General features: G+C 47.7%; 50 protein-coding genes and 2 riboswitches (2 of these 52 running past the window's edge). Of the genes, 38 read left to right on the forward strand and 12 right to left on the reverse strand.

The window, feature by feature from the left end:
* The 17 genes from FHS17_RS10160 to FHS17_RS10240 form a co-directional block, all read left to right on the forward strand.
* Positions 1-1279, forward strand: partial view of an ATP-binding protein gene (locus FHS17_RS10160; RefSeq protein ID WP_167278309.1) — the 3' portion only. Its footprint begins 464 nt before the window's first position; the window shows 1279 of its 1743 coding nt (coding positions 465-1743); its start codon lies off the left edge, out of view; its stop codon occupies positions 1277-1279.
* 49 nt (positions 1280-1328) lie between these two features.
* Positions 1329-1844: a hypothetical protein gene (locus FHS17_RS10165; RefSeq protein WP_167278310.1), complete on the forward strand. Its 516-nt coding sequence runs from the start codon at positions 1329-1331 to the stop codon at positions 1842-1844.
* A 147-nt stretch (positions 1845-1991) separates the two neighbouring features.
* A complete protein-coding gene (locus tag FHS17_RS10170; RefSeq protein WP_167278311.1) occupies positions 1992-5153 on the forward strand; it encodes a DEAD/DEAH box helicase in 3162 nt (1053 codons plus the stop codon).
* Positions 5154-5165: 12 nt separating this feature from the next.
* Complete coding sequence (mutT, locus tag FHS17_RS10175; RefSeq protein WP_167278312.1) at positions 5166-5552, forward strand: 8-oxo-dGTP diphosphatase MutT; 387 nt, start codon at positions 5166-5168, stop codon at positions 5550-5552.
* A gap of 202 nt (positions 5553-5754) precedes the next feature.
* Positions 5755-6516 (forward strand): NPCBM/NEW2 domain-containing protein, encoded by a 762-nt coding sequence (locus FHS17_RS10180; RefSeq protein ID WP_167278313.1) that lies wholly within the window; start codon positions 5755-5757, stop codon positions 6514-6516.
* Positions 6517-6823: 307 nt separating this feature from the next.
* Positions 6824-9538: an alpha-L-rhamnosidase gene (locus tag FHS17_RS10185; RefSeq protein ID WP_167278314.1), complete on the forward strand. Its 2715-nt coding sequence runs from the start codon at positions 6824-6826 to the stop codon at positions 9536-9538.
* A 173-nt stretch (positions 9539-9711) separates the two neighbouring features.
* Positions 9712-10464 carry a helix-turn-helix transcriptional regulator gene (locus FHS17_RS10190; RefSeq protein WP_167278315.1) on the forward strand — a complete coding sequence of 251 codons (753 nt, stop codon included), beginning with the start codon at positions 9712-9714 and terminating at the stop codon, positions 10462-10464.
* A 90-nt stretch (positions 10465-10554) separates the two neighbouring features.
* On the forward strand, positions 10555-11508 hold the full coding sequence (locus tag FHS17_RS10195; RefSeq protein ID WP_167278316.1) for a nucleoside hydrolase: 954 nt from the start codon (positions 10555-10557) through the stop codon (positions 11506-11508).
* Entirely contained in the window at positions 11509-12603 is a 1095-nt protein-coding gene (locus FHS17_RS10200) for a Gfo/Idh/MocA family protein (protein WP_243865292.1), read from the forward strand.
* A gap of 94 nt (positions 12604-12697) precedes the next feature.
* Positions 12698-14467 (forward strand): histidine kinase, encoded by a 1770-nt coding sequence (locus FHS17_RS31070; protein ID WP_167278317.1) that lies wholly within the window; start codon positions 12698-12700, stop codon positions 14465-14467.
* Positions 14442-15221 carry a response regulator transcription factor gene (locus tag FHS17_RS10210; protein WP_167278318.1) on the forward strand — a complete coding sequence of 260 codons (780 nt, stop codon included), beginning with the start codon at positions 14442-14444 and terminating at the stop codon, positions 15219-15221. Before FHS17_RS31070 ends, FHS17_RS10210 begins: the two co-directional genes overlap by 26 nt.
* 188 nt (positions 15222-15409) lie before the next feature.
* Positions 15410-17113: a type 2 periplasmic-binding domain-containing protein gene (locus FHS17_RS10215; protein ID WP_167278319.1), complete on the forward strand. Its 1704-nt coding sequence runs from the start codon at positions 15410-15412 to the stop codon at positions 17111-17113.
* Between the two features lie 67 nt (positions 17114-17180).
* Entirely contained in the window at positions 17181-18083 is a 903-nt protein-coding gene (locus tag FHS17_RS10220; RefSeq protein ID WP_243865293.1) for an ABC transporter permease, read from the forward strand.
* Between the two features lie 19 nt (positions 18084-18102).
* The gene (locus FHS17_RS10225) at positions 18103-18990 is read left to right on the forward strand and encodes a carbohydrate ABC transporter permease (protein WP_167278320.1); all 888 of its coding nucleotides are present in this window, start codon (positions 18103-18105) and stop codon (positions 18988-18990) included.
* Positions 18991-19050: 60 nt separating this feature from the next.
* A complete protein-coding gene (locus FHS17_RS10230; protein WP_167278321.1) occupies positions 19051-19980 on the forward strand; it encodes a hypothetical protein in 930 nt (309 codons plus the stop codon).
* A gap of 308 nt (positions 19981-20288) precedes the next feature.
* Entirely contained in the window at positions 20289-20489 is a 201-nt protein-coding gene (locus FHS17_RS10235) for a cold-shock protein (RefSeq protein WP_012772304.1), read from the forward strand.
* Between the two features lie 81 nt (positions 20490-20570).
* The gene (locus FHS17_RS10240; protein ID WP_208420318.1) at positions 20571-20777 is read left to right on the forward strand and encodes a cold-shock protein; all 207 of its coding nucleotides are present in this window, start codon (positions 20571-20573) and stop codon (positions 20775-20777) included.
* 61 nt (positions 20778-20838) lie between these two features.
* On the opposite strand, the gene FHS17_RS10245 is transcribed toward FHS17_RS10240, so the two are convergent.
* Positions 20839-21135 (reverse strand): hypothetical protein, encoded by a 297-nt coding sequence (locus FHS17_RS10245; protein ID WP_167278322.1) that lies wholly within the window; start codon positions 21133-21135, stop codon positions 20839-20841.
* A 128-nt stretch (positions 21136-21263) separates the two neighbouring features.
* On the opposite strand from FHS17_RS10245, the gene FHS17_RS31075 reads away from it, so the two are divergent.
* The 4 genes from FHS17_RS31075 to FHS17_RS10260 all read left to right on the forward strand — a co-directional run bounded on the left by FHS17_RS31075 (position 21264) and on the right by FHS17_RS10260 (position 23298).
* On the forward strand, positions 21264-21869 hold the full coding sequence (locus FHS17_RS31075) for a (2Fe-2S)-binding protein (RefSeq protein WP_167278323.1): 606 nt from the start codon (positions 21264-21266) through the stop codon (positions 21867-21869).
* Between the two features lie 166 nt (positions 21870-22035).
* Positions 22036-22164 carry a hypothetical protein gene (locus FHS17_RS30860; RefSeq protein ID WP_279590347.1) on the forward strand — a complete coding sequence of 43 codons (129 nt, stop codon included), beginning with the start codon at positions 22036-22038 and terminating at the stop codon, positions 22162-22164.
* 36 nt (positions 22165-22200) lie between these two features.
* Positions 22201-22944: an SDR family NAD(P)-dependent oxidoreductase gene (locus tag FHS17_RS10255; RefSeq protein ID WP_167278324.1), complete on the forward strand. Its 744-nt coding sequence runs from the start codon at positions 22201-22203 to the stop codon at positions 22942-22944.
* A gap of 69 nt (positions 22945-23013) precedes the next feature.
* Entirely contained in the window at positions 23014-23298 is a 285-nt protein-coding gene (locus FHS17_RS10260; RefSeq protein ID WP_167278325.1) for a hypothetical protein, read from the forward strand.
* Between the two features lie 404 nt (positions 23299-23702).
* Here the strand turns inward: FHS17_RS10260 and FHS17_RS10265 are convergent, their stop codons facing one another.
* From FHS17_RS10265 to FHS17_RS10275, 3 genes are all read right to left on the reverse strand, one after another.
* On the reverse strand, positions 23703-24818 hold the full coding sequence (locus FHS17_RS10265) for a PdaC/SigV domain-containing protein (protein WP_167278326.1): 1116 nt from the start codon (positions 24816-24818) through the stop codon (positions 23703-23705).
* Between the two features lie 84 nt (positions 24819-24902).
* Complete coding sequence (locus tag FHS17_RS10270; RefSeq protein ID WP_208420319.1) at positions 24903-25250, reverse strand: VOC family protein; 348 nt, start codon at positions 25248-25250, stop codon at positions 24903-24905.
* Positions 25251-25997: 747 nt separating this feature from the next.
* Positions 25998-27143, reverse strand: coding sequence for an acyltransferase family protein (locus FHS17_RS10275; protein ID WP_167278327.1), 1146 nt, complete (start codon positions 27141-27143; stop codon positions 25998-26000).
* Between the two features lie 183 nt (positions 27144-27326).
* On the opposite strand from FHS17_RS10275, the gene FHS17_RS10280 reads away from it, so the two are divergent.
* Together FHS17_RS10280 and FHS17_RS10285 are read left to right on the forward strand one after the other, a co-directional pair.
* Complete coding sequence (locus tag FHS17_RS10280) at positions 27327-29498, forward strand: glycoside hydrolase family 3 N-terminal domain-containing protein (protein ID WP_208420349.1); 2172 nt, start codon at positions 27327-27329, stop codon at positions 29496-29498.
* A 296-nt stretch (positions 29499-29794) separates the two neighbouring features.
* Positions 29795-29975: riboswitch (cyclic di-AMP (ydaO/yuaA leader) on the forward strand.
* Between the two features lie 150 nt (positions 29976-30125).
* The gene (locus tag FHS17_RS10285; RefSeq protein WP_167278328.1) at positions 30126-31952 is read left to right on the forward strand and encodes an amino acid permease; all 1827 of its coding nucleotides are present in this window, start codon (positions 30126-30128) and stop codon (positions 31950-31952) included.
* A 71-nt stretch (positions 31953-32023) separates the two neighbouring features.
* Here FHS17_RS10285 and FHS17_RS10290 read toward each other — a convergent pair whose 3' ends face one another.
* From FHS17_RS10290 to FHS17_RS10305, 4 genes are all read right to left on the reverse strand, one after another.
* Positions 32024-34228 carry an MMPL family transporter gene (locus tag FHS17_RS10290; protein ID WP_167278329.1) on the reverse strand — a complete coding sequence of 735 codons (2205 nt, stop codon included), beginning with the start codon at positions 34226-34228 and terminating at the stop codon, positions 32024-32026.
* 27 nt (positions 34229-34255) lie between these two features.
* Positions 34256-34903 (reverse strand): TetR/AcrR family transcriptional regulator, encoded by a 648-nt coding sequence (locus FHS17_RS10295; RefSeq protein ID WP_167278330.1) that lies wholly within the window; start codon positions 34901-34903, stop codon positions 34256-34258.
* Positions 34904-35521: 618 nt separating this feature from the next.
* Complete coding sequence (locus tag FHS17_RS10300) at positions 35522-36370, reverse strand: aldo/keto reductase (RefSeq protein WP_167278331.1); 849 nt, start codon at positions 36368-36370, stop codon at positions 35522-35524.
* Between the two features lie 50 nt (positions 36371-36420).
* Positions 36421-37629: an MFS transporter gene (locus tag FHS17_RS10305; protein ID WP_167278332.1), complete on the reverse strand. Its 1209-nt coding sequence runs from the start codon at positions 37627-37629 to the stop codon at positions 36421-36423.
* Between the two features lie 157 nt (positions 37630-37786).
* Here FHS17_RS10305 and FHS17_RS10310 point away from each other — a divergent pair, with 157 nt between their 5' ends.
* Positions 37787-38158, forward strand: coding sequence for a winged helix-turn-helix transcriptional regulator (locus tag FHS17_RS10310; protein ID WP_167278333.1), 372 nt, complete (start codon positions 37787-37789; stop codon positions 38156-38158).
* Between the two features lie 67 nt (positions 38159-38225).
* On the opposite strand, the gene FHS17_RS10315 is transcribed toward FHS17_RS10310, so the two are convergent.
* Positions 38226-41981: a DUF7507 domain-containing protein gene (locus tag FHS17_RS10315; protein ID WP_167278334.1), complete on the reverse strand. Its 3756-nt coding sequence runs from the start codon at positions 41979-41981 to the stop codon at positions 38226-38228.
* Between the two features lie 444 nt (positions 41982-42425).
* Here FHS17_RS10315 and FHS17_RS10320 point away from each other — a divergent pair, with 444 nt between their 5' ends.
* From FHS17_RS10320 to FHS17_RS10330, 3 genes are all read left to right on the forward strand, one after another.
* Positions 42426-42908, forward strand: coding sequence for a DUF6530 family protein (locus FHS17_RS10320; protein ID WP_167278335.1), 483 nt, complete (start codon positions 42426-42428; stop codon positions 42906-42908).
* Between the two features lie 123 nt (positions 42909-43031).
* Positions 43032-44807, forward strand: a complete 1776-nt coding sequence (locus tag FHS17_RS10325; RefSeq protein WP_167278336.1) for an AAA family ATPase — start codon at positions 43032-43034, stop codon at positions 44805-44807.
* Between the two features lie 88 nt (positions 44808-44895).
* Entirely contained in the window at positions 44896-45606 is a 711-nt protein-coding gene (locus tag FHS17_RS10330; protein WP_167278337.1) for an HAD family hydrolase, read from the forward strand.
* A gap of 37 nt (positions 45607-45643) precedes the next feature.
* Here the strand turns inward: FHS17_RS10330 and FHS17_RS10335 are convergent, their stop codons facing one another.
* Positions 45644-46057: a hypothetical protein gene (locus FHS17_RS10335; RefSeq protein ID WP_167278338.1), complete on the reverse strand. Its 414-nt coding sequence runs from the start codon at positions 46055-46057 to the stop codon at positions 45644-45646.
* 263 nt (positions 46058-46320) lie between these two features.
* On the opposite strand from FHS17_RS10335, the gene rbsK reads away from it, so the two are divergent.
* The 9 genes from rbsK (at position 46321) to FHS17_RS10380 (ending at position 53751) form a co-directional block, all read left to right on the forward strand.
* Positions 46321-47250: a ribokinase gene (gene rbsK / locus FHS17_RS10340; RefSeq protein WP_167278339.1), complete on the forward strand. Its 930-nt coding sequence runs from the start codon at positions 46321-46323 to the stop codon at positions 47248-47250.
* A 93-nt stretch (positions 47251-47343) separates the two neighbouring features.
* Positions 47344-48075, forward strand: coding sequence for a polysaccharide deacetylase family protein (locus FHS17_RS10345; protein WP_167278340.1), 732 nt, complete (start codon positions 47344-47346; stop codon positions 48073-48075).
* A 138-nt stretch (positions 48076-48213) separates the two neighbouring features.
* Positions 48214-48705, forward strand: a complete 492-nt coding sequence (locus FHS17_RS10350) for a hypothetical protein (protein WP_167278341.1) — start codon at positions 48214-48216, stop codon at positions 48703-48705.
* A gap of 159 nt (positions 48706-48864) precedes the next feature.
* On the forward strand, positions 48865-49125 hold the full coding sequence (locus FHS17_RS10355; RefSeq protein ID WP_167278342.1) for a hypothetical protein: 261 nt from the start codon (positions 48865-48867) through the stop codon (positions 49123-49125).
* A 462-nt stretch (positions 49126-49587) separates the two neighbouring features.
* Entirely contained in the window at positions 49588-50292 is a 705-nt protein-coding gene (locus FHS17_RS10360) for a GntR family transcriptional regulator (protein ID WP_167278343.1), read from the forward strand.
* A gap of 34 nt (positions 50293-50326) precedes the next feature.
* Positions 50327-51400, forward strand: a complete 1074-nt coding sequence (uxuA, locus tag FHS17_RS10365) for a mannonate dehydratase (protein ID WP_167278344.1) — start codon at positions 50327-50329, stop codon at positions 51398-51400.
* Position 51401: 1 nt separating this feature from the next.
* Entirely contained in the window at positions 51402-52250 is an 849-nt protein-coding gene (locus FHS17_RS10370; protein ID WP_167278345.1) for an SDR family oxidoreductase, read from the forward strand.
* A 49-nt stretch (positions 52251-52299) separates the two neighbouring features.
* Positions 52300-53226 carry an aldo/keto reductase gene (locus tag FHS17_RS10375; protein ID WP_167278346.1) on the forward strand — a complete coding sequence of 309 codons (927 nt, stop codon included), beginning with the start codon at positions 52300-52302 and terminating at the stop codon, positions 53224-53226.
* A gap of 114 nt (positions 53227-53340) precedes the next feature.
* Positions 53341-53751, forward strand: coding sequence for a hypothetical protein (locus FHS17_RS10380; RefSeq protein WP_167278347.1), 411 nt, complete (start codon positions 53341-53343; stop codon positions 53749-53751).
* Positions 53752-54088: 337 nt separating this feature from the next.
* Here FHS17_RS10380 and FHS17_RS31080 read toward each other — a convergent pair whose 3' ends face one another.
* Positions 54089-54937, reverse strand: coding sequence for a MerR family transcriptional regulator (locus FHS17_RS31080; protein WP_167278348.1), 849 nt, complete (start codon positions 54935-54937; stop codon positions 54089-54091).
* 297 nt (positions 54938-55234) lie between these two features.
* Positions 55235-55333, forward strand: a riboswitch (purine riboswitch).
* Positions 55334-55458: 125 nt separating this feature from the next.
* Here FHS17_RS31080 and FHS17_RS10390 point away from each other — a divergent pair.
* Both FHS17_RS10390 and FHS17_RS10395 read left to right on the forward strand, forming a co-directional pair.
* On the forward strand, positions 55459-56757 hold the full coding sequence (locus FHS17_RS10390) for an NCS2 family permease (protein ID WP_167278349.1): 1299 nt from the start codon (positions 55459-55461) through the stop codon (positions 56755-56757).
* Positions 56758-56837: 80 nt separating this feature from the next.
* Complete coding sequence (locus FHS17_RS10395) at positions 56838-57611, forward strand: protein-glutamine gamma-glutamyltransferase (RefSeq protein ID WP_167278350.1); 774 nt, start codon at positions 56838-56840, stop codon at positions 57609-57611.
* Positions 57612-57616: 5 nt separating this feature from the next.
* Here the strand turns inward: FHS17_RS10395 and FHS17_RS10400 are convergent, their stop codons facing one another.
* Positions 57617-57671, reverse strand: the final stretch of a protein-coding gene (locus FHS17_RS10400) for a helix-turn-helix domain-containing protein (protein ID WP_167278351.1). It continues 812 nt past the right edge of the window; 55 of the gene's 867 nt are visible here — the last part of the coding sequence; the start codon falls outside the window, past its right edge; its stop codon occupies positions 57617-57619.

Below are 57671 nucleotides of genomic sequence, written 5' to 3' on the forward strand. Positions count from 1 at the left end.
TGGTTCGGGGAAATCGCATACTGTTGCAAAAATTCTGCAGAGTGCTATTTCCGCAAGAGAAGAAGATAATGATTTCCAAGGTTTAAATAATTCGCACATAGTTTTATTTGATATACATTCGGAATACCTAACTGCATTCCCTCAGGCTAATTACATTGACATTAACAATTTAGTTCTCCCATATTGGCTCATGAACAGTGAAGAACTACAAGAATTATTTATAGATACAGAGGCAAATGACCATAACCAACGGAACGTATTTAAAGAGGCTGTAGTACTTAACAAAATAAAACATAACCCAACAGTCAATCCTAAACATATTACATATGATGCTCCGTATAAATTTAGTGTTAATGAAGTACTCATCTATATTCAAAACAAAAATAATAATCGTAAAAATAAATCTAATAAAATTGTTTGGAAAGGCATCGATGATACTGAAGAACTTGTAATAAACCAAGATAATATTAACTTGATGTTTGAACATATATTAGAACCTGCCTCCTCTGCAAGCTCCAATGGTCCAAATTATGGGGATTTTTTAAATTTTATCTCTAGGATGGAGAATAAGCTTAATGATGAGAGGTTAGCTTTTTTATTAAGGAATAAGGCCGAGGCCATCGGATTTAGAGAAGCGATTACTCAATTTTTAGGGTATGATGTAAAAAATGGATCTGAAACAAACAATCATAATATGACTATTATTGATTTAAGTGGAGTACCTTTTGAGGTCTTAAGTATTACTGTTTCACTTATTTCTCGTTTATTATTTGAATATGGTTATTATTTCAAAAAGAGTTTTAGTAATGATACTGATAAAACACCTTTGTTGCTTGTCTATGAAGAAGCACATAAATATGTTCCGAAAGTCCAATCAGCAAGGTATAATTCTTGCCGCGTCTCTATTGAACGTATAGCGAAAGAAGGTAGGAAGTATGGTGTCTCAGCAATGATAGTTAGTCAGAGACCCTCTGAAATATCGGAGACTATATTTTCTCAGTGTAATAATTTTATTGCAATGCGATTAACCAACCCAGATGATCAAAACTATGTTAAACGTTTATTACCAGATAACTTAGGCCCTCTTACAGATTCACTTGCGACCCTAAAAGAAGGTGAGGCCATACTAATTGGTGATTCCATTATAATGCCTTCACTTGTTACTATTGATAAGTGTGAACAAACACCTTCGTCGAATGATATAAATTATTTGCAAGAATGGAAAAAGCCTTGGAGCCAAGTAGATTTTGAGGCATTAGAGAGCAGTTGGATTAACTAAATAGATAAACAATAGATTTGAGGTGGGGACTGTAAAGGAATTAATAACCATGTTTGAGAAAGCCAATAATTTATTTCTTTTAGAGCAGAGTAAATTAATCATAAGTGGAGTTTCTGAACGAACACTATGTGGAGCATTAATGATTTATCTTCATGATCAAATTAAAGAAACAACGTACTCAGGTTATTATGTGGATATTGAGTATAACAGAAACAATGGGAAATTAAAGACGATTATAAATGAGAATGTTGAAGTTATACGGATAAATTGCGATATAATAATTCATAGTAGGGGAGAAAACATCAATAAAGATAATTTAATTGCTATAGAGATGAAGAAATCAGTTAGTGGAAAAAAAGAAAAAATTAAAGATAAGAATAGGTTAATTGCTTTAACTAAAGATAGCTTTGATGACATATGGGCATTTGATGGAACAAATTTTCCCGAGCATGTTTGTGGATACAGACTAGGGGTTTATTATGAAGTCAACGCTGTAAATAGGAATGTATTAATTGAATATTACCTAAAAGGGAAGTTGTTTATTACAAAAGAGATTGTTTTTTAATTTGCTTTTTTATTTCCTGTATTATTTCTCTAGCATCTACTGATTCTTCTTATGGTCAGTAGATGTTTTGTTTTTTAAGGTATTAAGTTTTTTTTATTTTCTACTGCATATTTGAAAATAATTAAAACTATTTTTGAGGTGCTCCCCATGAAACAAGGTCTCTACGAACAACTCATCAACAACGTAACCTTACAGCAGCTAACTTCACTGGACACCTCTGCTTATGACATTGGTAAAGAAGCACTCGATCCAGAAGAAGCACGAAAGCTGCTTTCCAACTATATTGCTACCGTTACACGCAGGGCCTTAAAAGCCGTACGGGAGAACTCCGACACTGACGAAGAAGCTGTGCTCGCCCAGGTCCGTGCTTGTAACGACATTATCTCTACTCTCAAAAAAACATTAGACCAGCAAGACTATGAAGAGTTGCAGCTCGCTGAACAAGGGGAAGTGTTGACCTATGTTTATGCAAAGCTCAACTCTATTCGTGCTGTTAAAGAAGAGAAGGTGCTTCGCCCGACAACTCCTTTGTCACAGAGCTCGCTCTTTACAGGCTCACATGCCGAGCCCAACATGCTAAGCGAACTGAAGCATGAGATCCTGACTTCGGATAGCATTGATTTCCTAGTGTCCTTCATCAAGTGGAGTGGGCTCCGTTGTATGATTGAGCAACTCGAGCAGTTTACGTCTAGAGGCGGGAAGTTTCGGGTCATTACAACCACATATATGGAAGCGACAGATTATAAGGCAATTATGGAGCTGAGCAAGCTGCCGAATACGGAGATCAAAATCTCCTACGACTCCACTCGGACGAGGCTGCATGCGAAGGCTTATGTCTTCAAGCGGGATACCGGTTTTACGACGGCATATGTGGGTTCTTCGAATCTTTCCAATCCGGCTCTTACAAGTGGTCTGGAATGGAACCTGAAGGTGACCGAGAAGGATTCCTATGACGTTCTCAAGAAGATCGAAGCTACTTTCGAGAGTTATTGGAATGATCGAGAATTCTCTGCATTCTCAGGAGACAACCCTATCCATGAGGAACAACTTAAACAAGCCTTGGGCAAAAATCACTCCAAAGACCAAGCCCAAGATGCGATGTTCTTCAAGTTCAGTATCCAGCCTTATGATTACCAGAAGGAGATTCTTGAGAAGCTTGAGGCGGAGCGGACGTTATATGGCAGGCATAAGAATTTGCTTATAGCAGCAACTGGCGTAGGCAAAACGGTCATTTCGGCTTTTGACTATCGACGATTTGCTCAGCGTAATCCGCAACGTGCGCGACTCCTGTTCGTTGCTCATCGCGAGGAGATTCTGAAGCAAAGCTTGGACACGTTCCGTTTTATTTTGAAGGATCTGAACTTTGGGGATCTGCACGTGGGCGGGAATCAAGCGAAGGCGCTTGATCATCTTTTTATAAGTATTCAGAGCCTGAACTCGATGAAGTTAACGGAGATTACGACGCCGGATTACTACGATTTTATTATCGTCGATGAATTCCACCATGCGGCAGCACCTTCTTACCAGAAGCTGCTAGCCCATTATCAGCCTCAAATCCTATTGGGCTTAACGGCTACGCCGGAGCGGATGGATGGCAAGGATCTTCTACGCTATTTTGATGATACGATTGCGGCCGAGATCCGGCTGACCGATGCCATTGATCGTAAGCTGCTAAGTCCTTTTCAATATTTTGGCGTAAGTGATCATGTGGATCTCTCGCAGGTGAAGTGGACGAGACGTGGGTACGACCAGTCCGAGCTGGAGAACCTGTTTACCAACAACAAAATCCGTGCGACCCAAATCATTAACAGCTTGAAGAAGTATGTGACCGATCTTGATGAGGTAAAAGGGCTTGGTTTCTGCGTTGGAGTCGAGCATGCACTTTATATGGCAAAGGTGTTCAATGAAGCTGGTCTTCCTTCCATTGCTTTGCATGGTGGTTCGAGTGATGGGGATCGGGATCAGGTAAAGGGCCGGCTTGTCCGTGGCGAGATCAAAATGATCTTTGTCGTAGACCTCTACAACGAAGGTGTAGATATTCCGGAAGTAAACACGGTTCTGTTTCTTCGTCCAACGGAAAGCTTAACCGTATTCCTTCAGCAGCTAGGTCGGGGATTACGTCTGGCAGAAGGCAAAGAGTGCTTAACTGTGCTAGATTTTATCGGACAAGCTCATAAGGAATATAACTTCCAGGACAAGCTTCGAGCCTTACTCGGCAAGACGAAGCATTCTGTTCAACACTACGTGGAGAATGGCTTCTCTAGTCTCCCGAGAGGCAGCTTTATTCAATTGGAGAAGGTTGCTCGCGACTACATCCTTAAGAGCTTGAAGCAAGCGACTAATAACCGTCGAAGCTTAATTCATAAGATGAAGTATTTTGAAGGGGACACGGGGCAAAAGCTTACCATCGCCAATTTCCTGCGTTATCACGGACTTAGCATTCAGGAGTTATATGGTGGCCGGACAGGTAACCGCACCTTCCGTGGTTTAATGGTAGAAGCAGAACTTATGGAGCCATTCGAATTCGAAAACGGTGAGTATTTAACGAAGCGAATTCCTGCCCTGTTAAGCCTCAATTCACGGAGACTATTGCGATTTCTTATTGCGTATCTCTCTGGGGAAAAACAAGCCGTTACCGAAGAAGAGCAACTTATGCTGAATCTGTTCTATTATACGTTTTATCGGTCTGAGCCTAAGAAGCATGGCTTCGAGACAATAGAGCAAGGCATTCGGTCCATTGTGGCCTGTCCACAGTTCCGTGAGGAGATAATAGAGATTCTTCAATATAACGAGTCGCATATTAGTTTCGTTGATGAGTCGAATGCCTTCCCATATTCTTGTCCTTTAGATGTGCATTGCAGCTATTCTACGGATCAGGTGCTTGCCGCGTTTGGTTATTGGAATGAGGAGAAGTCACCAGCTTTTCGTGAGGGGGTCAAATACTTCGACGACAAAGAAACGGATATTTTCTTCATCACATTAAATAAGTCAGATAAAGATTTTTCGCCTTCTACGCTCTATGAGGACTACGCGATTAACGAGCGGTTGTTCCATTGGCAAACACAGAGCCGTACGTCTGAAGAGTCGAAAACCGCACAAAGATATATTCATCATCGTCAGCTCGGGACTCGTATTTGCTTGTTTGTTCGGGAATACAAGGAAGAGAATAACTACACTTCTCCATTTGTTTTCCTGGGTGAAGCGGAGTATGTCAGACATGAAGGCAATAAGCCAATGAGCTTCGTGTGGAGGCTCAAGACAGAAATGCCGCCAGCCCTTGTGCCAGCGGCGAACAAAGCGATTGTTTAGGACGTGAAGGATATGATTGAGGTTGCTGCAGCTATTATAGAAAATGGGCAAGGTCAGATTTTAATCGCGAGAAGGAAGCAAGGGAAGTCGCAAGCGGGCATGTGGGAGTTCCCCGGCGGCAAGATTGAAGTGGGCGAAACAACAGAAGATTGCCTGAGGCGGGAGCTGCTTGAGGAGATGAACATCGGGATCAACCCTTACGCGTATTTCGGGGTCAATGATCACCACTACGGCTCCACGCATATCCGTCTTATTGCTTACAAAGCGACTTTCATGAGCGGTGAGATTGAATTAGTCGATCATGATGAGTACCGCTGGATCAATATCGCGGAGCTCAAGGAGTTTACTTTTGCCCCGGCAGATATTCCGTTCGTAGAGATGCTGGAAGAAGGGGAGTAGCATGGAGGTTAAGGAGCTTACCAATAAAATAGCAACATACTTATTGCAGAGTAGCCTGTTGACAATTGTCAATAGGCTTTTGTTTATTTTAAATGTTATAAACATTACACGTGAGTTATTAAGGAATAAAGTAATTTCCTATAAAAATTTACCAGTAATTAGCCGATAGTTATTTGTGAATACAAATTATGGGGGAGTTAAAATGAAAGACAAATTCAAAGGTTTATTTGCTGGCTTGCTATTGGGGACAATGATTACAGGTGGCACAATCTATGCTGCAAGCACTAAGAGTATTCAAGTTACGTTTGACAATTTTAAATTTATGGTAGATGGGGTGCAAAAGAAGCCTTCAACGGGACAACCATTCTTCTATCAGGGATCAACTTATGTTCCATTAAGATTTGCAGCAGAAGCTACAGGGGAAGATATTCAATATGACAGCAAGAACAAAACCATTTGGATAGGAAAAAAAGTAGGAAGCTTTAAATATTTATCTGAAATGGATTATGCTAGAGCAGAGGGCATTGCAACAAAGATGGATACGTCAGGCTTTTATCAACAATTCTTCGTCGATCATTGGAATGATACTTTTAATAGTCAGCACGGATCTTTGAAAATAGCTAGTAAGGAGTATCTTCACGGTTTCGCAGCAGACCTAGGTCGTGTTTATGAGGATGAGACTGCAACCCTCTATTACAATTTAGATGGCAAATACTCTAAATTAACAGGATTTGTCGGAATTGACGATATCTCTAAAAATTCAGCTAGTTCGGGCTATTTGACTATATATGGGGATGATACAGAATTGTATAAAAGTAATGGCCTGGTAGGAGGAGACTACGCGGTACCTGTAGATATTGATTTAAAAGGAGTCGCAAAACTTAAAATTGAATTTAGCATTAATATGAATGGTGATAATGATTCTGCGGCAGTAGATCTCGTTGAGGCAAAAATCATTCAATAAATTAGAGTAATTGATTAACTTATCTCTCTAGAGGGATTATTCATTACGTGCGCTTATCCATCATCACAACAGTCAGATAGTTCGACATGAATACAACTACGAGAGTCGAAATAATAATAGAGTGTCACGCAATCAGTAGATCTGGTTCGCGTGACATTTTTTAGTTTGTATACGTTTTATGGTTTAACCATTGAAGTTAGTATGTTATTATGTGGGTATTAATCAACATATGTGTATACTAACTTATCTTTTTTTTGAAAGCGAATACATTTCTTTTATCCTTAATCAGTAGAAGGGGACTACGATCATGGAAAAGATTATTCGATTGCGGTGCGAGTATAATTACAATCCTATTGGCGTGCAAACAAGGAAGCCTCGTTTTAGTTGGGAACTTAACAGCTCCAAACGCGGTCGCAGGCAGGCTGCCTATCAGATTATCGTATCCGAGAATGCTGAGGATGGCCTCTCTGGGATCGGCGAGCTATGGGATTCCGGAAAAGTTGATTCTGCGGATACCTTCCATATTGCATATGCGGGCAAGGCACTGGTTAGCGGTCAACGTTGTTACTGGACGGTCAGATGTTGGGATCAAGATGGAGAGTTGTACGAGGCTGACACACCTGCATTTTTTGAGATGGGTATCCTCAGCCCGAATGAATGGACCGCACAGTGGATTGGGGCAGACGAGACGATCGCAGCTCCATTATTCAGGAATACCTTTCATATTGAAAAGGCAGTCAAGCAGGCTACCGTGTTCGTGTCTGGCCTTGGTTACTTTGAGCTTTATATGAACGGCAATCAGATGGGGGACCACGTCCTTGTTCCGAACTGGACGGATTATGATGACCGCCAAATCGAAGGTTTGCTGTATCCTTTCAATGATCGAACTTCCAAGCGGATCAATTATATGCAATATGCTGTGACAGGCAATATCCAGCAAGGTGAGAATGCGATTGGAGTTATGCTGGGGAATGGTTTCTACAATCAGACGGAAAGAACCGTTGAAGGAACGATGAGCTATGGCGCTCCTAGGCTGATTTTGCAACTAGTCATTACGTATGAGGATGGTACGGTAGACTGCATTCGCAGCGATGACAGCTGGAGGAGCAGTTCTGGACCGATTGTATTCAATAACGTCTTCTACGGTGAAAAATATGATGCGAGACTTGAACAGCCTGGCTGGTCAGGAATTGGTTTTGCTGATTCTTCTTGGAACAATGCCCGTCTTGTCCGTGCTCCGCGCGGATTGTTAACGGCTCAAATGTCTCCTCCGGATAAAAAAATCAGCACTATCGTTCCTGTCTCCCGTATCGAAGTGCAGCCTCATGTCTATGTATTTGATTTCGGTCAAAACTTCTCCGGCTGGGTGCGCGTTCGCATGCAGCAAGGGAGTGCCGGGCATCAGATCACGCTGAGGTTTGCAGAGAATTGCAACGATGATGGCGCACTTGATACGTTAAGCTGCGGAGGAGGCGACCAAGTTCAGGCTGATACCTACATCATGAAGGGGCAAGGAATAGAGCAATACGAGCCGCGATTCGTCTGGCATGGTTTTCGTTATGTGGAGATCACCGGCTATCCCGGCATACCGGAGCTGACGGATCTCGATGGCATCGTTGTACATGCAGCTGTTGAACCTATCGGTGAATTCACTTGCTCTGAACCATTACTGAATCAGGTGCAGAACGCTTATCGTTGGTCGCAGCTTACCAATATGCATGGGGGCGTGCCAAGTGATTGTCCGCATCGTGAACGGCTAGGATATACAGGTGATGGGCATTTAACCGCTGAAGCGGCTGGTTATAACTTTGATATGGCTGCATTTTATACGAAGTGGATTGAAGATATTAGTGATTCGCAGAACAAGGAGACAGGCTTTGTCCCACATACGGCTCCGTTTAATGGGGGCGGAGGTGGCGTAGCTTGGGGGTCCGCTTATGTCATCATGCCGTGGATGATGTATCACACATATGGAGATCGTCGCTTGCTCGCTGAACATTATGAAGGTATGAAAAGCTGGATCAGTTATTTGGGCACCCGCAATCAAGGAGGTTATCTGGTCGAGTACGAAGAGCCTGACAGCTGGTTTTTGGGGGATTGGTGTATCCCTGGGGAGAATAAGCTTCCCCCTTTACTCGTGAGCACTTTCTATTATGCTTATACGGTGAATATGATGTCCAAGATTGCTGGGGTGCTGGGTCAAAAAGAAGATCAAGAGCAGTACAAGGAGCTGTTTGGTCACATATGTACATCGTTTAATGAGACGTTCTTTAATCCTGAAACGGCTTGCTACTCCATTGGGCGGCAGGGGGCCGATCTGTTCCCGTTCATTCTGGGTTGTGTTCCCGAAGGGTATGAAGATAAAGTGTGGCAGCGGGTATTGAAGCATTACCGTGAAGATCTGAATGGGCATTTGGATACGGGTATATTCGGCACTTCCTTCTTGTTCGACCTGCTGAGTGAACGAGGGGAGACGGATTTAGCATTGGGAATGGTGCTGACTAGAGATTATCCCGGCTACGGATATATGATCGAAAAAGGTGCCACCACCCTATGGGAATCATGGGATGGTCACGACTCCCATAATCACCCGATGTTCGGAAGTGTCAGTGCTTGGTTTTACAAGCATTTGGCTGGATTAGCGCCGCACCCTGAAGCTGTTGCTTTCGATCAAGCTGTCTTCAAGCCGTTTCGCGTTGAGGGCTTAAGCCATGCATCTGCTTCGATCCATACCATTCGTGGGCAGTATGCCGTTCGTTGGTCCACGGAAAACAGGGGCAGCTGGGAATGCGAGTTAAAGATACCGCCTAATTGCTCTGCAGAGGTCTATTTTCCACTAAAAAGTCGTGATGCCCTTATATCTTCGATTATCGAGCAAGGAAGCGACCAGACCATTTGGCCTCGACCTGATGATTCGGACAATATGGCCGATTCAATCCAATTGAGGCTGGATACGAACGATGTGGTTATCGTTCTTGGTTCAGGCAGCTACGTGTTCCAAGTGACAGTTAAGCCTGAGTAAATCTTGCCTGAACCATCCTTTGGTTCAGGCATTTTTTCAAGGAAACGGGCTTCCCTTGATCGAAGCCTGTGCTTATTTCCTTCTACAATGTTTGGCCTACCCCAAGAGAAAAACCCCGGTCTTTCTCTTTTTTGCTATACTGGGACTAACTTCCGAATACAAGGAGGACCCTCATGAACTGCTCCTTTGATTTTCTGTATCATTTTGTCCGGGAGGCGGACAGCTTTATCGACTTTCATACGCATGCCAGTTATGAGGTGGTTTATTACATCAGCGGCAGCGGCACGACGCAAATCGGTAAATCTGTCTATACATATGCACCCGGAACGTTTACGATCATTCCCCCACACACGAAGCATAATGAATATCGCCATACCGAAAGCGAAGTGTTATTCGTCTGCTTCTCCTACGATAACGCTATGTTTAACCTCATTAATGGACTATATATCGATCATGACCGCAAGCTGGAGCAGCTGCTTCGGGCGATGCAGGAGGAGCTTGGCAGCAAGCGAAATTATTATCATCTGACGCTGCATGGCCTTCTCTGCCAGGCGATTGCGGAGATCGGCCGCTTGGTGGATCCCGCGGACAGTGGAACAACTAACGATAAAGTTAACTATGCTAAAAATTTTCTGGAGCAGTATGCGTCGGAATCCATTGATCTTCAGGCGATCGCCAGCAGCTTGGGGTATAGCTATGACCATTTTCGTCATTTCTTCAAAAAGGAGACCGGCTACTCACCTAACCAGTTCGTGATACGGAAGCGGGTGGAGAATGCCAAGGCGCTGCTCCTTCACTCCGAGAAGTCGATGATTGAGATTGCGCATGAATGCGGGTTTAGCAACGCACCGCAGTTCAGTATGCTGTTCAGCAAACATACCGGTGTAGCTCCCCGTGCTTTTCGAATGGATAACCAGATCGTATAAGAATACAGCCGAATTCGGCTAGTTTCAGCCAGCCTCTCTATTTATGATGAGAATAGATGTACTATTCTTAAGCAAAATGGAGTGATTGCCATGAACTATCCTGTCATTTCTGATTCCTTGCGTTTAAGCCGACTTGCGCCTCCAACAGGCCAAGTACGTGCTGTACTCGATACCGATACGTTTAACGAGATTGATGATCAGTTTGCTCTTGTCTATGCGCTGCTCTCACCGGAACGAATTAAGCTGGATGCAATCTACGCGGCGCCATTCTGGAATGATCTCTCCGATGGACCGAAGGACGGCATGGAGAAGAGCTATGAAGAGATAGGGAGAATCCTGACTCGGCTAGGCCATAAAGAAGAAGAAGGCTATGTTTTCCGCGGTTCGGACAGCTATTTGCCTGGAGCAGCAACTCCTGTAGACAGTCCGGCAGCCCGGGATCTTGTCCAAAAGGCGCTTGCAGCACCTGATGATGAGCCGCTCTATGTAATCGCAATTGGAGCAATAACGAACATAGCATCGGCGATTCTGCTGGAGCCTTCTATTATAAGTAAGATCGTTGTCATCTGGCTCGGCGGCCATCAGCTGTCCTGGCGAGATACGAAGGAGTTCAATCTGGCTCAAGATATTCATGCCTCGCGTGTGATGTTCGACAGCGGAGTACCGCTTGTTCTTGTTCCATGCCATGGTGTTGCTTCGCATTTGATTACGACGCTGCCAGAAATTAAACACTTTGTGCAGGGCCAAGGAGAGATTGGTGCTTTCCTCGCGGAACGGTACGAGGGCTGCAGTGATGATCATTACGGCTACTCCCGCGTTATTTGGGATTTATCTGCCGTCGCATATCTGGTAGATCCGTCTCTGGTTCCTGCTGATCTCGTTCACAGTCCTGTGTTGACCGATCAGGTAACGTGGAGCGTGGATTCACGCAGGCATCTGATCCGCTGCGCCAGCGCAGTACACCGCGATGGTATCTTCAAGGATCTCTTCCGGAAGCTAGAGCATGCCGCTGCTGAAACGAAGCTGCAGGAAACGGGAGCGTAGATGATGGAGCAAAATCATGTGCTAAACGTTGGCATTATTGGATTAGGAGAGGTTGCGCAAGTTATCCATTTGCCTGTACTGCAGTCGCTGCCTCAGCACTACCGCATCACCGCTTTATGCGATGTATCACCGAAGCTGCTCCAGCATCTCGGAGAGCAGTATCGTGTAGAGAATCTCTATACGGATATGAACGATCTCGTGCGGCAGGAGGATATAGACGTCGTATTGGTCCTGAACAGTGATGAGTATCATGCGGACTGCGCCATAGCTGCTGCTAATCAGAAGAAGCATGTGCTGATCGAGAAGCCGATGTGCCTGACGTTTGCGGAAGCGGATGCGATTATCGAAGCACGGGATCGGAACCAAATTCAAATCATGATTGGTTACATGCGCCGTTATGCGCCTGCTTTCGTCCAGGCGGTGAAGGAGATCGGCGGCATTGAACATATCGGTTATGCCCGAATACGGGACATAATTGGCCCAAACAGCTTTTTCGTCCGGCAGAGCAGTCATACGGTCATGTTCAATGACATTCCGGAGCCAAACAAGGCAGAACGCAAGCAGCGTGCAGAACGGTTGGGACAAGAGGCGACCGGACTAACGCCGGATGATCCTTTATTTGGTTTTTACCGATTCCTTGCGGGACTTGGCAGTCATGATTTGTCCGCGATGCGGGAAGCGATAGGTATGCCGAAGTCGGTTATCGGGGCGAAGTTGGCGATGCAGCCGGAGAGCATGTTTCTGAATGTGATTTTCGACTATGGGACTTTCTCGGTGACTTATGAGACGGGGAGCGACCAGCAAGGCCGTTTTGATGCGCATGTGGAAGTGTACGGCAGTCGCAAGTCTGTGAAAGTGCAGTACGATACCCCGTATATCCGCCACCTGCCGACGAAGCTTTATATAGAAGAGACGGAAGGTGAAGTCTTCAAGGAGACGGTCATTCGGCCAACCTTTACCGACCCATATACGCATGAGCTTAAGGCTCTGCATGAGTTGATTGTAAATAACGGTACGCCCAAGACAACACCAGAGGATGCAAGAGAAGATTTAGTAGTATTTGGGATGATTATGGAAGCGCTTCAGCGAACGTAAGTAGATAAAGAAGGACCGGCATGTCACTTTCATAAAAGGACTGCATCGGTCCTTTTCTATTTTGCAGAAGATGAAATAGAGAGGAGGGGAAGACGTGCGCGCCAAAAAATCTCACTCGCTCAAGAGGCGGGCGTATTTTTTTCTCATCTTAAGCTCGTTAATACCACTTTCCCTGATCGGCTATATTTCTTATCTCTCTCTCTATTCCCTTCATAACGAGAATATCGACGACGGTGTACTCAGTAATGTGAAGCAGCTTCAGATCAGTATGAATAATGTGTTCAACAACTTGGAGGATGCAGCGCTTCAGCTCGCCATGTACAACGGCAAGGTCGCAGACGATATCGAAACGTTCATGAATACGGACGACTTTATGACCAAGTATGAGATGAAAAAGGCGGTTATCGACAATATCTCTCCGATCAATGCTGCCAAGCCCGATCTTGGTCTCATTTTCTTCTATTATGCGAATAAGAACCAGGTTCTGTTCGAGAACCAGAGCGTGAAGGAAGCATTTAGTCCGAAGATTCTTCCTGAACTAGGGAGCGGCATTAATGCTACCTATTATGGACCACATGAGACGGGGCGAGCCTCGGGAGATTCGATGGTATTCTCTATTGCTCGGAAGGTGAATTTAATCGATGGGGCAGACATGTACGTCTATATGGAGACAAGCCTGAAGCTGTTTGAGGACTTGCTGCAGTCGCAGCAGTACAAGCTGTCGGTCTCTAGCATTTTGCTTAATCAGGAAGGGCGCGTTATGTACAGTCAGCTTAAGGATCAGTTCCCGATCGGGCAGCAGATAGCAGTGAAAAAGCTGAATGCAGCCGGCAAGTCGGCGACGATCAAGCAAGGCTACTATGTCTACTCCCAGCAAGGAGAGCAGGGCTGGTACATACTAGCTGCCGTCAATAAAAAAGAATATAGCGCCGATGTGTACCAATGGATGAATAAATTCGTTCTGCTGTCGCTGCTCTCCATCTTGATCAGCTTGCTGCTTGGGTTCTCGATCTGGCGAATTGTGTACAAGCCGCTTCGCATGATTAATAAGGAAATTTTGCTAGTGACGCGCAGCAAATTCAATACAAAAGCGAAAACAACGGGCATTGTCGAGTTCGACGGCGTACTCGACCAATTTTATTTGATGCGGGGCAGGTTGTCCGAGCTGTTCAAGGAACTGGAGGAGAAGGAACGGAAGAAACGAATTGTGGAAGTCGAGAAACTGATGCATCAAATCAATCCGCATTTTTTACATAACACCTTGAATACCGTGCAGTGGTTAGCGCGCATGAATGGGCAGCACGAAATCGACCGGCTGGTTGCTTTGTTCACCCGTGTGCTGCATTACAATCTCGGAAAGGAAGGCGGTATCGTCCAACTGAGTGAGGAGATTGCTGTGCTGCAGGATTATATTGATTTGCAGCGTATCCGGTACGCCTACCATTTCGATGTGCAGCTTCAGGTAGATCGGAATCTTTCAGATGTTCAGGTTCCCCGCTTTATTATGCAGCCGATCGTGGAGAACGCGATCTATCATGGTCTGAAGGACGAGAGCGGCTGTATTCGTATCGACGTCTATCAGGAGGAAGGCTTCCTCCTTATTGTGGTGAAGGATAACGGGGAGGGAATGAGTGAAGAGGACATTAGGCGATTACTCGTGGAGCAGTCAGATGCGCATAAAAAAGTAGGGATGGGCATTGGACTGAGCTATGTCAAACATATGCTTGATGTCTATTACGGCGATGTAGCTTCGATGAACATTATCGGCATGAAAGGCAGCGGCACGACATTTGAGCTGCGGATTCCCATATACGGTCCGTATAAGAAGGAGGCGCCTAATGATTCATACGTTAATTTTGGATGACGAAATATACGCTAGAAAAGGATTAATATCTGTGCTGCCTTGGGAGAAGCATGGGTTCAAAATCATCGGTGAAGCAAGCAGCGGCGAGAAGGCGTTGGAATTCCTCCGTAATCATGAGACGGATGTCGTATTTACCGATCTGACTATGCCCGGCATGTCGGGCTTTGAATTTATGAAGGAGGCGCTTAAGGAGCATCGTGAATTAAAGGCTGTTGTGCTGACCTGCCATCAGGATTTTGGCTGTATTCAAGATGCATTAAGACTTGGTGCGATTGATTATATTGTGAAAACCCAGCTAGAGAAGGAGAAGCTGGAGGAGGTGCTGGAGCGGATTGCGGCACGAGTGAAACATGATCAGCCAAGCCATCATCACCATGATCTATTCCCGGATCACAACAATGAGAGTCGCAAAAAGTATTCCGACGAAGTGGTCGGTAGCATCCGCCATGCAGTGAAATTCATTAATGATCATGTGCTGGGAGGCATTCATCAGGAGGAAGCAGCCCGTGCGGCCAATATGAGCAGAGGCTACTTCAGCACCTGCTTTAAGGATATTGTCGGCACGCCGTTTGGCGATTATGTCCGCAGCCGTAAGATCATGAAGGCGGAGGAGCTGCTGCTTCAGACGACCAAACCGATCTATTGGATTGCTGATCAGCTTGGCTTCCAGGACGAGAAATACTTCAGCAAGCTGTTCCGTGAGCAGATTGGCAGGACGCCGACCGAATATCGGGAGCAAGGCGGCAAGCCATGAATGAAGCTGGTGTATAACCGGCAGGGAGAGAATTTTATGCTGACTTAGTAGGATAATTGTCATCTCTTTGGAGAATTCCGGCTACATTTTCCCCCTCTTCTAATGATCGTTGTCTATCTCTCACCAGAAATGAAAGCGCTTATAATCAAGGTGTGAAACGCCATAATGGTTCCAAAAGGGGGATTAAGGTGAAACGGACGCTCAAGGCAGGGGTATCAACTTCATTGCTCGTAGCACTAATGTTGTCAGCGGCATGCAGCAATTCGAATAATCAAGGAAACGAAGAATCACCGAAGAATAGTACAGCCAATAATGCGGCCGCAACGGCAACTGCAGCGCCGGCTGAGAAGCCGGATCCTTACAGTAAGATGCCGGAATTGGTTGAGTTTACGACAGGCAATACGGTATCAACAGAGGTAAATATGCCGGCAGGAGAGAGCTTTGAGAACAATGATGTGCAGAAGTGGTTCGAAGAGAATCTGAATGTGAAGCCGAAGCTGGCCTGGACAACAAGTGATCAAAACTTCGCCTTCGAGCAAAAAGTTAATTTGCTGATCGCAGCTAATACCATCCCCGATGTCCTGACAATTAACGTAGAGCCAAATGGCCTGAACATCCTTAGCAAGCTTGTGAAAGCAGGCATGGTGGAGGACCTGACGCAGGTATATAGCGATTACGCTTCCCCTTATTTGAAAGAAAGCATGAAGCTTGGCGGCGATGATGTGTTTGACCCGGTTACTTTTGACGGCAAGCTATACGCCATTCCTTCCTTATCGGATATCGAAACGGCTATCCCAGTAGTATGGACGCGCAAAGACTGGCTGGATCAAGCCGGGCTTCAGGAGCCGCAGACGCTTGACGATGTTGAGACGGCATTAAAGGCCTTCAAGGCAATGGGCAAGTCAGGCCAGCTGCCAACCCAGCAAAATATCTACAATTCAGATACGGCTTCGTTCGATTTTGTATTCGGCGCTTATAACTCCTATCCGGGTCAGTGGATAAAAGGCGAGGACGGCAGTATCGTATACGGCTCGATCCAGCCTCAAGTGAAGGATGCTTTAGCCCGTCTGGCCAAATGGTACAGCGAAGGACTTGTTGCCAAAGACTTCATGATGAACGACAGCAACAAAGCCGTGGAGGCGGTTGCCAAAGGATCGGCGGGCATTTTTGACGGTTCCTGGTGGGCGCCATGGTATCCATTGCCGGATTCGGTGAAGAACGATCACAACGCCGTTTGGCAGGACACTGTCCTGAATGGCGAAGATGGTATCGCGCATGCAAGAGGATACGGCAAGATCAGATCATTTGTCGTCATTAAGAAAGGCTTCAAGCACCCAGAAGCGATTATGAAGGTACTTAATGTCGCCCAAGATGCTAATGCGAAGAAGCTGGATTGGTACAACAAGCTTACCTTCGAAGCAGGCGGCAAATACACGGATGCGAAGATGGGGCTGCTCCCAGTATCCATAAGCGCGAAGGACCCGCATGAAATTTCCAACCGTTATAAGGATATTATGGCTGTGCTGAACGGTGAGAAGGATGTAAGTACAGCTGAGCCCGAGACACAGGCGCAGGTGAAGACCATTCAGACGTATCAGGCGGCAGCGGATCCATTCGCCGATATGGCACTTTGGAGCGGGGCGAACAATTTCTATGTAGGTGCTGCCGGCCTAGCCAAAAATCCGGTTCAACAGACGCTGCCAGCTTTTATCGGTACGACGGATCTGATGCAGAAGAAGAAAACAGCGCTTGATGATCTGGAGAAGCAGACGTTCCTCGAGATTATTACTGGCAAAAAAACGGTAGACGACTTCGACAGCTTCGTAACGAAGTGGAAAAGCATGGGCGGCGATGAAATTACGGCTGAGGTGAATACGATCGCCAGCAAATAATAGCCATTCAAACAAGTGCTGGGAGGCACGCTCAGCACTTGTTTGGTACGAATAGAGGTGGAGCGAATTGCTAAAGCCAACGCGAAATAAAGAAGTGATCCACTATCATATCATGCTGTTTCCTGTTATTTTATTTCTGGTCATATTCAGTATCTACCCGACGCTTGGCTCAATTATGGCGTTCAAGAGCTTTGATCCAACCAAAGGCATATGGGGTTCGCCATGGGCTGGTTTGGAAAACTTCAGAAGCTTGTTCGAGATTCCGGACTTCAAGCGGATTACCGTCAATACGATAACGATTTCTGTCGTGAAGATCATCTTAAACGTCTCCTGTGCACTCGCGTTCGCCTTGCTGTTGAATGAAACGAGAGTCAGATGGTTTAAGCGTTCGGTACAGACCGTTGTTTACTTGCCTTTCTTCTTGTCGTGGGTCATCATGGCCGGTATTTTCAAAGATTTCTTCTCCGTAGAGGGGTTAATCAACGGGCTTATCGGGCAATTGTCCGACAACGAGCCGATATTGTTCTTCACCAGCAAATCATGGTTCATGATCATTATTTATTTGACCGACGTGTGGAAAGGCTTCGGATTTAATGCGATCGTCTTTCTGGCAGCTTTAACAAGCATTAATCCAAGTCTCTACGAAGCGGCCGAGGTGGACGGTGCATCAAGATGGCGTAAATTGACTCATATTACGCTGCCGAGCATAAGACCAACCATCATCCTGATCTTGATCTTGAGTCTGCAAGGCATATTGAGCGGCGGCTTTGACCAGATTTTTAACCTTTATAATCCGCTCGTCTACTCGGTTTCGGATATTTATGATACGTACATTTATCGGATGGGATTCCAGAACAACCAGTATGAATTCGCTACTGCTGTAGGGCTGTTCAGATCAGCGGTTGCCTTTATATTTATTTTCTTATCGCAATGGCTGGCTGAGAAATATGGCGATTATAAGGTGTTCTAGAAGGACGGGGTGAACGTTAATGCTGACCATAAAAAAAACGAAGCAGGATTATATAACAGATACCATCATTTACTTCATCTTGATTCTGCTGGCTGTTACAACCCTTATCCCGCTGTTTAATATTCTCGCAGTATCTCTCAGTGACAGTGCGAAGGCAACAGCAGGGCTTGTAACGGTCTATCCGTTAGGCTTCAATATGACGACGTATACGACGATTTTCAAAGACCATGCGATATTGACCGCAATAGGCGTATCGTTCAAGCGGGTTGTTCTTGCTCTAATTGTAGATATGGTTCTGGTTGTACTCGCGGCATACCCGTTATCCAGAAGCAGCAAAGTATTTCCTTTCCGAGGCGTCTACATGTGGATTGTTGTCGGAACGATGCTGTTTGGACCAAGTATGATCCCGATGTTTTTCACTGTGAAAGATTTGCATCTCCTAGGGACGATATGGGCGCTTGTTCTTCCAGGTGCGGTAGGCCAGTTCTATGTCATTCTTATGATTAATTATTTCCGGTCCATTCCGATGGAGCTGGAGGAATCGGCAAGCATTGATGGAGCGAGCCCTTGGCGCAGACTGCTGCAGATCTACCTTCCGCTATCCAAGCCCATTGTAGCGACGATTGCTCTCTTTGTTGTCGTCAACAACTGGAATGCTTATTATGATGGTCTCATTTACTCCATTAATACGGATGATTACCCGCTGCAAACCTATATTCAACAGCTTGTTGTTAATCTGGATATGTCGATCCGCGATGTGGATCAAGTGAAGAGCCTGCTGACCGTATCCAATCGGAGCTTAACGGCGGCCAAGCTTGTCATTACGATGGTCCCGATCTTGCTGATTTATCCGTTTATGCAAAAATACTTTATTAGCGGCATTATGATCGGTTCGGTGAAAGAGTAGCAGCTTCTTCTTTATATAGAAGAAACGTATCAAACCTAAATGAATAAGGGAGTGCTTAACATGCCGAAAGTGCTGACGAATGAGCAGGTCCAACATTTTAAAGAAAAAGGCTGGGTAAAGGTCGAGCAGGCTTATCCAAGGGAGGAAGCGCTTAAGGTACAGGATTTTCTATGGAATGAGCTGCTGGAGAAGCATGATGTGAAACGCGATGACCCTAGTACCTGGACACAGCCTGTCATTCGTCTTGGCGATTACTACGAGTCGGTGACGGATGGCTGCAATACGGACCGGCTGACGGGAGCAATTGAGGATTTGCTTGGAGAAGACCGGTGGCAGCTTGGCCGGACGAAGCATAAAGCGATGTGGGGCGGCTTCATTATTAACTTCGGACCGGAGGTGCCGGGCGGCTGGCATTATGACGGCAGTCACTTCCGCCATTATCTAGACAGCTGGGAGCAAGGGCTCCTTCTTGTCTGTTTGTTTTCGGATGTGCGAAAAGGCGGCTCGGGCACATTAGTGGCAGAAGGCTCTCATCATATTGTAGCGAAGATGCTGGAGCAGCATCCGGAAGGCCTTGGTCTTGGAGAAGCGATTCAAGAATGCAACAAGCACCCATGGCTGGAAAAGCTTGTAGCGAGTCATAAGGCATCTGAGAACAAAGCTGGCGCCAGCTTGCAGGAGAAGAAGGAATACCTCACAGCGTTTATGGATTCTGCTTACGAAGATCCAGAAGGGTATTCACTTCGTGTCGTAGAAACGACAGGTGGACCAGGGGATATTGTCATCTGCCATCCGTTTCTGTATCACGCTCCTTCCAATAATGAGCTTGGGGTGCCGCGCTTTATGTGCAACCGGGTAGCTCCGACCAAAGAGCGAATGAAGCTGAACCGCGAGAATCCAGCTGATTATTCGGTCGTAGAGCAAATGATCCGTTTATCCCTTGGACTTAATGATGACGATGAATGTACTTGGGCGAGAAGGGAATTATAAAGATAAGCCAGAAGGGAGAGCAGGAGAGGAGTCTTGCTCTTCCTTTAAGGCTTTGGAAAATACAGCTCAGAATGGGGTTCCAAGTGGATGAAGTTCGCCATAAAAAATTTTTTCCTAAAGGGACCCATTGGTATTAGCTATTTCCATTTGGATGTGGTACAATGTATTTATAAACGTGACCTGAATTCACATCTCGTAGAGGGTTATTTTTACGAAATGAAATAATCTTGTACGATATGTGAATTTTTTATTTGTTAGTTCAAAGAATAAGAATGTCATGTAAATCATATATAAGGTGGTAATTACAAATGGAACAAGGTACAGTAAAATGGTTTAACGCAGAAAAAGGTTTTGGCTTTATCGAAGTTGAAGGCGGCAACGATGTATTCGTACATTTCAGCGCTATTCAAGGCGACGGTTTCAAATCGTTGGACGAAGGTCAACGCGTTGAATTCAACATTGTTCAAGGCAACCGTGGTCCACAAGCAGAAAACGTTGTAAAACTGTAGTATTGCTGAAGAATGCCCCGAACTTCCGGTTTGGGGCTTTTTTTCATTGCCATTACAGATTAGAAGAAAAGAGGGATTATATTGTATTCTCGGAAAAAAACGGTCGAAGAACTGCCTACTGAGCTAACAGTGGTATGGTCATGCTCGAGTGAGCAATGCAAGGGATGGATGAGAGATAATTTCTCACTGTCCGAAGCTCCCGTATGCTTCCTGTGCCAATCCCCTATGATCAAAGAAGAAAGAATGCTGGCTGTTGTTGATAATACAAGCTACAGTCAACGCAAATAGATGCCCATTAGCAGGCTGAACAAGAGGAAGCATCTCCTATGAGGTGCTTTTTTTTGCGTTCTCATGATCTTGCCGCACTTCTCCCTACCCCCACAACTATCCGAGCTAGTCCATAAATCATCAAGTATCCCGTACTGATGATAAAAGTTGGCGATTCCAGCACAGAATGAATCTCTGTCATATACACAGTGTTGTCCATAATCGTTCGAGTTGCTGCTGTTGCTATGACAGTAGAAGCGAGAAAAATCGCGATTGCGGCCAGGCTGCTGAGCAATTTTCTGCCCGTCTCACTCCGATAACTGATCCAGCCAACGAGGATGGCTGCTATTGCCAACCCTGCTCCAATCATAATACTCATCTTATTCACCTCTTCCTTACAGTTTTAGGCAAAAGTGTCTATCTTATGCGGATTAAATTGACAGTGAGTATGAGAATCTTTATCATATTAGAGGACTAAATACATAGAATAAATAGGTGTAACGTAAAGTGAGTATTGTTCAGCTGTTGTTCGTATCGATGTACAATCGTTTACTGGATATGTACCCGGATAATATCAACTACCAGGTGGAGATGCATGATGATCATGCCCATCTTGGTTATAAAATAAAAGAACTCCGCTCTGTAGCGGTTCCAACCGAACCGGATGAGCGCAAGGCTTTCCTGCTCCAGCATTGGGAGGAGTATTTCACTAATTTTGTTACACCTGCGGTGGAGCTGATCGCTTTAGCTGGCGATTTGAAACCGGATGCGATCTGGCAGCAGTTCAGCGGTCATCTGAAGATGACGCAGGACTTTATTGCCGAGCACATGAATATGCCTCAGCTCACGGAACAATTCTTGGCAGACGGCAAGCTGCTGACGGAATTCCTGGACCCAGCCTTGTTCAACCGCAGACGGAATCCTTATGTCCTGCAAAATCCTCGTTATGTGGAGAATCCGTATAAGCCGGAGGAGAAGTGGCTGATGCATTCGTCCTGCTGCATGTATGACCGCCGTGAGAACGGGACGAAATGTTACACCTGCCCGCGTATGACAAGCGATGAGCGGGAAGAGCGGAAAAGCGAAATTCTCGCCACTGCCGCCGTGCACTAATTCATATTTTAATGAAAAAGAGTATCTCCCGCCGGAGGTACTCTTTTTCGTAATTCTGGTACATACTTCACTTTTACTTTTAAGCTGTGAAGCTGTTCCTGTAGCTGATCTGGCTGTTTTCCTTTTATCATGACTTGGGATCAAAATTCATATCGGTGACGAAATAGTGAAGGCATTCGGCTGGTTTTTGGGTACATTAAATACTGCTATGGTTGATTATATGTCTGGCCTGGCCTTTTCCATCTCGGGCTTATATGACGGGGTGGTGATCGGCGGCGGAGCAATGGCTGGGTAAGGTTTATTTTATTTATCTATAAAAGGTGGTTATCTCATGCGTTTCCAAAATAAGGTGGCAATTGTAACCGGCGGGGCAAGTGGTATTGGGGAAGCAACTGTTCGGGAATTCGCAGTAGAAGGTGCAAAAGTCGTCATCGCAGATTTTTCAGACCGTGGAGCTGCAGTATCGGATGAGCTGAATAAACAAGGCTTTGATACCTTCTTCGTAAAGACGAATGTTGCTGACGAAGCCAATGTGAAAGCAATGGTTGCAGCCACCATAAAGAAATACGGCAAGCTTGACATACTTTTCGCTAATGCAGGCATCGGCGGGCAAGGTGTTACACATGAGCTGTCCACGAAGGATTGGCAGCGGATGATTGATATTAACCTAACAGGTGTATTCCTCTGCAACAAGTATGCAATTGATCAAATGTTAAAGCAGGGTACAGGCGGAGCGATCGTGAACTGCGGCTCGATCCATAGCCATGTGGCTCGTGGTCCGATTCCGGCTTACTCGGCTGCCAAGGGAGGCGTGAAACTGCTGACACAGAGCACTGCGATTGCTTATGCGCAGAAGGGTATTCGTGTGAATGCTATCTGTCCGGGTTATATCGAGACGCCTCTGATTGCTGGCAGCAGTGAAGAGGCACATCAATACCTCGAAAGTCTGCATCCGATGGGCCGCCTTGGCAAGCCTGAGGAGATCGCGAAGTCGGTCCTTTTCCTCGCAAGTGATGATGCGTCCTTCGTTACAGGAACAACGCTGACTGTAGACGGCGGCTATACAGCGCAATAAGCAATTTTTGATTCTGCCCCTTTGAATGGTACAATAGAGCTTAAATGTATCCGAGGGGGCAAGAGTCAGATGAGTGAGCAACAATTAAATGAGCAGGAATTAGTGAAATATCTCGCAGAGCGTTCGAAAGTGTCTGCGGAAACAATCAGCCTGGTGCTGAAGCATGAGGCTGCCTTTATTGATAAAGCGCAAAACTCGGCGAAAGGGCAAGTCGTTGATATCGACAGCGATGAGCTGGTTGATTATGTGCTGAAGCAGCGCGATGTGAAGCTGGATGAGATTACAATTGAGACGATCCTCGATATGGAAATGGATTATCTTGTTGAGCATGGCTTCGCCGACCAAGAAGACTAATCTTGTCAAAAATAAAGCCATCTGCTAATCCAATAGCTTTGCTGGACCGTGCCTTCACAGTTCTTGGTTGGGGTTGTCGTTGTCAGCAGAGTTAAGAACGCCAATCCCTATGGAGCATTCTCCATGGGGATTTGTCGTTGACCGATTAGGTTCATAGAAAATCGATCAGGCAAGGCTATTTTTGAGAAGATAAGGTCCCCAAGGGGCCTTATCTTCCTGTGCGAAGGCAAAAATAAAGCACTTAAGGTCCTTAAAGGATCCTAAGTGCTTTTTTACGTCAGGAAACCGAACATATTTGGCTATATTCGAGAAGTTAGGGTCCCTAAGGGTCTTTAACTTGCTCTCGAAGGAAAAAATGGGGTGTTTAAGGGCTCTTAAGGGCCTTAAACGATTTTGAATTTGAACTATCCGCGAATGACAACAGAGCCGTCTGCCGATTTTTCAGTTACTTGAAGCTTAAGAATGTCACCGAAGAATTCAACCGGCACGTACAAGGAGCCTTTAATCAGGCTTGGTGCGGTGCCTAATTTAATAGGAGCCATTTTGTTAAAAAAGTAGCTGTTCTTGCCGGCTGTAACGGATGTCCATTGTGCATCACGGGACACTTCTGCACTTTGCGACTTATTGCTCCAGGTTATTTTGTAGCCAAGGGCTTCAGCTGTTTTACGCAGTGGGACGAGTTGTGTGTTGTTCGGGCCAGTAGTCAGCTCTTTGTTGGACAAGGTAAGGGAAGGGCCTGTCGTTGTTGTTTCGTCTACCGGAATGTTGATGATCCCTCCGGCATAAGGTGCGATTTCGTATTGTTGGAAGACCAGGTTAACGATCCCTTTACCGTCTACGAAGTAAGTATGATCGGCATCAATTTTGAAGGTTGTGATTGCATCCCAGAAGAAGTTCTCTGGATTTTTGTTGATGGTATAACGGACCGCGTTTTTTGCAGCTGCAATACCGCCTTCGCCAAGCGCTTGCTCAAGCGTAAGCTCGGAAGCTTCCTTACCATTTAAAATATTGAAGCCTTCCACGGCAGTACCGCCATGAGCGCCTCCCGTAAACTCGTAGGTAGCAACGGTGAACGAAAGAATGCCATTAGCGGATGAGCTGCCATCGGCTTTCAGCTCGTAGGATACGTTTAATTCATAAGCATGGAAAGGGTAATCATTTTGTTCCGCATCCTTTTTATCTTCGGCAGCTAAAGCTTTCAGCCGATCGAGTTCTTTGGTTGCGTTCTCTTTAATAGTTGCATTGAGTTTATCTTGATAGGCGGTATCCAGCATACCGCTTATAACAGGTACGGAAATTTTTACGGTAAGCAGATCGGAAGTTTCCTCAATAACATTGGATGTAACTTTAACGGCTTGTGTATCTGGAAGCGTTGCGCTGATTGGCACGGCTGTAATCGGTCCGGATGTAGCAGCGATAGGTACGACAGCTGTTTCCTGCGCCATAGCAAGTGCAGGAGTGAAAGCGAGCAGGCAAGATCCTGCTACAGCAATTGTAAGCATTTTGAAAGGTTTTTTCATGGCGAGTGGCCTCCTAAGGTATGTTCGAAGAATGAAGACACCAAGTAGACGGAAGAGGAGCAAAAAAAGTTTCAAGGTTAATTATTATTCCGACTTTGTGCTTATACCGCCGCCAAAAGCAATACGGTAACCGTCAGCATCTTTCATCGTAAACTCGCTCCACTGATCCGAATAATGGGGCCCATTAACGATTTCTACGGCTTTGGTTCGGCACTCTTCCACGAGCAGATCGACGGCATCTGTATACGCAAATACATCAAAGTATAAGCCGCCAGCTGCTGCAGATGAGGGTCTTACATCCTCTTTGTTTAGGGAAGGGTGCAAAATAAAAGTAACGTTACCTCTTGATACATGGACATGTCCGCCAATCTCTTCATAAGAAAATCCCAAATTCCTGTAAAACTCAGAAGCCATATGTATATCTTTAACCAATAAAACGATAGATGAACCCGATAAATTGCATATGCTGGTGGGAGTGAAAATAGGGGGCTTAATTGTTAATACGATGTAGGGTGCAGCTGATGAGGTAAGCAGTAGAGTAGGGAGAAAGAAACTGAGGTCGGAAGGTGGTCAACTGGAGGGCGTAGCAGTCTATGTTGTATTTTGTGCAGTGTATTTGCCTGAAGGTCTGCTGCGTCGGAGCTATGTTGTATTCTATCCAACGTATTTGATGCGTGAATGCTCAAATGGGGCTACCATTTGGCAAATATCCTGTACAAAATACAGTCTAGCTCGCGCGAACAACGTGATAGAGGGACTTATGTTGTACAAATTACAGTATAGGTGCCTTGAATTTGGGGTGGCATGGAGGGTGTGGGTGAGTATAGGGTATTGGTGGTTGCAGAAGATGTTGAAGTGAAGCAGCTTGAGTAGACCGTCCGCGAGGGGACTGAAGCGGTCTAGCGCAGCGAAGCAAGGTTATGTCCAGCTTGAGCGAATCGTGCGAAAGCGATATTTTACTGTGTAAAATAAAGGCTTTTTGTCTTGGGTTTTTGAAGCGGTGCTTGGCCGCGAGGGGATCGATGCGGAGCAAGAGACATGCTCTTGAGAAGCGGAGCGCTCGCCTTTGTGCCCTGGATTTCTACCGCCGAAGCGGTAAAATTCAAAGAAATCCGGGGCACAACAGCGATCGAAAGAGTATGTCTCTTGCGCAGCGAAGCAGCTATCCCCGAGCAAACCCTAACGCCTCCGCGGCAACTCCCCAAACAACAAAGCCGCCCCCGGCATGAAACGTGCAGCCCCCGCCACAATCAGCCAACTAACGCCAAGCGCAAGGCAGAAGCCTGCGGCATACCACAGATGATAATACACGGAGATGCCGCTCTCAGGCGGGAACTTCCGATAATAGAACAGCAGCAACGGATGAATCAGGTAGATGCCAAACGAAAATACCGCGATCGAATCGAAGAAACGGAGCTCCTTTTTCGGCAGGAATCGATACAAGCTTGGCGCGATATGAAGCAACATGATGGCGCTGGTAATCGAATAGAACATTTTCAGCACATCAAGCATGAGTGGCGAATAGATAGTCCCGTTCATCCGGATATCGTAGAAGACGATGAGCATCGCGATCAGGCTACCGAGCCATACGCCAAAAGAGGCCAGCCACAAGGATACACGCTTAGGCGTCGCTCCGTCCTTCGACCATTGAAGCCATCCGCGCAGCTGCGGATAGTAGATGCCAAGTATAGCTCCGAGCATATATTGCATGGTATACGAAGGTGCCCAGCTCATCAGATTGGTCAGATGCAGAAATTGCTCATTCCATGTAAAGAAGGCAAGTTGGATAACGAGCCCCAAAGGGACAGCCCACTTGATCAGATTAGGGAAACGCCGGAACACAATCAGCAGCAGCGGGAACAATACATATAGCTGAGCCATAATAAAGACGTAATAAAGATGCGTATATGCCTTGCCGGTTGCCAGCTTGATCAAGAAGCTTCGGAAGGTCTCGTCTGCAGGCATATTTGGCGTGTAGGTATTGTAATACAAAACAAAATAAATGATCGAGAACAGTACATACGGAATGATGACGTAAGTGATTCGTTTTCGATAAAAACTGCTGATCAAAGCGCCGTTAAGCGGACGCGGGTAATAGCTGTAGAACAGAACAAAGCTGCTTAAAAATACGAATGCTGGTGTTGCAAAAGACATTGATATATTCAAGAAATGATAAACGAAATAATAGTCTGATTCCTTCATCTTCAAAGTGGCGAAGGAGGTTGAGTGGATCATAATGACGGCGATAATGAGAAGCGCGCGGACAAGCTGGATTTCGGGCAGGCGACTTCTTTTTTCATCCTCTTTTGTAACGGAATTAATCACAATAATACTCCATTCTGGTTGCCATTCTAATAGATACTCACGGAGCAAGGCATTACCAAAGGTTAGTGGTAAGATGCCCTATTTGTCAATAGTTGTTGTATGCAGCCAGATTGTTGATGTTTTCGGCTACAATCGCTATGTTGCTCCATAATGGCAATCGATATAATGGTGAAAGAAGCAGAAATGATCCAATTGGAGGGTATCCACGTGACCAAGATTACGGCATTACTCGAGCAAATGACGCTGGAAGAAAAGATTTTTCAACTGATGCAGCTAACCCCGAATTTCCTAAGTGAAGATGATGCGAATCTGACTGGCCCGCTGGCTTGGATGGGCGTAACGGAGAGCATGGTGAATAATGTTGGCTCTGTGCTTAGCGCCGTTGGTGCCAAAGAAACGATTGCCCTGCAGAAAAAATATATGGAGAACAGCCGTCTGGGTATTCCACTTCTTTTAATGGCGGATATTATCCATGGCTATCGCACGATTTTTCCGGTTACACTGGCGATTGCGAGTACTTGGGATATGGAGCTGGCTGAACGAAGCGCTGCTATCGCGGCCAAAGAATCTGCGGTTACCGGCATTCATGTAACGTTTGCGCCGATGGTGGACTTGGTCCGCGATCCGCGTTGGGGCCGTGTTATGGAGTCGACGGGTGAAGACCCGTTCCTCAACAGCGAATATGCACGGGCATTCGTCCGTGGCTTCCAAGGTGACGATCTCGCTGGTGATATGGACCGGGTAGCTGCTTGCGTGAAGCACTTTGCAGCCTACGGTGCTGCCGAAGGCGGGCGTGATTACAACACGGTGAACATGTCGGAAAGACAGCTTCGTGAGTCTTATCTGCCAGCCTATAAAGCTGCTCTAGATGAAGGCTGCGAGATGGTTATGACGGCTTTTAACACGGTGGATGGTATTCCGGCGACCGGTAACAAGTGGCTGATGCGTAATCTGCTTCGTGATGAGTGGGGCTTTGATGGCATGCTGATCTCCGACTGGGGAGCAGTGAGCGAGATGATCCCTCATGGTGTCGCGGCGGATGGTGCGGAAGCTGCTCAGAAAGCGATCGAAGCGGGCGTTGATATGGAAATGATGACGTCTAACTACGCGAATCATCTGAAGGAGCTCGTAGAAGCGGGTAAAGTAGACATCACTCTTATCGACGAGTGTGTCCTCCGTGTCTTAAAGCTGAAGGACAAGTTGGGTCTCTTCGAGAACCCTTACCGCGCAGCAAGTGAAGAGCGTGAAAAAGAAGTGCTGCTCTGCGACGAGCATCGTGCTGCTGCACGCGAGATCGCGGCGAAATCCTGTGTTTTGTTGAAGAACGAGCAAGTTCTGCCGCTCCGCAGCGGGCAAAAGCTGGCTCTCATCGGACCTTTCGCCGAGAGCGGCGATATTCTTGGACCTTGGTCGATCTGGGGTAAACAGGACGAGGCGGTTCAGCTTCATGCCGGTTTGTCTGCTCGGACAGATCTGATCGCTACTGCGAAGGGCTGCGACATCGACTCCGGTTCGGAAGAGCAGCTTCAGGAAGCAATCAACGCCGCAGCCGATGCTGACATTATCGTTCTGGCGCTGGGTGAAAGCTCTGAGATGAGCGGCGAAGCGGGAAGCCGCGGAGATATTCGTCTGCCGCAATCCCAACTGAAGCTGATCCAGAAGCTGAAGCTGCTTGGCAAGCCGATAGTTGTTGTGCTGTTCAACGGCAGACCATTGGATCTGCATGGTGTTATCGAGGAGGCGGATGCGCTTCTTGAAGCTTGGTTCCCAGGTACAGAAGGCGGCAATGCCATTGCCGATGTGTTGTTCGGAGACGTGAATCCATCCGGACGCCTGACGATGTCATTCCCGTACTCGGTTGGTCAAGTTCCTGTCTACTACAACAACTACAATACGGGTCGTCCACTCACACCGCAGAACGCGAATGAGCGATATGTTTCCAAGTATCTGGACATGCCAAATGCACCGCTTCTGCCATTTGGCTACGGCCTCAGTTACACAAGCTTCTCGTACGGCGAAGTGAGTCTGTCAACAGACGAGCTGCATGCTGAAGACACGCTTGAAGTATCGGTTGAAGTGACTAATACTGGCGTGGTTGCTGGGGGAGAGGTTGTCCAGCTGTACGTGCGTGATATTGCTGGAGAAGTCGTTCGCCCACTTAAGGAGCTGAAGGGCTTCCGTAAGCTGCAGCTGCAGCCTGGTGAGACGGAGAAGGTAACGTTCTTGATTACCGAAGAGCAGCTTCGTTATTACCACACGGATCTGCAATTGAAGAGTGATGCTGGTGAGTTCCATGTCTTTGTTGGTCCTAACAGCCGCGACCTGGAAGCAAAGCCTTTCCGCCTCGTGAAATAGAAGATTTTCGAAAAAACAACGAATCAGCCAGATGGCTGGTTCGTTGTTTTTTGCAGCTTAATGACCTTATAGGATCATGTCTTCAGCATAACAGCTGATCTACTCCCTTATTTAGGGAATTATCTCCTTGGGAGAGGGTAAAAGAAAGCATGGCTGGCTTTTTAGGACATTCTGCAAGCGATTCAAGAATGTATCCGCATTCATGGCGGTTAAACCCTGATTTCTGCGTTTATTTGAAATATTATCGCGGTTTACAGATAGGAGAGAGAGGACTATGATCAATTAGCAACTTCATATGTTCATATTCGCTGAGTTTCCGAAGTAGTCGGAAAGCAGGGGAACCAATTGCGATAACTGCCATTATAGTTACCGCCGGGGTGAATCAGCATAACTGCCGTTCAGGCAGAGTGCTGTAGGGCGATTCTCTAGACGCCCGAATCCGTCAGCTAACCTTGTAAGCGTTGATAGAGAGGGTGAACTTCGGTTTTTTATGACCGCGGGAGGATACTCTGCGGTTTTTTTTTCGTGTAAAAAAAAGCAAACATGGTTACATTACCACTGATAAGTGATGAGTAGCCCAAGTATCCAAGCGTATGTTGTTTAACTTCATTGTTGGCGGTGACCTGTGTGTTTACTCTTATCAAAAGATTACTGATCGGGCGTCCCCTAAAGTCCGCGGAATTAGGGGAACAGAAACTTATTAAGACAAAAGCCCTTGCGATCCTGTCTTCGGATGCTTTATCGTCCGTTGCTTATGGTCCTGAGCAAATCTTGTTAGTCTTGATGACCGTGAGCGCTGCGGCGTTTTGGTATTCCATTCCGATTGGTATCGGGGTGCTTGTCTTATTAACGGCACTTATTTTGTCTTACCGGCAAATTATATTTGCCTATCCGCATGGCGGCGGAGCTTATGTGGTATCGAAGGAAAATCTCGGGATATTTCCAGGGCTTATATCTGGCGGCGCCTTGCTGGTCGACTATATTCTGACGGTAGCGGTAAGTGTATCGGCCGGTACGGATGCGATTACTTCAGCTTTTCCAAGCTTGCATACCCATACTGTGTTGATCGCCGTATTTTTTGTCCTTTGTATCACCATATTGAACCTGCGGGGCGTAACCGAGTCAGCTTCCATCCTCGCCTATCCAGTTTATCTATTCGTACTGGCGGTATTCATTATGATTGGCGTCGGTGTATATAAAATCGCTACAGGTGATGTATCACCTGCACTGCATACGTCGCTTGGCACACCGGTAGCGGGCATCAGCTTGTTCCTGCTGCTTCGGGCCTTCGCTTCAGGCAGCTCGGCTTTAACCGGGGTGGAAGCGATCTCGAATGCGATTCCTAACTTCAAGGATCCAGCGCCAAACAACGCGGCGAAAACCTTGCTGGCTATGGGCGCGCTGCTGTCGGTTCTGTTCGCTGGGATCGTCTTCCTTGCTTACTACTACGGTGTTGCGCCAAGAGAAGATGTAACGGTTACTTCGCAAATTGCAGAGAGTATATTTGGACGCAGCGTTATGTATTATTTTATCCAAGGCACAACGGCCTTGATCTTGATCCTGGCAGCGAATACCGGCTATTCGGCATTCCCGCTGCTTGCGGTTAACCTTGCGAAGGATAAGTTCATTCCGAGAATGTTCACGGTCCGCGGTGACCGTCTTGGTTATTCGAATGGTATTATCAGCCTTGGTATCTTGTCCATCATTCTGATTATAGCTTTCCAAGGGAAGACGGAGCATTTGATTCCGCTGTATGCGGTTGGCGTATTCGTACCGTTCACCTTGTCGCAGACGGGCATGCTGGTAAAATGGATCCGTCAGCGGCCAAAGGGCTGGGTTCCCAAGTTTATTATTAACTCGATTGGCGCACTGATTAGCTTTATTGTATCAATGATGTTCTTCTTGACGAAGTTCGAGCAGGTGTGGTCGATTCTGATTTTCCTGCCGCTGATTATTTTCGTCTTCCACCGGATTAAGAAGCATTACGAGGCTGTTGGCGAACAGCTGCGATTGGCGACCTGCGAGCCTGTAGTCCCGATTGAAGGCAATGTCATGATATTGCCGGTGGCTGGCATCACGCATGTCGTTGAGCACTCGATTCTATATGCGAAGTCCTTAAAGGCGGAGCAGATTATTGCCGTATACGTCCCGTTCGAGAAAGAGGATGAGACGATCTTCGAAGAGAAGTGGAAGAAATTCCAGCCGGACGTCAGACTGGTGACGCTGCATTCACCATATCGTTCGATTACGAGTCCACTCTTCAAGTTTATTGATACGGTGCAGCGCAAGGCCAGCGAGAACAACTACCAGGTAACGGTTATTATTCCGCAGTTTATTCCGAAGAAGGGCTGGCAGAACATTTTGCATAACCAAACAAGCTTAATGCTTCGCACCCAGCTTCTTTACCGCAAGGATGTCGTGATCACGACGGTGCCTTACCATTTGAAAAAATAACAAAAGGCCTTAGCTTCCGGATTTCCGGGGCTGAGGCTTTTTTCATGCTGAAAGCAGTGGAGCAGGCCAGGTTAATTCTCTTCCTTAACCTCACCAACTCTTCCTTGCTTCGAAGGCCAGAATACCCATTTGCCGATCCACACCGTCAAGGCTGGTACGAGGAAGGAGCGGACGATAAAGGTATCAAGCAGGACGCCGATAGCGGTTACCGTGCCGAATTGAACGAGTACTTGAATCGGCAGAGTGGCAAGGACGGCGAAGGTGCCTGCCAGAATAAGTCCAGCTGAAGTGATAACGCCGCCTGTTTGCGCAACGCCTTCGGTAATTGCCTGGTTAAGCGGCATCGACTTGCTCTTTTTCCAGATGCTCGACACCATAAAGATGTTGTAGTCCTCACCTAGTGCAACGAGGAAGACGAAGGCATAAAGCGGTATAAGACCTTGAATCGCATCCGCGCCAAAGAAGTAATGCAGAACAAGCCAGCCGATTCCAAGTGCACTGAAGTAGGAGAGAAGCACCGTTCCCATCAGGTACAACATCGCTATAAATGAACGAAGGTAGACGAGCAGGAGCAGAGCGATCATCCCGATAATAACGGGAATAATTCGGAAAGCATCATCGCCAGTCACCTGACGTGTATCATACTGTTCAGCCGTAGCGCCTGCGATCCATACTTTATCGGACGCATCCGTGATGCCTGCTTCCTCAAGGGTTTGTTCAGCAGCAGTGCGGATCGTTGGAATCATATCCAGCGCTTCAATAGAGTATGGGTTCATCTCAAGCTCAACATTATAGGACACGATATTGGCATCACGCGTATTCTGAACAGGTTCAGATACATCGCTGATATTCGCTAATTCCCCAAGCTTCTGATCAAGCGGCAGCTCCTTGCCATCTGCTTGCACGAGTACTTGAACCTTCGCAAGACTGCCCTCCGAGAAATGATCACCAATCAACGTAAACCCTTCACGTGATGGCATATCTTCTGGGAAAGTGGACAGTGTATCATACGTAAATTTGATTTGAGTCGAAAAAGCTGCCGTTATTCCGAGCACGATTAGCGTTGAGATCGCGATCGTTTTTGGCCGCTTCACAATGGCTTCGCCTAAGCGCATACCAAAGCTGGATTTTGTTTTGGCCGCAGGAAGCGGCTTGTTTTTCTGTGCGGCACGGGCAGCCTGCATTTCCGGTGTACGTGGTACAAACGGATAGAAGGAGGCGCGGCCAAGAATAGCAAGCAGAGCCGGAACAAGCGTAACACTTGCGATCATCATAATCAGAATAGACAAGCTGAACGGCACAGCGAAGCGGTGAATCGCACCGTATTGCGCCAGCAGTAGGGCGAGCAGGGACATCACAACCGTCAGACCACTCATCGTAATCGCACCGCCGGAATCGCTGAGCGCTTTGAGCAGTGCTTTCTTTTTATCAGACTCTGTTGTTAAAACGCTGCGGAAGCGGGCAATAAGGAAGAGGCAGTAGTCTGTTCCTGCGCCGAACAGCAGCACCGTCATAATGGATAAGCCTTGTGAATCATAAGATATCCAACCCTCATCGGCCATCCAGCCGAGAATCGGTCCAGTTAAACCATAAGCGAAGCCAACGGCCACAAGAGGGATAAGAGCAAGAATAGGAGAACGGTAGATTAATAATAGAATGATCAGGACAAGTAAAGTGGTTGCAATCAACAGGGAGACGTCAGCACCTTTGAACAAAGTGGTCGCATCTACGCCAATCCCGGCAGGTCCGGTGATGCGTCCGACAAGTCCTTCATCTTCCAAGTCCATATCAAACGGTTTGGTCGTAAAAAGGGTGTTCGCGTCAGCCTCCAGCTGCTCCAAGCTGATCTTTAAGTCATCGGAGGAAGCATTTTTATCGAAAACTACCGTTTGAAGCATTGTTGTACTATCTTCAGACAGCATGGCCTTCAGAGCAGGAAGCGGCATCTCATGAAGAGGTGGCAGCTCTGTCTGATAAGGCAATGGCTCATCAGCAAGCTTCTTCGATAAAGCTTGGATCTGTACGATATCCTCATCGGACAGGCCCGTTGACCGGTGCCAAGCTATAATTGCCGGAATCCCGTTATGTTCATTCAGGGCATCAGCCTGAACGGAGGGGGCGCTGCTCTCCAGATTGGCAGCGGCATCATCCTTGTGATCGCTTGATGACGGCAGGAAAGCATTCGCGAGACCAACGATTACGATCCATAATACAAGCGTAATCCATCGTCCGCGTTTGCCGCTGACACCGTCAGCGATACGTTTTAATCCATTCATCGTTTCTCATCTCCCTATAGCTATAAATTAGTTTCTCTCTTGTCTTCCTTCTTCTGAAGCGAGCCCGAATAGTAGAATATCGACCGTCTTTGCAGCCAATGCCTCTATCGAAACAGGACTGACGCTGCCTTTTGGAACAGGATTGTTGCTGCCTCCCGGTTTGCGTTGAATGACGCTAAGCAGGAAGAAAGCAGATGGAATCGGGTCGAGTCCAAAACTCTTGCTGCCCCGGAGACTGCCGTTTTTTTGCCCTTCTTCAAACAAGGCAGCAATCGGCAGCAGATAGCTTTCCTGCCACCACTTTGTAATAAGCTGCTGCGTTTCCGGACGAAGCTCATTGCGGATATCTCTTTCCATCTGGCTTAGATCATCGGGCATGTATTGCAGGATGTAGGCAACAAGCTTGATTAATCGATCCCGCACGGTCCCGTCTCCGGTAATGATTTCATTCATTGCTATTTTCGTTTCTTCCGTAACGGTACGCAATACCTCGGTATAAAGCGCTTCTTTGTCCGCAAAATAATGGTACATCGCTGGCTGTGTTAAGCCGCAGGCTTCGGCGATCTGGCGGGTCGTTACCGATCGGTAGCCATGCTCCATAAACAGGTCATGTGCTGTTTTGATGATCAAGGAGCGGGTTGCTTCGTCAAGAGGCTGTTTTTTTCTTCGTGCCATAACTGAATTCCCTTCTGACAGAAATACTTTAGTAGTTAATTTATCGTTTGATAAATTATAGTTGTTGAATAGATCTTATCAATTGATAAATTAAAAAGCAAGCAAATAGCGGCGAGTTCAAGCATTAGTCACATATAGCTTTAAGATCGTAATGCTCTTCTGTACTAATGAACCCTAGAATGCTTATTTCGCTCAAATAAAGCCTCCCAGGATTCTAACGAATCGTAGACACGTTATTCGGTGAAAAAGCGCTTCATATCAGCCCGATTTAGCCAAATAACGATACTGTGGTTCGTTAGATTTCAGAAGCAGCCTTAATGAGGCTAATAAGCATACTACGATTCGTTAGCGTGTAGAGGGAGGGCAATGGGAGATAGTTGGTGAAACTGTGCGAGTTGCAGAGGGGCGATAAGTGTGCCGGGAATATTTGCACGAAGAGAGGTGCGAGGTACTGAGGAAGGTAATCTGGCGGGGAGGGGACATAGTTGGCGAGAGGTGCGAAAGAGAGAAAACGAGCAAATGGTGAATAAGACAAATGCAGGTATGTAGAGTCGAGCACATGAAAAAAGGGGTTGTCCCCAAAGCCATTGGCTTGGGACAACCCCTGCTTCTCAAGTATTAGAAATCAAAGTTGTCCGGATCTGGACCAACACGTTTGTCTTCATTCAAGGCGTCGATTTGAGCGATCTCGTCAGACGACAGTTCGAAATCAAATACGCTGCCGTTCTCGATGATACGAGCTTCTTTGATCGATTTCGGAATTGTAACGACACCGTTCTGCAGATCCCAGCGCAGAATCACTTGTGCAACAGATTTGCCGTGGCGACCAGCGATTTCCGTCAATACTGGATGGTCAAGCAAACCGCCTTGCATCAGCGGGGACCAAGCTTCGAGTTGAATATTGTTCTCGCGAGTGAAGGCACGGAGATCATTTTGCGCCAGCAGCGGATGATATTCCACTTGGTCGACCATCGGTACAATCTCAGCGTCCTTCATCAGATCCTGCAGGTGATGGACATGGAAGTTGCTGACGCCAATCGCTTTAACGCGGCCTTGCTTGTAGAGGGTCTCAAGTGCACGCCATGCTTCTTTGTATTTACCTACAACTGGCCAGTGGATGAGGTACAGATCCAGATAATCCAGACCTAGCTTTTTCAGGCTTGTCTCAAAAGCAGCCAGCGTTAACTCGTAGCCCAGATCGGCATTCCATACCTTTGATGTAATGAACAGATCTTCACGAGCCACTCCGTACTCGGCCATTGCCTCGCGGATACCTTGACCTACGCCTGTTTCATTATCATAAATAGCAGCTGTATCGATGCTGCGGTATCCGTTCTTGATCGCATCTTTAACGGAGTTAACAACTACGCTGCCATCCTCTACTTTGAATACGCCAAGACCAAGCCAAGGCATAGCTACACCGTTATGAAGAACTACTTTATCGTTTAAATGCTTTGCTGTTGTCATTAAAATAACCTCCTAGATAATTTTGATGAATCATAAAGTACTTCGCATCATTAAGAAGCTTGAAGCTGTTGTTCACCTTCTGTTTCTTTCTTTTCCATCGAACGGCTCCAGGCTGTTAGAATAACAGCGCCAAACACCATAATTGCGCCGATCCAAGGGGTATGGATAAGGCCAAGCTCGTCGGTAATGATACCTCCGATATAAGCTCCGATGGCGATACCGGCGTTGAAGGCCGAGATGTTAAGGGCCGAGACGACATCAATGGATTTTGGCATATACCGTTCTGCGAGCAGAACGACATACATTTGAAGACCAGGGACATTCATGAAGGCTAATAAGCCCATCAGTGTGATCGTTACTAATGCAGCAGCGGCGTACGGTGCAGTGAACGTCAGAACGAGCAGGATAACAGCCTGCAGTGCAAACATAACAAGCAGCGCCGTAAGAGGCTTGCGATTCGCTGCCTTGCCGCCGATCAGATTGCCAATGGCAATCGCAATACCGTACAGGACCAGAATACCCGCAATCGTACTATCCTTAAACCCAGTGATATCATGGAGCAGCGGTGATAGATAAGTAAACACAACAAATGTGCCGCCATATCCAAGCATAGTAATGGCAAAAGCCAGCAGCAGCCTGCCATTCCTCAGCACCTTGAATGGCTCACTTAGCTTCGTCCGGTTTCCTTTGCGCAAATTGGATGGGACAAGCAGCATATTTGAGATTAAGGCGATTACGCCAATCGCCGCGATAGCGATAAAAGCAGTCCGCCAGCCCATATGCTGGCCAAGCAATGTGCCAAGCGGCACCCCGGTAACGGTAGCTACCGTCAGGCCTGAGAACATCATCGCAATAGCGCTCGCCCGGCGATCCTCCGAGACCAGCTCGGCGGCAATAGTGGAGCCAATCGACATAAACACACCATGCGAGAAGGAAGAGATAACGCGGGCAATGAGCAGCATCGTAATACTATTCGCGCTGGCCGCTAGTCCATTGCCAAGGATGAAGACGATCATAATGGCGATCAGCAGCGTCTTGCGCGGCACCCTTGAAGTAAGGGCAGTAAGCAGCGGAGCCCCTACGGTTACGCCAACTGCATATAAAGTAACGGATAAACCCGCTGTTGTAACGGATATGTCCAGATCTTCCGAAATGAGTGGCAATAGTCCAACACTGATAAACTCCGTTGTTCCAATTGCAAATGAGCTGATGGCAAGCGCGAGAAGCGCCAGCGCTGTGCGGCTCTGTGCGGTAACCATATGTGCACTCTCCGTTTTCGTATTGTTGTATTGACCGGCCGGTAAGTGCTATTATGGAGGCAATGCATCAATAAGACTAGTACGCACTATTTTGTAATATAGATACCAAAAAGTAATATAGGTACTTAAAAGTGCCTATTGAGTAGGAGGAACAGCAATGGGAGAGAAAAAATACAACATCTCCGTAGAAGCCACACTTGATGTCATCGGAGGTAAGTGGAAATGCGTGATCCTGTGCCATCTGACACATGGGAAGAAGAGAACCAGTGACTTCAAACGGCTGATGCCCTCCATTACACAAAAGATGCTGACACAGCAATTACGTGAGCTGGAGCAGGACGGCATCGTGAACCGGATTGTCTATAATCAGGTTCCACCAAAAGTGGAATACGAACTGACGGCATATGGAGATAGTCTTCGCCCGATCCTGGATTCCTTATGCAATTGGGGCGAGCATCATATTATTAAAGAATACGGCAGTAAGGCAGCTATGTTAGAAGATAACGTGCTTAATAATTTAGATGATTAATAATAAAAGGACGAAGCGGCCTTCAAGCAGGCTGCTTCGTCCTTTTTTGCTGTTATGAAAGTGAACGTTATTCCTCGTGATCCGAGATTAGTACCGTAACCGGATCTGATTGGACCGTGCCTGGAATGAGTGCGCCGCTAGGTGAGACGTAATTGAAGGCAAGACTTGCTCTATTCACCGTCAGCGGATTCTCTGGTTCAAACACCGCTTGAGCGGCAAAGGTTACGCGGATCGTCTGGAAGCCTCCGATTGAGCCAAGCGGAATGCCTATTGCAGGATTGGCGCCAGGTGAGCCTACTCCATCAATGGTGACACTGCCCGGGATAAACGACAAGCCGGCAGGCACAATGTCCTGCAGTACTGCATTACTTAGCGTCGTAAATTCAGGATTGTTAACGACAAGCGTGAAGATGACCGAATCACCAACAAACACTTCACTGACATTGACGGACTTAGTAACGGTTGGCGGTCTCAGCACGGTGACGGTAACTGGATTTGTGAGTATGGTTTGGTCCACGAGCTGACCATTCGGCAGTTCGAATTGCAATAAAATATCGCCGCGATTCACAAGCACGCCGGTTGGCGGATAAGACTCAACTTTCAGTATAAAAGTCACGATATTCGTTATCCCAGCGATCATTGTTCCGAGAAACAGCCCTTTATAATGGTCGGCTCCCGGCACGGAGAACCCGTTTACAGTCAAGCTGTTTGCTACGAAGGAGGAGCCCGGCGGCAAAGTATCAAACCAAGTAGCCAAGGCATTATAGGAACCGGCATTTTCTAGTTCGATCGTATAGTTAATGGTTTCTCCCACAAAGGCGGTAGACTGAAGTGCGTTTTTCCTAGCTGTAATGACCGGCTGTGTAACCCCAATTGATACCGTATTGGATACCGCTGGGGTACCGTCGACATCATCTTCCTCGAATCGGACTGTAGCGACATCGTCGATGCTTGGGAAAGGTACAGGAATCGAGGTGACCTGGGATTGGAAGGTAACCGTTGAAGTCGCTCCCGGTGCGAGTGTACCGATATTAATGCCAGTTGTAAGATCTCCAATAGCAGGAACACCGTTTACCCGTATGGATCCTGGAACTACAGACGTACCCGAAGTAACGCTGTCTGTAACAATAACATTGGTGGCCGAAATAGCTCCGTTATTCGTGACATCAATCCTATAAGAAATAATTTGACCTACGATTGCGGTTGCTACATCTGCCGACTTCACCACATCAAGTGTAAACAGTGGATTTTCTATGAGTACAACATTGGAAGTACCCGTTCCTGCGAGCGGTGTTCGGCCCGGCGGTGTATAAGTAAACGTCGCATTCGCTTGGTTGACATAAAATTGGGATGGCGGCACGGCTGTTAGAATGACGTTATAAGAGACAACAACAGCATCGCCTGGTGCAACAGGTCCAACAGGGATACCCGTGATTGGGCTGACAGCCGGAACCGAAATACCGTTAATCCAAACCGACCCTGCTACAAAGGAGCTGTATGCATTAAGCGGATCAAATAAGACCGGAACGATTTCGATATTGCCTGTATTCGTTACGGTGACCGAGTAATTGACGATATCTCCCACGTTTGCTTCGGCGACGCCGGCCCGCTTGACTAGAGTGATAACAGGCTGCACGACCGGTTCCGTGACCTCGTTGGAGTAGGAGGTACCTGTAAAGGTGCCTGAGGTGAAGTTTTCCACGGCCTGATTGACAAGCACAGGTGGATCAGGCAAGAAGTCGACTCTGACTTGGAAGGTCTGGATGATGGTTGTATTGGCAGGCAGAACAGCAACGGCAATACCGGTTATAGGACTGGCACTAGGGAATGGCACACCATCAATCGTTACACTTCCCGGTATAAAGGTACTCCCGACAGGGATATTGTCCGTTAAAATAACGTTGGTCAAAGGAGTTGCGTTATTGTTGGTCGCCGTAACCGTATACGTAAGGATATCGCCTACCACAACGCTTGGAAGATTAGCTGTTTTGACCGTCGTGAGCATTGGAGAACTGACCGGAATATTAACCTGATTCGATGGAGTTACACCACTTATCGTACGACCGTCGGGCAGAGTAACGACATAGGCTGTCTTAAACAGATTGGAAATGAGGTTATTAGGCGGAACGGTATCAACAAGAAGCTGATACGTAATAGTAACGACTTGAACAAGAGCAAGAACGCCGATATCAATTCCGATATTCGGATTATCACTAGGCACATTTACACCGTCTACAAATACGCTTCCGCTGACGAAGCTGGTACCTACGGGAATTGGATCGGTGACAATCCCGGCAAACGGAATGTTACCAACGTTGGTAATCGTCAGGGTATACGTAATAATATCGCCCACCAAAGCAGCTGCCAGGTCCGCTTCTTTTTCCAGCACAAGAAGGGGCAGGAAGACAGGGATATTTACGAAATCGGAAGGCACAACCGTTGAGATTGGCGGGGCATCCGGTGTCGCTTGGAAGGTATAAGCAACCGTTGCCTGATCTCTCAGAACAGGCGGAGTAGGCAAGGAGACAACCAGTACCTTGAACTTGACGGTAACGACTTGCCCTGCCGTAAGGGTACCAAGCGGCACACCAAGCACAGGGTCTTCATCGACCACCATTCCGTTTACCGTTACGCTTCCCGCTACTAGCTCCGTATTGGCAATCGCTGTATCGAACATAACGACAGAAGTTGTATTGACCATGCCAGTATTCGTGACAACCACGGTATATTCAACGATATCGCCAATGACAGTAGCTATGGAATCCGCCGTCTTAACAACGGTAATCTGAGGCTGCTGAATATCGATTTGCAGGCCGACGGAATCAACCAGATAACCGTCCCCGCTTGTTGTTAACCGAAATACGGCGGAGGTCTGGGCGTTTTGCAGCGTAGAGGATACCGTCACATTCGTAATATCCCAGCCTTGCCGCCCCCCTATAATATTGGAGCCTGGAGAGCCGTTCACCTGGTTACGTGTGCCGAAGGTTCCAGTCGTATCAAGCGTACCGTCGTTTTTATTAATTTGCGATGCGAAAAAGTTATTGGCAAAGTTGTTTGGTCCGGATAGGACCACTACGCTGCCTGCAGTTGGTCCGAACAGCATTTGATCGCCGGACTTGTTCGCATCTCCTTCTTGTGCTCCAACCAAAGCCCGGCCATTAAGGGCTCCGGCAAATGGGGTTGCAAAACCGGTTATGACGGTATCGACCGGTCCTTGTGAAGCTTGAATGACGGTTGCCCCAACCCGTAAAGAGAGATTTCTCAGCGGCTGAGTCGCATCCTGATAGAAGACGGCTAAGGTCCATCCCGCATGGTTGGAGGTGGGATCAGGAATAACAATCGTTCCCACCACTCCGCCTGTCGTATACGTTCCTGCGCCGCCAGCGGATACAAGCGATGTGACATCCGCTGAACGGACATAGGCATTTGTTCCCACACTAAGCGTAACCTCTTGAGCTGTAGCCGGATCAGGGACGATGCTGAAGGTTCCAGCAGGGGTCGTCAAGCTGACGGCATTATTAATGAATGCACTCAGGTTAACACCGTTATTAATGTACGTACCTCCCCAGATCAGCTCGGCATACAGCACGGTTGCCCCTGGCGGAAGGATCAATATAGCCGATGAACTGTCCAGCGTAAAGTTTCCCGTAGTCCCGGCTGGATAAGTACCGAAGGTGAGTCCCGTATTGGTCGTCACAAAAGCCCCGATACTATCCACGGTACCCGGTGCACCTACCGTCTCAGATCGGCTTAAACCCAAGGTGTTTCCTGTAAAAGTTGCGGCTCCTGTCCGATTAAGAAAGAATCGATTCACAAAAGGCATCCTCGTTGAGCCTCCTTTGTACGCAAATGAACGCAAATACTGATAACTATGATCACTTCAGACAAATAGACTAAGTGAGACTGGTCCATAGTTGTACGTTTTTGTAAAAAAGGATATCCGATCCCATTGGTATATTTTTCTTACATTATATGGGGTATGAATGGGCGATCTTGGCCTATTTTGTGAGCGGGTAGGCATTCAAACAGTCTATCCATGTTCACCCACATATGCTGGCATTAAGAGGCGAATTCATGAGACACTAATCAACGTTCTGCTAAAATAGGGCAGTATATATGGGGCATTCATGGTCTTTTGAGGCTATGGATGCTCTGTTATTTTAGGCATACATAAATTTGACGATGGTAAGGCAGGTACAGTATAATCGAACTACTAATTTAGTAATTTAGTAAATAACATAAATGAACAATAGACGGAGGAATAAAGATGAAGATCCCTACTACTTTAAAACATAAGCCAGTTATCGTATCCGAAAATTACGAGAAGGTTGATGGCAGGTATGCCGAAAATACCGATGCGAAGGGGCTGTCCCTTGGTCTTGCCCAGTGGAATGATAGAGGAAAGGTAGAGATCTCGGCCAAGGTATGGCGTTATACGGGGGAGAAATGGTCACGTCAATCCGAAGAACTGCCGCTTCACCGCGTCCTTGATCTTGCGATCCTTGTCACACGTTCGATGCAGCATTTCCGTGAGGACTCGTATCGGTACGAGAATCTATATGATCCAAACAATCCAACGCTGGACCGGATTGGCCTGCAGGGAGACGCGATGACGGTAGAGGTATGCACGGATAATGAGAAAATTAATCAAGATATTAAGCTGTTCAGCCAGGCACTTAGTGATGATGATGAGCTGAACGGTGAGCGGCTGCGGACGTTGTCCCGTATTTTGAAAGAGCTTGGTTATTAATAGATGTTCGTCCTTCTGACGAAGGATGTTAATCTTCTTCCGCTTGATGCTTCATGAGAATGTTAGTCATGGCGCGGAATGTCATTTCATAGAATATGGCATACCGTAAAAGGAAGTGAAGCCATGAGGAGTTATCAGTGGATCAAGTGGCGTAGATTCCTCCTCAGGCTCGTAGTCCTCGTCATCTTGGTTTCGCTTATATGGGCTGGAGGACCGTCGGTTTGGGGAGTCACGCTTAGCATTGCAGGCTTTGTGCTCAGTATGCTGTATGCCGTTTTCTTCATGATCATCCAGTTCGTTGCCTTATTCTGGTTCCTTGCGAGAGGGCGGACATACTGGATTTTACCAGGGGAGACCGGCGCCACTTGGGATGATTATCGGGGCAACCCGGAGATCGTGGAGAATGCCAAGCGGATTGTCAGCCTGCTGAAAGGCGTGAAGGATTTCAAGAAGATGGGCGGCGAAGCCATTCGGGGCCTTTTGCTCTGCGGACCGCCAGGAACGGGGAAATCTTATTTGGCGCAAGTGATTGCGAACGAGGCACAGGTACCGTTCGCTTACGCTTCAGCTCCCAGCTTTCAAAACATGTTTTTTGGCGTCGGCAACATGAAGGTCATGCGCATCTACAAAAAAGCCCGTAAGCTTGCCACTATGTACGGGGCGTGCATTATTTTCATCGATGAAGTGGATGCCATTGGCATGAGCCGGCAAGGCGGCGGTGGCGGCGGTATGGGGATGCTCGGTATGGGCGGCGGAACAGGACTCCTCAACGAGCTGCTTCTGCAGATGGACCCTCCGAACCTCGACAGCTCGAAGTTCAAGAAATTTCTTCGGCAGCTCGGCTTGCTGCGGAAGAAGGCAGAACGTCCGCCTGTCCTTACTATTGCGGCAACGAACCTGCCCGATGTGCTCGATCAGGCCCTGCTGCGCCCAGGACGCTTCGACCGTCAGCTATGGGTGGACTCGCCGGATTATGACGGACGTGTAGACGTATTTGGCTACTATCTCAAAAAGGTGAAATGCGATCCGACGCTTACACCAGAGAAAGCCGCGCTTGATACAATCGGGTACAGTCCGGCGCAGATCAAGCATATTGTTAATGAAGCAGTCGTTATTGCGCATCAGCGGGGTGCGCAGGAAGCGGGCTATGAAGATTTCCGTGCTGCGATGGAGACCTATGAATGGGGGCTCAAGCAGCCACTTCGCTCAATGAAGGATGATGAGAAGCGGAACGTTGCTTATCATGAAGCCGGGCATGCTGTCGCCCAGTTTCTGCTTAAGCCTCATGACCGGGTATGGAAGGTTACCATTATCCGCCGGGGCGGATCGCTTGGGCTTGCGGCTACGAAGCCGATGCATGAGCGGTATAATCGGAGCGACAGTGAGATTCTGGCGCATATCCAGGTCTGTCTTGCTGCCCGTGCGGTAGAGGAAGAGTTCCTCGGGAAGAAACTGAACGGAGTAACCTCTGATCTCAGGCAGGCAACGGAAAGTGCGGGGGCTTATCTTGGCATGGTTGGGATGGGCGATGAGCTGTACAGCTTCCTCGCAGCCGGATCAAGATTGGATGCGCTCAAGGCACTCCGTCCTCAGATTAATGAGCTGCTGAAGGATCAGATGCAGCAAGTGAAGAAGCTGGTTAAGGATCATGCCGACTTTGTTCATCGCATCGCTGAAGATCTGCTGCGGTATGGTGATTTGACCGGTGAGGAGATCGAGCAGATCTATAAGGATTTGTACGGCAGAGCCCGTCCGGAGCCGTCCGAGGTCAAGTTAACCGTCACAGCTTCGGTCAAGGAAGTTCAACCATCACCTGCCCACCTGATTGAGGAAGAAGAAGCGGAAGAGGAAAAGGAAGATCCGGATTCTGAGCCTGAACATCGGGAACCTGAATCGTAACTGATAAGAAGACCCAGCTCACGCGGCTGGGTCTTTTGCTGCTCCGATGTTACAATAAGGGACATAGCAAGAGAGGAGCGGTTGTAACTTGATAAAAGGTGTATTTTTTGATGTAGACGATACGTTGTACGATCATTTATCCCCCTTCCGTCAAGCCGTAACGGCGATTGTCGGCGAGCGGGAAGGATTCTCCTATGAAGAGGCGTATCATCGGATGCGTTATTACAGTGATATGCTGTCACTGGAGATGGGCGGAGCAGGTGTCATGGAGAGCGGGGCAAGCACGGAGCTGATGCGCCGCCGCAGATTCGAATTATCCCTTGCGGAATTTGGGATTACGCTGAGCGAGGAGCAAGCTTCTGCCATGCAGGCAGCTTATATCGGCTGTCAGTTTAACATTACGATGTTCGAAGGTGCCAAGGAGCTGATAGAGAGGCTGGTGAAATTCGGTTATGTAGTGGGTTTGCTGACCAATGGTGCAGAGAATCATCAGTTGAAGAAGATTCGAGCTATGGAGCTGGATCATCTTATCCCGCCGGAGAGGCAGTTCATATCTGGCAAGGTTGGATGGGACAAGCCAGATACGAGAGTGTTTGCCCATGTGAATGAAATGACCGGGACAAGGCCGGAGAACAGCATCTATATCGGTGATTCCTGGCGAAATGACGTTATAGGTGCATTGGAGGCGGGCTGGTCAGTCATCTGGTTCAACCACCGCGGAGCAAATCCTGAATCGATGGAGCATGCCCCAACTCATACGGCGGTTACCTATGAACAATTAGCCCAGCTGCTTCTATAGAAAGAAGACCCGGATCGGAGGTTCCGGGTCTCTTTGCTTACTTGCAGTGTTTTTTGTGAGCTTTTTTAACCGTTTTGTGCAGTTCAGCTTGTGTGAAGCGCTGAGCAGCGACCAGGTTGCCTTCAGCGTCCTTGCCCCAAGCGGATACAAGAACTTTTTTGCTGAACGTTACGAAACGAACTTCGTATTGTACAAGTTCAGCTACATCAAGAACGGCAAAGCCTGAAGAAAGAGGAGCAAGGCTTAATGTTCTTGTTGCAACAAGCTTTTTATGGCCGTTCAGACGATACAGACGAATGATGACTCTAGCACGTTTGCAGTTGCTGTTGTTTAGCGCTTTAGCATACACCGTTTCAGAAGCGCCAGGTGTGGCGCCGCCGCCAATTGTGTTTTCAACTGGACCAGTAGAATATACATAGATGAATCCCATTATTTTATCACTACCTTTCATTTGAAGATTAATAGCCTCCATCATCCGCGAATAATCGAAAATCTGATTGCCGGCCTATCATTAATCCCCTTTATTAGACAGGAAAATGGATTCTACTATGCTATTAAGTTATGCTCAGCGCAGAAAAAGTTACTAGATTCGAGACCACTAATCTATGAAATGGACGTTTTACCCGCCTATTTATTAGGGGGAGGGAGTCCGATTGCTATTTTCCATTTGCTGTGGTATAGTCGCCGCAATTAAGAAGAAGGAAGGGATCAGCTGTGAGCAGACCAAAGCTTGTCGTCATAGGCAGCTTGAATATGGATATTGTTGTGGAGACCAAAGCTTACCCACAGGTAGGCGAGACGATCACTGGAGAGCGTGTCCGCTTCATTCCTGGCGGTAAGGGGGCGAATCAGGCGGTTGCGGGAGCACGTCTTGGCGCTCATACGGCAATGATCGGCGCAGTAGGAGATGATGCTTTTGGTGAGGAGCTGCTTGCGAGTCTTCAAAAGGACGGTGTAGATATTGCCGGTGTACGGCGGGTTTCTGGCACAGCGTCGGGTATTGCGTCGATTTATGTGGCAGAGGGTGACAACAGTATTGTTGTGGTTCCTGGGGCAAATGGTCTTGTGGATCCGGCAGATATCGATCGCTGTGAGGACAAGCTGAAGGAAGCAGATATCGTGCTGCTGCAGCTCGAAATTCCGGTGGAGACGGTGCTGTATGCAGCACGTAAAGCGAAGTCGCTTGGCAAGCTTGTTGTTCTTAATCCTGCACCTGCTCAGGAGCTGCCGGAGGAGCTGTTTGGTCTGGTCGATTACTTTACGCCAAACCGGACAGAGCTTAGCGGATATACCGCAATGAGTGCGGATGGAGATTCGCTTGAGCCGGCCATTCACCGAATGATGGAGCTTGGCGCTGCACATGTCGTAACCACGCTTGGTGCTAGCGGTTCGGCTTACTTGGATGAAGTCGAAGGACAGCTAGTGCGGGTTGAAGGTTATCGGATGCCGGTTGTTGATACAACTGGAGCAGGAGACTGCTATAATGCTGCATTAGCCGTAGCACTGGCTTCCGGACGGACACTAAGGGATGCTGTGGAATACGCATCTATGGCATCGGCGCTGGCGGTTACCAAATTCGGCGCGCAGACCGGTATGCCAACAGAGGACGAAGTTACTCGCTTTGCAAAGGAACAAGGGAAATAATCACGTGAAGTACTTTCTCTGGATAGGGATATGGCGGCACAATTGCGGAATAATACCTGTGATGCCATCCTAAGGAGGAGTAACGCTATTGCTATGAAACGACTCGTATTGGGTGCGGCGGTAACGGCGCTGTTATGCGGTTTTACTGCCCCGGAAGTGACCAAAGACAGAGCTTATTATGAAAGCCGCGGTGAGATCATTTGGGAAGTTCCAGGTGAGAGCAAGAAGATCGCGCTTACGTTTGATGACGGTCCATATCCGGTAACAACGGAACCGATTCTGGATCTTTTGAAGGAATATCATGCGAAGGCTACTTTCTTCGTTGTAGGTACTCGGGTAGAAAGTTTCCCGGAGACGGTGAAGAGGGAAATCGCTGAGGGGCATGAGGTCGCGAACCATACATTTAACCATGTGTATTTCCTGCAGAAAAAGAACACCGAAACGATGCAAAGTGAAATCGTCAGGACAGAGCAGGCTTTAGAGCAGTTGACCGGCAAGAAGCCCTTATTGTTCCGCCCGCCGGGCGGTTTTTATAATGAGCAGATGATTGCCGTCGCCAAAAAGTACGGCTATACCACAGTGTTATGGTCATGGCATCAGGATACGAATGACTGGCGTGCTCCCGGCGTGCAAAAAATCGTAAACAAAGTGCTGAACAATGCCCGTAACGGAGACATTATTCTGCTCCACGACTATGTTCCGCGCTCGATGCAGACCGTGGAAGCCTTGAAGCTGATTCTGCCGGAGCTGCAGAAGCGAGGGTTCGAGATGGTCACGGTGTCGGACCTGATTCATAATCGAGATAGTGTATTGAATCCTTATTAAACCGCAGGTAAAATGAAAGGGAAAGGTCGAACCTTTCCCTGCTTAGAGGCATAGTTTGAACGGTGAGCCATACAATATTGTAAGCGCTATCAGTTTTTGTGGAGGATGCCAAAATACTCGGGAAAAGGTGGTATTGCGATGGGAACTCGTCTTTGGTGGGAACAATCAGTTAGACAACGTTTTCCGCATATTCGATATGTCACCATTCGCAGCTGTGGTCATCATAAAGCGATCATTTACGCATGGGACGACCAGCTTGCGTTGTCCGAAGAAGATGCCGCTAAGCTGCACCGTTATGCAAGCGAGTGGATGTCGCCTGATATTTGCGTAATGGTAAAGCCCTATAACGAAGCGGCGAAGGATCAAGTGCCCAGCGATTCACCTGATGAGGATCTCCGAAAGACTGCGCTGCGGGGCAAATTGGACCAGTCGGCCGTGTTTACGGTTTTGAACAATTTGTTCGCAGGGGTTGTTGTCTCCTTCAACCGGTATGATGTTCGTACAGGAACCGTGCATTTGGCTGCTTACAGCCACTCTCCTTTCACAGATAATGCGAAGAGCAAAATCCGTTATTATGCCGAAGAATTGATGCCGATTGGTTCAACAGTGGATGTAACCTATTACGGGTGATTAATAGGGGATGGCAGGCCGAAGTCCGGCTGACATTCCTTTTGGAAGGGGACCGGCAGCGGTCCTTTTTTTCTGTCGCGGGAAGATTCCATATCCTGTATAATCTTTGGTACATGCTTGTGGAAGTGGAAACTTTGGCAAGGGGGATCTGATCGCGGGATGAGACTGAAACGGTGGCGGACCATCAAATACGCTGCAACAGCCGCATATCTTGTTTTGATCATATTAGGCGTAACGGGGAATATTCCGAGCCGTGTATCGACTAGTCTGGTTGTGATCTTGTTAGGCATTGTCCTGTTTATTCAAGGCTATGAGGACGCCAAGCGGGGAAGAGTTGGCAGCATGCTGTTTTCTATTATTGGCGGAATTATTTGTATATCGGCTCTCACACTCATTTTGATTCTGACGGAGTTTAGTTAGCGGCAGGCTGGATATGGGCGAAAAGCAGCAGGGCGGACGAGCTTTACGCTCTGGCGTATCGTTTAGGGTAGCTAATTAGTGGGTTGAGAGGGACTTAACGATGCGCGGCATCGTTAAGGGGTGCTCGAACGGGTGGATATGGGCGAAAAGCAGCAGGCGGACGAGCTTAACGCTCTCGCACATCGTTAAGGTAGCTAATTAGTGGGTTTGAGAGGGGCTTAACGATGCGCGACATCGTTAAGAGGTGCTCGAACAGGTGGTTATGGGCGAAAAGCAGCAGGGAGGACGAGCTTTACGCTCTCGCTACGTATCGTTAAGGGGGCACGAACTGGTGCCAGATCGCGCCGCAGTGAGAGCTCCCCTCCAGCCTCCCGAGAAACAAAAAAATTTAGGTCTTTACTTGTATACAAGAATACAAGTAAAGTAGAAGACAGGAAACATGCAGGAAAGGAGGCGGCATAGATGACGTTATTATCGCCGCTGCAGCCGCAGAAGCAGCGCAAGACGCTAGGCGACCAGATCTATGAATCGATCCGGGAGAGCATCGTTTCATTCCGGCTTGCACCGGGCACGATGATTTACGAGAATGAGCTGGCCGATTCGATGAAGGTAAGCCGCACACCGGTGCGGGAAGCCATCCGGCTGCTCGTCAACGAACAGCTGCTGGAGGTGCTGCCGCAGCGGGGCACGCGAATCGCGCTTATCTCGGCGCGTAAGGTTAGCGAGGCCCGTTTTATCCGGGAGCAGCTTGAGCTTGGAGCCTTCAAACTTGCAGCAGCCAAATGGGGCGAACGTGACCGAACCGTTGAAAGCGCTTCGATCGAAACGCTGTTGAAGCAGCAGCAGGCTGCATCAGATGCGAAAGATATTGCACAGTTTCTGCAGCTGGACGAGGCTTTTCACCGCGCAATTCTTGAGATTGCCGGAAATGATACACTGCTGCAGATGATCTATTACATGCGTGGGCATCTCAATCGGGCAAGATATCTGGCTATGGACCAATTTGGCCACACCGATCGTGTAATAGAAGAGCACCGTCTCTTGTTTGAGGCGATTCGCGAGGGAAGCGAGCAGCTAGTGGCTGAGCGCCTTGCGCAGCATATCCGTAAGCTGGACAACGAGCTGCCGCAATTGCGGGAAGCTCATCCGGATTATTTTATGGACTAACGATAACGAACGATCTTGGGGAGGATGAATGGACATGAAAATGACATTTCGTTGGTATGGGGAAGGTAATGACTCCGTCTCACTTAAGCAAATTAAACAAATTCCAGGCGTTGAGGGCCTCGTATGGGCACTGCATGACGTTCCGGCAGGCGAAGAATGGCCAATGGACAAAATTATGGCATACAAGAAGCTTGCTGACGAGAATGGCTTCCATCTGGAAGTAGTCGAAAGCGTAAACGTACACGAGGACATTAAGCTTGGTCTGCCTACAAGAGACAAATATATTGAGAACTACAAACGTACAATTGAGAAGCTGGCGACAGTTGGCGTTAAAGTGATCTGTTACAACTTCATGCCGATCTTCGATTGGATGCGGACGGATCTGTTTAAAGAAATGGAAGACGGCTCTACTGCGCTGTTCTTCGACAAAGCTAAAGTTCTGAGCATGAGCGCAGAAGAGCTGGTTGAGAACATCGCTGGCAATTCCGCCTACTCGATGCCGGGCTGGGAGCCGGAGCGCCTGAAGCATCTGGCACCGCTGTTCGAAGCGTATAAAGACGTGACAGAAGAGGACCTCTTCAACAACCTGCAATACTTCCTGGAGCAGGTCGTTCCTGTAGCCGAGAAGCATGATATCAAGATGGCCATCCACCCGGATGATCCTCCTTATTCGGTATTTGGTCTGCCACGCATCGTGACGAATCGCGATAACCTGGCAAGATTGCTGAAGCTGGTGGACAGCCCTTCGAACGGCTTGACGCTTTGCAGCGGTTCGCTTGGCGCGAATCCGGACAATGATATTCCAGCGCTCGTACGTGAATTTGCGGACCGTATTCCCTTTGCCCATATCCGTAACGTTCGCGTGTATGAGAATGGTGATTTTATCGAGACTTCCCACAAATCGAGCGATGGTACTGTTGATATTGCCGAAGTCGTAAGAGCGTACCATGAGAGTGGATTCCAAGGTTATGTGCGTCCTGACCACGGTCGTCATATTTGGGATGAAGAGTGCCGCCCAGGCTACGGTCTGTATGACCGCGCGCTTGGCATCATGTATCTGTGGGGCGTATGGGATGGACTCGAACGGAATAGAAAGGGGAATGCCTAACATGGTACCTAATCATGAGAATTTAGCTGGAAAAGTTGCAGTCATTACTGGAGGAAGCGGCGTGCTCTGTGCGGAGATGGCTAAAGAGCTTGGACGCCAGGGCGTGAAGGTTGCGATCCTGAACCGTACCGCGGAAAAAGGTGAGGCTGTAGCACGTGATATTCGCGAAGCCGGTGGAACAGCGATTGCTGTTGCCTGTAACGTGGTGGATGCGGAGAGCGTGAAGCAGGCAAGTGCGATTGTACTTGAGTCGCTTGGCAGCTGCGATATTCTGATCAATGGTGCCGGCGGCAACCATCCGGACGGCATTACGACAAAGGAAACTTTCCATCCAGACGATCTGGAGAACCCGGACGTTACGACCTTTTTTGATCTGAAAAAAGAAGGCTTTGGTTTTGTATTCGACTTGAACCTGCTAGGCACTCTTATTCCGACGCAAGTATTTGCGAAGCAAATGATCAATAAGCCAGGTGCAACGGTGATCAATATGTCCTCGATGAGCGCACCAAGCCCAATGACGAAGGTGCCTGCATACAGCGCAGCAAAAGCTGCTATCAATAACTTTACGCAATGGCTTGCCGTTCATATGGCGGATGTTGGCATTCGTGTGAATGCGATCGCTCCGGGCTTTTTCCTGACGGAACAAAACCGCAAGCTGCTCACCAATGAAGATGGCTCTTTGACAGATCGTTCGAATAAAATCATCACGCACACGCCGATGCGCCGTTTCGGCAAACCGGAAGATCTGCTTGGCACTTTGGTGTGGCTGGCTGATGACAGTGTATCCGGCTTTGTAACGGGTATTACAGTTCCGGTCGACGGCGGCTTTATGGCTTACTCTGGCGTGTAATGCTATGATAAAGGATGCAGTTTAGTGAAAATTGGAAGGAGTGGCGATTGTGAAATATCGGAGACTCGGAAGTACAGATCTTAACGTATCTATCATTGGCATCGGAACATGGCAGTTCGGAGGAGAATGGGGACGTGAATATACGCAGGGTGAAGCGGATGCGATCCTCGACAAAGGGCATGAGCTTGGCATCAACCTGATTGACACAGCAGAATGTTACGGCGATCATCTCTCAGAATCTCTTATTGGCGACTATATCAGCCGCCGCAATCGTGAAGACTGGATACTTGCAACGAAGTTCGGTCATCATTTCCATGAACGGTTTACTCGTACGGATGTGTTCGATCCGGCGGGTGTAATCGAGCAGCTGGATGCATCCTTAAAGGCATTAAAAACAGACTACATTGATCTTTATCAGTTCCATTCCGGACCTGATCACCTCTTCGATAACGATGAATTGTGGACGACATTGGACAAGCAGGTGCAGGCGGGAAAAATCCGCTTCCTCGGTACCTCGATTGGCAGCAACGCGAACATTCATCAGACGGAAGCCTCTTCCAAAGTAGGCTCCCGCGCGATTCAAGTCGTGTACAACCGTCTTGACCGTGTGCCGGAAGAGCAGGTATTCCCATCTTGTCAGCGCCAGGACCTTGGCGTACTTGCACGTGTTCCGCTCGCCAGCGGTTACCTGAGCGGTAAGTACAAGCCGGGAGCGGTGTTCAGCAGCACCGACGTGCGTCACCGGCATGATGTCGAGAGTACACAGGAGAAGCTGCGGGAGGTTGAGCGTATTCAGCGCGAAGAATTGCCGCAAGGCATGGACATGGCAAGCTGGGCGCTGGCTTGGTGCCTCAAGCATCCAGCCGTTACGGCTGTTATCCCGGGCTGCAAAGATCCGGAGCAGGTAGCGTCCAACGCGCTTGCTGCACAGCTCGCAAGTGAGCCGCATCCGCAAGACGTGAAGCTGACGAAGTAATAAATAGGGCTGGCCCATCATTGGTGAACGGCGCCTCTTGTTAGATACCATCTGACAAGAGGCGCTGCTCGGGGGCCGGCTCTTTTCTATTTTTGCTGAGGGAGAGTTATACATATGGTTAGAGTGTGGATAGTCGCATGCTTAATGGTTGTGATGCTTGCAGGCTGCGGTCAGAGTAAGGAAAAGGCTCCGGCAGCAGCGCCGGATTATACGCCGTTTTTGACGGCAGATGAAGGGGAGTTACAGGTTGTCGTCTTGGTGAAGGAGAAAGTGCAGGAAGAAACAAAGGCCGTTAATGATATGGTGGCAGCCATGGCCGGCCGGTTCACGCCAGTAATCTACGACGTACAGACAGAGGAAGGGAAAAAGGTTGCGCAGCAGTTGCAGACTGACATGAGTTATCCCGCTTATTATCTATTCAATAATCAGCAGCTATTGGCACAGGGACATGACTTAGTGCAGATCGCCCAGGCTGCGATGGATTACTCTGATCGTTTATCGATTGGGGGTAAGGCAGCTAATTGATTATACCTCTGTCGCTGTAAGGCCGGAATCAGCCTTACAGCGACAGAGTGTCACCATAAAGTTGGCTGTAAGGCCGAAATCAGCCTTACAAGCCAGATAGTAGCAGGAATTAGGCTTAATTGAGGCATTGTAAGACCGATATCCGCCGTACAGAGGCAAAAAGTCACCGCGTGCTAAGCTGTAAGGCTGAAAACAGGCTTACAGCAGGCCATCGAGCAGGCTGGACAAATAGACAAGCCAAAAAGGACCTAACCCGGTTTCACTCGGCCTGACTTCCGCGGAATGGATGCGGAGGACAGCTTGAGTGGAGGGAGTTAGGTCCTTTGTTTTACCCGTTTCAGAAGAAAAAGAACGAGCGGAAGCCGCGTTTTTTGCGTTTGCCTTCTGCTTCAGTGGATTGTGCAATCTCAAAGGCAGCACTTGGCTGCTCTGGGTTACGGATCGCTTCGATACTTGCGGCCAGCTCAGTCAGTGACTTGCGAAGCTCCTCTAATTCTTTGCGATGATGGAGCAGCTGGACGGTAACGACTTCATCGGCCTTTTGGGACAGGGCGTTCTCTATGGCATTAAGACGCTCGAGCATCGGATCTGGTTCATCGAATAGGTGAGATGAAGGACGGGTAGGGGCAGAAGGGACGGTTACTTGCGTAGCTTCATGCGATTGAACAGTATCGCTTGCTTGTGGGGCAAGAGTCATAACGCTATTCCCTCCAGCACCTGCTGCAGCATGCTCAATGCCTGTAGTAATCTCTGCTGTTGCTAGATCAACTTCACCAGGACCAGCATTACGAACGTTACCTGCACGATCAACGACGAGTACACTAGAGTTAGCATTTCGACCTAAAGCAACGGCACGTTCTACAGTAGAACCAGCGTTACTACTGACACTAGCACCATCCGCCAACGTATCAGCTTGAACTGGAGCCCCAGCTCCAACCACTTCTGCTGCTAATGCGGCCAATGCTTCTTCTTCTGCCAGCGTAGGAAGCTTAATGTCATATAACGCTGTGCCGGCATCGAGCTGGCCTTTTACCTGCCGAAGCTTGTTCATCGCGGGAGCATCAAAGATGTAGTGTCCGAACATGTCCTTCCGGAAGGATGCAGGGAAGGTGGACACCCAACGTCTGATGGTTGTTTCGCTGACGACGAGCTGCTGGGCAGCCTCTTTTGTTTTGAGTAACGTCATTTCATCACCTCATTCATTTGTCACTAGTGAGACTTATTCGTCCCCGCGAGCCAACTCCCTGCCAGCCTGACAAAGGTAGTGGTATATCGCTAAAAGAAGTGTTGATCCGATTGAATTCGCCTAAACAGGGACGATTCGTCAGCCGCAGAGGACTGTGGAACTGGAAGTTCGACGATTTGTCAGGAAGGCGAACATTTTCGACTCCACTAATCCAATAGTTCGTGAATAGACGACAAATTTCGCAAAAAAGGATTGACACCGTCTGCCCACTCCTTTAATCTTATGAAGGTTAATTGAACAACTCTAATCAGCTACATTCGTATATCCTCATCAATATGGCGTGAGGGTCTCTACAAGGAGCCAAAAATCCTAACTACGAATAAGGGATACGTGTATCTACTATCCTGAATTCGCGGCGTAGGATTTTTTTGTTTTCCCATATTTACTAATTCGCCGCCAACAAGGAGACAATAGGTAAAAAGCGTACCCAGACATTACGAACAACTCGGAGGGAACGAACAATGGAACGCCTGTTTAAATTGAAAGAGCGGGGCACTTCGATAACGACGGAATTGCTCGCCGGAGTAACGACTTTTCTAACGATGGTCTATATCGTAATCGTGAATCCCGGCGTATTAAGTGAAGCGGGAATGGACTTCCATGGCGTCTTTATCGCAACGGTTCTTGCAAGTATCGTAGCAACGCTTATTATGGGACTTTTCTCGAACTATCCAATCGCACTGGCACCTGGTATGGGCCTTAACGCGTATTTTGCTTTTACTGTAGTAGGAGGAGAAGGCGTATCGTGGCAGACAGCGCTTGGCGCCGTGTTTGTGGCGGGGGTTATCTTCATTCTGCTGTCGCTGACATCCTTCCGCTATATGCTGCTGGATGCCATCCCTACAAGCCTGAAGCATGCAATTACAGCTGGGATTGGCTTATTTATTACGTTTATTGGTCTGCAAAATGCAAAAATCGTCGTCGCTTCGCCAGCAACGCTCATTACGTTGGGTGATCTGTCACAGCCAATGACACTGCTTACGATTGTTGGCCTTATCATTTCGCTTGTCCTGATGGCCTACCGGGTCAAAGGCTTCCTGTTCATCGGTATGATCATTACCGCGATTATCGCGGCGATCACGGGTGAGATGCATCTGCCGGATACCTGGGCTTCGCTTCCTACGGGACTTAATGCGACATTTTTCCAACTGGATATTGGCGGTGTGTTCAAAAATGGTCTTTATGCCGTTATCTTCACGTTCCTGCTTATTACCCTGTTCGATACAACAGGTACGATGCTTGGCGTAGCCGAGCAGGCTGGCCTGCTGAAAGATAATAAATTCCCGCGTTCGCGCGGCGCTTTACTTGCCGATGCAATCGGAACAACAACAGGTGCCCTTCTGGGTACTAGCCCAACATCCGCTTATGTCGAGTCCAGCTCAGGTGTTGCCGTTGGCGGCAGAACAGGTCTCACAGCGATTACAGTCTGTGTGCTACTCACGCTGACGCTCTTCTTCTCACCTACGGTAGCCGTGTTGGCAGGCATTCCGGCTATCACAGCTCCGGCACTGATTATCGTAGGCTTCCTGATGATCAACGTGCTTCGCAAGATCGAATGGAATGACATCGAAGAAGCATTCCCTGCATTCCTGATCGTTGTTCTTATGCCGCTTACGTACAGCATTGCAACGGGGATTGGCGTTGGCTTTATCGTGTATCCGATTCTGAAGCTGATCCGTGGCAAAGGCAAAGACGTTCATCCGATTTTTTACGTATTTGCGGTACTGTTCTTTATCCAGCTTGCATTCTTTAGCCACTAAGCAGCAAGCAGCGGCAGAGCACCAATCAAACCCCTCACACGTACAATAACCCATGGCATGATCATGGGAGGGGTAATACAATGCTTCTGATTTCGGGCAGTGACGCCGGACAGGTTAACCCGTTTGCGTTAACGCCGGTGGAGCGTGAAGTGCTGCAGGGTAAGCAAAACAGTCCAGTCGTCTATCGCTATGCTTCAATGGATGAGCTTTATTTCGAGCTGCGCTTAAGGGATCGTATCGTGAATGCATCCAGAATGCTGCAGGACAGCCGGGCAGACTTTGCGGTATTCCGTCAATCGAGATGTAATCCGCGTTACTGGACACGTACGGACAACGGCGGATTTCAGATGAATCCAGATGTTCGGCCATCGGATGCCATTAATGATATTTTTCAAAATGGTGAGGAATATGGGTTCGAGTGCGCAACGGCAATCGTGATCGTATTGTATAAAGGTGTGCTGGATACAATTGGAGAGCAGATGTTCAACTCGCTGTTCAACCCTTTATATTTGCGGGATTGGAATCACGATAGTGACCTGTGGTTCATTACAACACATAACAAGAATGAAGCGTTGCCGGGTGATGTGATGTACTTCCGTAATCCGGACTTTGACCGGGATACACCTGAATGGCAAGGAGAAAATGTCGTTAAGCTGTCGGAAAACCTCTTCTTCGGTCATGGCATTGGGATCGAGTCAGGTGAAGAGATTATTACAGCCCTTAATAAAATGCGTGAGCCTGGCAGCATGGAGTCGGCCTATCTGGACGATCTGGTCGTTCATCCGAACTTCAAGCATCTGCAGACCATTGCTTCCCGTCAAAGCCGCTTTGCTTTAAGACTTGGGAATTTGTAAGGGAATCAGCGTACCGAGCGCATGTTTTTGCGGAAAAGCTGAGGCGCTTCACCGGTAATT

Origin of the sequence: Paenibacillus lupini (assembly GCF_011761355.1) — a bacterium.
GTDB lineage: Bacteria > Bacillota > Bacilli > Paenibacillales > Paenibacillaceae > Pristimantibacillus > Pristimantibacillus lupini.

Excerpts from the sequence above, each read along its gene's own strand:
- FHS17_RS10185 (WP_167278314.1), top strand. The coding sequence starts at position 6,824 with ATGGAAAAGATTATTCGATTGCGGTGCGAGTATAATTACAATCCTATT.
- mutT (WP_167278312.1), top strand. The coding sequence starts at position 5,166 with ATGATTGAGGTTGCTGCAGCTATTATAGAAAATGGGCAAGGTCAGATT.
- FHS17_RS10360 (WP_167278343.1), top strand. The coding sequence starts at position 49,588 with ATGACGTTATTATCGCCGCTGCAGCCGCAGAAGCAGCGCAAGACGCTA.
- FHS17_RS10260 (WP_167278325.1), top strand. The coding sequence starts at position 23,014 with ATGAGTGAGCAACAATTAAATGAGCAGGAATTAGTGAAATATCTCGCA.
- FHS17_RS10165 (WP_167278310.1), top strand. The coding sequence starts at position 1,329 with ATGTTTGAGAAAGCCAATAATTTATTTCTTTTAGAGCAGAGTAAATTA.
- FHS17_RS10350 (WP_167278341.1), top strand. The coding sequence starts at position 48,214 with ATGGGAACTCGTCTTTGGTGGGAACAATCAGTTAGACAACGTTTTCCG.
- FHS17_RS10335 (WP_167278338.1), bottom strand. The coding sequence starts at position 46,057 with ATGAAAGGTAGTGATAAAATAATGGGATTCATCTATGTATATTCTACT.
- FHS17_RS10295 (WP_167278330.1), bottom strand. The coding sequence starts at position 34,903 with ATGGCACGAAGAAAAAAACAGCCTCTTGACGAAGCAACCCGCTCCTTG.
- FHS17_RS10245 (WP_167278322.1), bottom strand. The coding sequence starts at position 21,135 with ATGAGTATTATGATTGGAGCAGGGTTGGCAATAGCAGCCATCCTCGTT.
- FHS17_RS10305 (WP_167278332.1), bottom strand. The coding sequence starts at position 37,629 with ATGGTTACCGCACAGAGCCGCACAGCGCTGGCGCTTCTCGCGCTTGCC.
- FHS17_RS10170 (WP_167278311.1), top strand. The coding sequence starts at position 1,992 with ATGAAACAAGGTCTCTACGAACAACTCATCAACAACGTAACCTTACAG.
- FHS17_RS10190 (WP_167278315.1), top strand. The coding sequence starts at position 9,712 with ATGAACTGCTCCTTTGATTTTCTGTATCATTTTGTCCGGGAGGCGGAC.
- FHS17_RS10290 (WP_167278329.1), bottom strand. The coding sequence starts at position 34,228 with ATGAATGGATTAAAACGTATCGCTGACGGTGTCAGCGGCAAACGCGGA.
- FHS17_RS10345 (WP_167278340.1), top strand. The coding sequence starts at position 47,344 with ATGAAACGACTCGTATTGGGTGCGGCGGTAACGGCGCTGTTATGCGGT.
- uxuA (WP_167278344.1), top strand. The coding sequence starts at position 50,327 with ATGAAAATGACATTTCGTTGGTATGGGGAAGGTAATGACTCCGTCTCA.
- FHS17_RS10355 (WP_167278342.1), top strand. The coding sequence starts at position 48,865 with ATGAGACTGAAACGGTGGCGGACCATCAAATACGCTGCAACAGCCGCA.
- FHS17_RS10230 (WP_167278321.1), top strand. The coding sequence starts at position 19,051 with ATGCCGAAAGTGCTGACGAATGAGCAGGTCCAACATTTTAAAGAAAAA.
- FHS17_RS10370 (WP_167278345.1), top strand. The coding sequence starts at position 51,402 with ATGGTACCTAATCATGAGAATTTAGCTGGAAAAGTTGCAGTCATTACT.
- FHS17_RS10255 (WP_167278324.1), top strand. The coding sequence starts at position 22,201 with ATGCGTTTCCAAAATAAGGTGGCAATTGTAACCGGCGGGGCAAGTGGT.
- FHS17_RS10325 (WP_167278336.1), top strand. The coding sequence starts at position 43,032 with ATGAGGAGTTATCAGTGGATCAAGTGGCGTAGATTCCTCCTCAGGCTC.
- FHS17_RS10210 (WP_167278318.1), top strand. The coding sequence starts at position 14,442 with ATGATTCATACGTTAATTTTGGATGACGAAATATACGCTAGAAAAGGA.
- FHS17_RS10300 (WP_167278331.1), bottom strand. The coding sequence starts at position 36,370 with ATGACAACAGCAAAGCATTTAAACGATAAAGTAGTTCTTCATAACGGT.
- FHS17_RS10280 (WP_208420349.1), top strand. The coding sequence starts at position 27,327 with ATGATCCAATTGGAGGGTATCCACGTGACCAAGATTACGGCATTACTC.
- FHS17_RS10310 (WP_167278333.1), top strand. The coding sequence starts at position 37,787 with ATGGGAGAGAAAAAATACAACATCTCCGTAGAAGCCACACTTGATGTC.
- FHS17_RS10265 (WP_167278326.1), bottom strand. The coding sequence starts at position 24,818 with ATGAAAAAACCTTTCAAAATGCTTACAATTGCTGTAGCAGGATCTTGC.
- FHS17_RS10380 (WP_167278347.1), top strand. The coding sequence starts at position 53,341 with ATGGTTAGAGTGTGGATAGTCGCATGCTTAATGGTTGTGATGCTTGCA.
- FHS17_RS10315 (WP_167278334.1), bottom strand. The coding sequence starts at position 41,981 with ATGCCTTTTGTGAATCGATTCTTTCTTAATCGGACAGGAGCCGCAACT.
- FHS17_RS10180 (WP_167278313.1), top strand. The coding sequence starts at position 5,755 with ATGAAAGACAAATTCAAAGGTTTATTTGCTGGCTTGCTATTGGGGACA.
- FHS17_RS10235 (WP_012772304.1), top strand. The coding sequence starts at position 20,289 with ATGGAACAAGGTACAGTAAAATGGTTTAACGCAGAAAAAGGTTTTGGC.
- FHS17_RS10225 (WP_167278320.1), top strand. The coding sequence starts at position 18,103 with ATGCTGACCATAAAAAAAACGAAGCAGGATTATATAACAGATACCATC.
- FHS17_RS10390 (WP_167278349.1), top strand. The coding sequence starts at position 55,459 with ATGGAACGCCTGTTTAAATTGAAAGAGCGGGGCACTTCGATAACGACG.
- FHS17_RS10395 (WP_167278350.1), top strand. The coding sequence starts at position 56,838 with ATGCTTCTGATTTCGGGCAGTGACGCCGGACAGGTTAACCCGTTTGCG.
- FHS17_RS10195 (WP_167278316.1), top strand. The coding sequence starts at position 10,555 with ATGAACTATCCTGTCATTTCTGATTCCTTGCGTTTAAGCCGACTTGCG.
- FHS17_RS31080 (WP_167278348.1), bottom strand. The coding sequence starts at position 54,937 with ATGACGTTACTCAAAACAAAAGAGGCTGCCCAGCAGCTCGTCGTCAGC.
- FHS17_RS10320 (WP_167278335.1), top strand. The coding sequence starts at position 42,426 with ATGAAGATCCCTACTACTTTAAAACATAAGCCAGTTATCGTATCCGAA.
- FHS17_RS10200 (WP_243865292.1), top strand. The coding sequence starts at position 11,509 with ATGATGGAGCAAAATCATGTGCTAAACGTTGGCATTATTGGATTAGGA.